General features: G+C 62.3%; 63 protein-coding genes and 1 riboswitch. Of the genes, 12 read left to right on the forward strand and 51 right to left on the reverse strand.

Annotated elements, in window-relative coordinates:
- A partial coding sequence (locus BM154_RS22855) for an autotransporter outer membrane beta-barrel domain-containing protein (RefSeq protein WP_139225511.1) occupies nt 1-1942 on the forward strand: 1942 nt, incomplete at its 5' end.
- A 131-nt stretch (nt 1943-2073) separates the two neighbouring features.
- Here the strand turns inward: BM154_RS22855 and BM154_RS22860 are convergent.
- Genes BM154_RS22860 through BM154_RS22875 form a run of 4 tightly spaced genes read right to left on the reverse strand, consistent with a single transcriptional unit; the run spans nt 2074 to nt 5515 of the window.
- Nucleotides 2074-3228, reverse strand: a complete 1155-nt coding sequence (locus BM154_RS22860; RefSeq protein ID WP_074890015.1) for an osmoprotectant ABC transporter ATP-binding protein OsmV — start codon at nt 3226-3228, stop codon at nt 2074-2076.
- Nucleotides 3229-3238: 10 nt separating this feature from the next.
- On the reverse strand, nt 3239-3898 hold the full coding sequence (locus BM154_RS22865; RefSeq protein WP_073267914.1) for an ABC transporter permease: 660 nt from the start codon (nt 3896-3898) through the stop codon (nt 3239-3241).
- 1 nt (nt 3899) lies between these two features.
- Nucleotides 3900-4790, reverse strand: a complete 891-nt coding sequence (locus BM154_RS22870; protein ID WP_074890018.1) for a glycine betaine ABC transporter substrate-binding protein — start codon at nt 4788-4790, stop codon at nt 3900-3902.
- 11 nt (nt 4791-4801) lie between these two features.
- Nucleotides 4802-5515 (reverse strand): ABC transporter permease, encoded by a 714-nt coding sequence (locus BM154_RS22875; RefSeq protein ID WP_074890020.1) that lies wholly within the window; start codon nt 5513-5515, stop codon nt 4802-4804.
- A gap of 307 nt (nt 5516-5822) precedes the next feature.
- On the opposite strand from BM154_RS22875, the gene BM154_RS22880 reads away from it, so the two are divergent.
- On the forward strand, nt 5823-7097 hold the full coding sequence (locus BM154_RS22880) for a cation:proton antiporter (RefSeq protein ID WP_074890023.1): 1275 nt from the start codon (nt 5823-5825) through the stop codon (nt 7095-7097).
- Nucleotides 7098-7137: 40 nt separating this feature from the next.
- Here BM154_RS22880 and BM154_RS22885 read toward each other — a convergent pair whose 3' ends face one another.
- The 11 genes from BM154_RS22885 to nrdR all read right to left on the reverse strand — a co-directional run bounded on the left by BM154_RS22885 (nt 7138) and on the right by nrdR (nt 15462).
- Entirely contained in the window at nt 7138-7779 is a 642-nt protein-coding gene (locus BM154_RS22885; protein WP_074890026.1) for a retropepsin-like aspartic protease family protein, read from the reverse strand.
- 15 nt (nt 7780-7794) lie between these two features.
- Complete coding sequence (locus tag BM154_RS22890) at nt 7795-8517, reverse strand: substrate-binding periplasmic protein (RefSeq protein ID WP_074890156.1); 723 nt, start codon at nt 8515-8517, stop codon at nt 7795-7797.
- A gap of 15 nt (nt 8518-8532) precedes the next feature.
- The gene (locus tag BM154_RS22895) at nt 8533-9066 is read right to left on the reverse strand and encodes a phosphatidylglycerophosphatase A family protein (RefSeq protein ID WP_074890158.1); all 534 of its coding nucleotides are present in this window, start codon (nt 9064-9066) and stop codon (nt 8533-8535) included.
- Complete coding sequence (gene thiL / locus BM154_RS22900; RefSeq protein ID WP_074890029.1) at nt 9059-10027, reverse strand: thiamine-phosphate kinase; 969 nt, start codon at nt 10025-10027, stop codon at nt 9059-9061. Before thiL ends, BM154_RS22895 begins: the two co-directional genes overlap by 8 nt.
- A 5-nt stretch (nt 10028-10032) precedes the next feature.
- Nucleotides 10033-10515, reverse strand: a complete 483-nt coding sequence (nusB, locus tag BM154_RS22905; protein ID WP_074890032.1) for a transcription antitermination factor NusB — start codon at nt 10513-10515, stop codon at nt 10033-10035.
- Nucleotides 10512-10988, reverse strand: a complete 477-nt coding sequence (gene ribH, locus BM154_RS22910; protein ID WP_074890035.1) for a 6,7-dimethyl-8-ribityllumazine synthase — start codon at nt 10986-10988, stop codon at nt 10512-10514. Before ribH ends, nusB begins: the two co-directional genes overlap by 4 nt.
- A gap of 100 nt (nt 10989-11088) precedes the next feature.
- The gene (gene ribBA, locus BM154_RS22915; protein ID WP_074890038.1) at nt 11089-12180 is read right to left on the reverse strand and encodes a bifunctional 3,4-dihydroxy-2-butanone-4-phosphate synthase/GTP cyclohydrolase II; all 1092 of its coding nucleotides are present in this window, start codon (nt 12178-12180) and stop codon (nt 11089-11091) included.
- A 13-nt stretch (nt 12181-12193) separates the two neighbouring features.
- Nucleotides 12194-12856, reverse strand: coding sequence for a riboflavin synthase (locus tag BM154_RS22920; protein ID WP_074890041.1), 663 nt, complete (start codon nt 12854-12856; stop codon nt 12194-12196).
- A gap of 12 nt (nt 12857-12868) precedes the next feature.
- Complete coding sequence (locus BM154_RS22925) at nt 12869-13330, reverse strand: 6,7-dimethyl-8-ribityllumazine synthase (protein ID WP_074890049.1); 462 nt, start codon at nt 13328-13330, stop codon at nt 12869-12871.
- Between the two features lie 91 nt (nt 13331-13421).
- Nucleotides 13422-13578, reverse strand: a riboswitch (FMN riboswitch).
- 299 nt (nt 13579-13877) lie between these two features.
- Complete coding sequence (gene ribD, locus BM154_RS22930; RefSeq protein WP_074890061.1) at nt 13878-14996, reverse strand: bifunctional diaminohydroxyphosphoribosylaminopyrimidine deaminase/5-amino-6-(5-phosphoribosylamino)uracil reductase RibD; 1119 nt, start codon at nt 14994-14996, stop codon at nt 13878-13880.
- Nucleotide 14997: 1 nt separating this feature from the next.
- Complete coding sequence (gene nrdR, locus BM154_RS22935) at nt 14998-15462, reverse strand: transcriptional regulator NrdR (RefSeq protein ID WP_074890064.1); 465 nt, start codon at nt 15460-15462, stop codon at nt 14998-15000.
- A 147-nt stretch (nt 15463-15609) separates the two neighbouring features.
- Here nrdR and BM154_RS22940 point away from each other — a divergent pair, with 147 nt between their 5' ends.
- From BM154_RS22940 to trxA, 3 genes are read left to right on the forward strand one after another with little or no spacing between them, the layout of a single operon-like run.
- Nucleotides 15610-16050 (forward strand): YbaY family lipoprotein, encoded by a 441-nt coding sequence (locus BM154_RS22940; protein WP_074890067.1) that lies wholly within the window; start codon nt 15610-15612, stop codon nt 16048-16050.
- The gene (locus BM154_RS22945) at nt 16047-16700 is read left to right on the forward strand and encodes a class I SAM-dependent methyltransferase (RefSeq protein ID WP_074890071.1); all 654 of its coding nucleotides are present in this window, start codon (nt 16047-16049) and stop codon (nt 16698-16700) included. The genes BM154_RS22940 and BM154_RS22945 overlap by 4 nt, the downstream gene beginning before the upstream one ends.
- 60 nt (nt 16701-16760) lie before the next feature.
- Nucleotides 16761-17633 (forward strand): thioredoxin, encoded by an 873-nt coding sequence (gene trxA, locus BM154_RS22950; RefSeq protein WP_074890074.1) that lies wholly within the window; start codon nt 16761-16763, stop codon nt 17631-17633.
- 199 nt (nt 17634-17832) lie between these two features.
- Here the strand turns inward: trxA and BM154_RS22955 are convergent, their stop codons facing one another.
- A complete protein-coding gene (locus BM154_RS22955) occupies nt 17833-18186 on the reverse strand; it encodes a hypothetical protein (RefSeq protein ID WP_074890077.1) in 354 nt (117 codons plus the stop codon).
- A 130-nt stretch (nt 18187-18316) separates the two neighbouring features.
- Here BM154_RS22955 and BM154_RS22960 point away from each other — a divergent pair, with 130 nt between their 5' ends.
- From BM154_RS22960 to BM154_RS22980, 5 genes are all read left to right on the forward strand, one after another.
- A complete protein-coding gene (locus tag BM154_RS22960) occupies nt 18317-18922 on the forward strand; it encodes a DUF2796 domain-containing protein (protein WP_074890085.1) in 606 nt (201 codons plus the stop codon).
- A 129-nt stretch (nt 18923-19051) separates the two neighbouring features.
- The gene (locus BM154_RS22965) at nt 19052-19759 is read left to right on the forward strand and encodes an ABC transporter ATP-binding protein (RefSeq protein ID WP_074890093.1); all 708 of its coding nucleotides are present in this window, start codon (nt 19052-19054) and stop codon (nt 19757-19759) included.
- 1 nt (nt 19760) lies between these two features.
- A complete protein-coding gene (locus BM154_RS22970) occupies nt 19761-21023 on the forward strand; it encodes an ABC transporter permease (RefSeq protein ID WP_074890096.1) in 1263 nt (420 codons plus the stop codon).
- 57 nt (nt 21024-21080) lie between these two features.
- Nucleotides 21081-21602, forward strand: a complete 522-nt coding sequence (locus BM154_RS22975) for a DUF3299 domain-containing protein (protein ID WP_074890099.1) — start codon at nt 21081-21083, stop codon at nt 21600-21602.
- A gap of 136 nt (nt 21603-21738) precedes the next feature.
- Nucleotides 21739-22431, forward strand: a complete 693-nt coding sequence (locus tag BM154_RS22980; RefSeq protein ID WP_074890102.1) for an OmpW/AlkL family protein — start codon at nt 21739-21741, stop codon at nt 22429-22431.
- Between the two features lie 158 nt (nt 22432-22589).
- On the opposite strand, the gene BM154_RS22985 is transcribed toward BM154_RS22980, so the two are convergent.
- Nucleotides 22590-23519, reverse strand: coding sequence for an NAD-dependent epimerase/dehydratase family protein (locus BM154_RS22985; protein ID WP_074890105.1), 930 nt, complete (start codon nt 23517-23519; stop codon nt 22590-22592).
- Nucleotides 23512-24396 (reverse strand): sugar nucleotide-binding protein, encoded by an 885-nt coding sequence (locus BM154_RS22990; RefSeq protein ID WP_074890108.1) that lies wholly within the window; start codon nt 24394-24396, stop codon nt 23512-23514. The genes BM154_RS22985 and BM154_RS22990 overlap by 8 nt, the downstream gene beginning before the upstream one ends.
- Before the next feature lie 259 nt (nt 24397-24655).
- Here BM154_RS22990 and BM154_RS22995 point away from each other — a divergent pair, with 259 nt between their 5' ends.
- Nucleotides 24656-25003 carry a VanZ family protein gene (locus BM154_RS22995; RefSeq protein ID WP_083414633.1) on the forward strand — a complete coding sequence of 116 codons (348 nt, stop codon included), beginning with the start codon at nt 24656-24658 and terminating at the stop codon, nt 25001-25003.
- A gap of 59 nt (nt 25004-25062) precedes the next feature.
- Here the strand turns inward: BM154_RS22995 and BM154_RS23000 are convergent, their stop codons facing one another.
- Nucleotides 25063-25563: a single-stranded DNA-binding protein gene (locus tag BM154_RS23000; RefSeq protein ID WP_074890109.1), complete on the reverse strand. Its 501-nt coding sequence runs from the start codon at nt 25561-25563 to the stop codon at nt 25063-25065.
- A 15-nt stretch (nt 25564-25578) separates the two neighbouring features.
- On the reverse strand, nt 25579-26967 hold the full coding sequence (locus BM154_RS23005; RefSeq protein ID WP_074890110.1) for an MFS transporter: 1389 nt from the start codon (nt 26965-26967) through the stop codon (nt 25579-25581).
- Nucleotides 26968-27154: 187 nt separating this feature from the next.
- Between BM154_RS23005 and uvrA the strand changes: the two genes are divergently transcribed.
- Entirely contained in the window at nt 27155-29989 is a 2835-nt protein-coding gene (gene uvrA, locus BM154_RS23010; protein ID WP_074890130.1) for an excinuclease ABC subunit UvrA, read from the forward strand.
- Between the two features lie 58 nt (nt 29990-30047).
- Here the strand turns inward: uvrA and bfr are convergent, their stop codons facing one another.
- From bfr to BM154_RS23165, 31 genes are all read right to left on the reverse strand, one after another.
- Nucleotides 30048-30512, reverse strand: coding sequence for a bacterioferritin (gene bfr, locus BM154_RS23015; protein WP_074890139.1), 465 nt, complete (start codon nt 30510-30512; stop codon nt 30048-30050).
- A 143-nt stretch (nt 30513-30655) separates the two neighbouring features.
- The gene (gene katG, locus BM154_RS23020; protein WP_074890142.1) at nt 30656-32947 is read right to left on the reverse strand and encodes a catalase/peroxidase HPI; all 2292 of its coding nucleotides are present in this window, start codon (nt 32945-32947) and stop codon (nt 30656-30658) included.
- Nucleotides 32948-33119: 172 nt separating this feature from the next.
- A complete protein-coding gene (gene rplQ, locus BM154_RS23025; RefSeq protein ID WP_042552930.1) occupies nt 33120-33506 on the reverse strand; it encodes a 50S ribosomal protein L17 in 387 nt (128 codons plus the stop codon).
- Nucleotides 33507-33549: 43 nt separating this feature from the next.
- Nucleotides 33550-34551, reverse strand: coding sequence for a DNA-directed RNA polymerase subunit alpha (locus BM154_RS23030; protein ID WP_073267855.1), 1002 nt, complete (start codon nt 34549-34551; stop codon nt 33550-33552).
- Nucleotides 34552-34573: 22 nt separating this feature from the next.
- The gene (gene rpsD / locus BM154_RS23035; RefSeq protein ID WP_013789774.1) at nt 34574-35194 is read right to left on the reverse strand and encodes a 30S ribosomal protein S4; all 621 of its coding nucleotides are present in this window, start codon (nt 35192-35194) and stop codon (nt 34574-34576) included.
- Nucleotides 35195-35211: 17 nt separating this feature from the next.
- Nucleotides 35212-35601, reverse strand: a complete 390-nt coding sequence (gene rpsK, locus BM154_RS23040; RefSeq protein ID WP_013789773.1) for a 30S ribosomal protein S11 — start codon at nt 35599-35601, stop codon at nt 35212-35214.
- A 30-nt stretch (nt 35602-35631) separates the two neighbouring features.
- The gene (gene rpsM / locus BM154_RS23045) at nt 35632-35988 is read right to left on the reverse strand and encodes a 30S ribosomal protein S13 (RefSeq protein WP_074890145.1); all 357 of its coding nucleotides are present in this window, start codon (nt 35986-35988) and stop codon (nt 35632-35634) included.
- A 131-nt stretch (nt 35989-36119) separates the two neighbouring features.
- Nucleotides 36120-36236 carry a 50S ribosomal protein L36 gene (gene rpmJ, locus BM154_RS23050; protein ID WP_002555468.1) on the reverse strand — a complete coding sequence of 39 codons (117 nt, stop codon included), beginning with the start codon at nt 36234-36236 and terminating at the stop codon, nt 36120-36122.
- A 28-nt stretch (nt 36237-36264) separates the two neighbouring features.
- The gene (secY, locus tag BM154_RS23055; RefSeq protein WP_073267849.1) at nt 36265-37593 is read right to left on the reverse strand and encodes a preprotein translocase subunit SecY; all 1329 of its coding nucleotides are present in this window, start codon (nt 37591-37593) and stop codon (nt 36265-36267) included.
- Nucleotides 37594-38028 carry a 50S ribosomal protein L15 gene (rplO, locus tag BM154_RS23060; RefSeq protein ID WP_074890147.1) on the reverse strand — a complete coding sequence of 145 codons (435 nt, stop codon included), beginning with the start codon at nt 38026-38028 and terminating at the stop codon, nt 37594-37596.
- Between the two features lie 3 nt (nt 38029-38031).
- Complete coding sequence (rpmD, locus tag BM154_RS23065) at nt 38032-38211, reverse strand: 50S ribosomal protein L30 (RefSeq protein ID WP_013789769.1); 180 nt, start codon at nt 38209-38211, stop codon at nt 38032-38034.
- A gap of 2 nt (nt 38212-38213) precedes the next feature.
- Nucleotides 38214-38714 (reverse strand): 30S ribosomal protein S5, encoded by a 501-nt coding sequence (gene rpsE / locus BM154_RS23070; RefSeq protein ID WP_013789768.1) that lies wholly within the window; start codon nt 38712-38714, stop codon nt 38214-38216.
- A 3-nt stretch (nt 38715-38717) separates the two neighbouring features.
- The gene (gene rplR / locus BM154_RS23075; RefSeq protein WP_003293038.1) at nt 38718-39068 is read right to left on the reverse strand and encodes a 50S ribosomal protein L18; all 351 of its coding nucleotides are present in this window, start codon (nt 39066-39068) and stop codon (nt 38718-38720) included.
- An 11-nt stretch (nt 39069-39079) separates the two neighbouring features.
- A complete protein-coding gene (gene rplF, locus BM154_RS23080) occupies nt 39080-39613 on the reverse strand; it encodes a 50S ribosomal protein L6 (protein ID WP_013789767.1) in 534 nt (177 codons plus the stop codon).
- A 12-nt stretch (nt 39614-39625) separates the two neighbouring features.
- The gene (gene rpsH / locus BM154_RS23085; protein ID WP_073267846.1) at nt 39626-40018 is read right to left on the reverse strand and encodes a 30S ribosomal protein S8; all 393 of its coding nucleotides are present in this window, start codon (nt 40016-40018) and stop codon (nt 39626-39628) included.
- A 184-nt stretch (nt 40019-40202) separates the two neighbouring features.
- On the reverse strand, nt 40203-40508 hold the full coding sequence (gene rpsN, locus BM154_RS23090; protein ID WP_073267844.1) for a 30S ribosomal protein S14: 306 nt from the start codon (nt 40506-40508) through the stop codon (nt 40203-40205).
- Between the two features lie 13 nt (nt 40509-40521).
- Nucleotides 40522-41061 (reverse strand): 50S ribosomal protein L5, encoded by a 540-nt coding sequence (rplE, locus tag BM154_RS23095; RefSeq protein WP_073267842.1) that lies wholly within the window; start codon nt 41059-41061, stop codon nt 40522-40524.
- Between the two features lie 19 nt (nt 41062-41080).
- Complete coding sequence (gene rplX, locus BM154_RS23100) at nt 41081-41395, reverse strand: 50S ribosomal protein L24 (protein ID WP_042552938.1); 315 nt, start codon at nt 41393-41395, stop codon at nt 41081-41083.
- Between the two features lie 11 nt (nt 41396-41406).
- Complete coding sequence (gene rplN / locus BM154_RS23105) at nt 41407-41775, reverse strand: 50S ribosomal protein L14 (protein ID WP_002555479.1); 369 nt, start codon at nt 41773-41775, stop codon at nt 41407-41409.
- A 23-nt stretch (nt 41776-41798) separates the two neighbouring features.
- Nucleotides 41799-42065, reverse strand: coding sequence for a 30S ribosomal protein S17 (gene rpsQ, locus BM154_RS23110; protein WP_023534981.1), 267 nt, complete (start codon nt 42063-42065; stop codon nt 41799-41801).
- Between the two features lie 2 nt (nt 42066-42067).
- Nucleotides 42068-42259, reverse strand: coding sequence for a 50S ribosomal protein L29 (gene rpmC, locus BM154_RS23115; RefSeq protein ID WP_002555481.1), 192 nt, complete (start codon nt 42257-42259; stop codon nt 42068-42070).
- Nucleotides 42259-42672: a 50S ribosomal protein L16 gene (gene rplP, locus BM154_RS23120; protein ID WP_042552939.1), complete on the reverse strand. Its 414-nt coding sequence runs from the start codon at nt 42670-42672 to the stop codon at nt 42259-42261. Before rplP ends, rpmC begins: the two co-directional genes overlap by 1 nt.
- Before the next feature lie 12 nt (nt 42673-42684).
- Nucleotides 42685-43371 (reverse strand): 30S ribosomal protein S3, encoded by a 687-nt coding sequence (gene rpsC / locus BM154_RS23125; RefSeq protein WP_070882613.1) that lies wholly within the window; start codon nt 43369-43371, stop codon nt 42685-42687.
- A gap of 13 nt (nt 43372-43384) precedes the next feature.
- Nucleotides 43385-43717: a 50S ribosomal protein L22 gene (gene rplV, locus BM154_RS23130; protein ID WP_003103908.1), complete on the reverse strand. Its 333-nt coding sequence runs from the start codon at nt 43715-43717 to the stop codon at nt 43385-43387.
- An 11-nt stretch (nt 43718-43728) separates the two neighbouring features.
- Nucleotides 43729-44004 carry a 30S ribosomal protein S19 gene (gene rpsS, locus BM154_RS23135; RefSeq protein ID WP_013789761.1) on the reverse strand — a complete coding sequence of 92 codons (276 nt, stop codon included), beginning with the start codon at nt 44002-44004 and terminating at the stop codon, nt 43729-43731.
- A 16-nt stretch (nt 44005-44020) separates the two neighbouring features.
- Nucleotides 44021-44845, reverse strand: coding sequence for a 50S ribosomal protein L2 (gene rplB / locus BM154_RS23140; protein ID WP_013789760.1), 825 nt, complete (start codon nt 44843-44845; stop codon nt 44021-44023).
- 14 nt (nt 44846-44859) lie between these two features.
- Entirely contained in the window at nt 44860-45162 is a 303-nt protein-coding gene (gene rplW, locus BM154_RS23145) for a 50S ribosomal protein L23 (RefSeq protein ID WP_013789759.1), read from the reverse strand.
- The gene (gene rplD, locus BM154_RS23150) at nt 45159-45761 is read right to left on the reverse strand and encodes a 50S ribosomal protein L4 (RefSeq protein ID WP_074890150.1); all 603 of its coding nucleotides are present in this window, start codon (nt 45759-45761) and stop codon (nt 45159-45161) included. The genes rplW and rplD overlap by 4 nt, the downstream gene beginning before the upstream one ends.
- Before the next feature lie 12 nt (nt 45762-45773).
- The gene (rplC, locus tag BM154_RS23155; protein WP_074890153.1) at nt 45774-46409 is read right to left on the reverse strand and encodes a 50S ribosomal protein L3; all 636 of its coding nucleotides are present in this window, start codon (nt 46407-46409) and stop codon (nt 45774-45776) included.
- An 82-nt stretch (nt 46410-46491) separates the two neighbouring features.
- A complete protein-coding gene (gene rpsJ / locus BM154_RS23160) occupies nt 46492-46803 on the reverse strand; it encodes a 30S ribosomal protein S10 (protein WP_010486970.1) in 312 nt (103 codons plus the stop codon).
- Between the two features lie 181 nt (nt 46804-46984).
- Nucleotides 46985-47107 (reverse strand): EF-Tu C-terminal domain-related protein (locus tag BM154_RS23165; RefSeq protein WP_482811884.1); only part of this gene is annotated, 123 nt, incomplete at its 5' end.

The following is a 47107-nucleotide window of genomic DNA, read 5'->3' on the forward strand; positions in this document are numbered from 1 at the left end:
CCTGCAGATCGGCAATGGCGGCAACACCGGCAGCGTAGCAGGCAATATCCTCAACAATGGGATCCTCAGCTTCAACCGTACGGATGACATCACTCACCAGAATGCTATTGCGGGCAGCGGGCAGGTCGTCCAGGCTGGTCTCGGCCACCTGAAACTCGGCAACGGCAACAGCTACTCGGGAGGCACCAGAATCCTCAGTGGCAGCCTCATCGGCAGCGCCGACAGTTTTGGGAGCGGGACGATTGTCAATGAGGCGACACTGATCATTGACCAGCAGTCGGATGGTGCCTTGAACAACGCTCTCTCCGGGCAGGGAATGCTGCGCAAGACAGGTAACGGCAAACTAGTCATCGAAGGAAACAGCCACGTCGGCAGTGGCACCCTGATTGAAGCAGGCAGCTTGATCATCGGAGGTTCGGCAGGCAGCTCGGCCAACCTTGTCAGCGAAGTGACCAGCGCTGCGAATACCCGACTCGGCGGACATGGACGAATTATCGGTGACGTACGGATGCTCGCCGGCTCCACACTGGCAGCGGGCAACTCCATCGGTACTCTTACAGTGAATGGCAATCTGAAGCTAGACGCCGGATCGACCTTCGAGGTCGAGGTGGATCCCTCCGGCACCTCGGACCGGCTGATCAGTACGCGCACAGTCGATCTGGGAGGCGCCACCCTACGGGTACTCGGCAGTCCAGGCGAATGGTCGCCGGCGACCACCTACAGCATTATCAGCGCAGATCGTATCGATGGCACATTCGGCACGGTAAGCAGCAACCTCGCTTTCCTGACCACCGACTTGGACTACAGCGTTGCCAATGAGGTACGCCTGACCTTACTGCGCAACGATATTCGCTTCGACAGTGTGGCTCAGACCTACAACCAACGTGCAACGGCAAACGCAATCGAGTCTGCAGGGGTGGGGCAGCGTGTCTACCGGGCAGTCAGCGTGCTAGACCCGGCGAGTTCCCGCTCCGCCTTCGACAGTCTTTCCGGCGAGCTGCATGCCAACTTGTTGGGAGCTCTTTTCGACGATAGCCGCCACCTGCGTGAAGGTCTCAATGCGCGCATGTTGTCTGCCCAACATCTGTTACCCGGGGCTGGTCAGTTGAATGCTGGCGACGGTGTGACGTTCTGGCTGCAAGGTTATGGCAGCGGCACACACAGCGCAGGTGACGGCAATGCCAGCAGCCTGACCAACGACAGCAGCGGCAAACTCCTGGGTGTCGACTTACCGGTTAGCGAGACCGTGCGCATCGGCACGGCCGTCGGCCTGGCCAATGCAAGGGTCAAGGATGGTCGCGGCGCCTCAGCGGAACTGGACACCACCTCACTGGCTATCTATGCCACCGCACAATGGAATGCCATCAGCTTGCGCACAGGTGCGGGAAGGTCCTGGCTTGACATCGATACCCGTCGCAAAGTGACTACCACCACACTCGGCGAACAACCACGCGGCAGCTATGTTGCCACCAGTACGCAGGTTTTCGCCGAACTCGGTTACCGCTTGCCACTAGGTGACTATCTGGTGGAGCCGTTTCTCGGGCTAGCACACGTGCAGATCGAGCGGGAAGAATTTCGCGAACGGGGTGGAGACAGCGTCGTGCAGGCACAGAGCGTTCGTAAGGCTATCAACTACTCGACGATGGGTGTCAACGCCACCGTGCCACTCGCCACGATAGCAGGCACCTCGCTCAAGCTGAAAGGCAGCATGGGCTGGCAGCACGCTTTCGACGGGGATACGCCAGAAAGCGAGCATACCTTTGCCGGAAGCCATTTGTTTCGCGTCAGAGGTGCGCCATTGGAGCGCGATAATGTAGTCGTCAAGTTAGGTGTCGAAGCACGAGTGAACAGCCGTGTCAGCCTGGATCTGAGTTACGGCGGTCAATTTGGTGAGGAGTTTCGTGATCATGGCGTGCGTCTAGGGCTGACCGCGAGGTTCTGAAGACCTGGTATGGCTCGACCCAGTACACGGGCGAGGCGGCAACGGCAAATGCCACAGGGATTGACCGGCAATCTGACAGCAGTCACACGCGCCTCGCGGGCACGTGCGAACAGCCAGTCAAGCCAACTCGTCTATCCAGCCACCTGCTCCGCCGGCGAGACGATGCGGTTCTTGCCCCGCGAGCGACCGGAACTCAGGTAGTCGGCGATGGATTCCTGGGTGACCTCGCCAAGGAAGTCGTTGTCGGCACTGAGTACCGGCAGCCACGAGCGGTTGAACTCGTACATGCGCGACAGCAGGATGCGCAGGTGTTCGTCATGGGCCGCGGTGGCGTTGAAGGGCTGCACGAACGGCTGCACCGAGCCGCCCTGGCCACGCATATCGCGGCGGCGCACATAGCCCAGGGCCTTCCTGCCGGCGTCGGTAACCACCAGGTGTCGGCGGTCATGCTCTTCCATCAGCTCGACGGCATCGGCAATCGGCGTATCGGCCATGATCGATGGCGCATCGTCGGCGGCGTCTTCGGCGCGGATCAGCAACAGGCGCTTGAGGGTACTGTCCTGGCCGACGAAGCCGCTGACGAAGTCGTCGGCCGGGTGCGCCAGCAGGGTGTCCGGGTGGTCGAACTGCAGCAGCCGGCCGTCCTTGAAGATGGCGATCTTGTCGCCCAGCTTGATGGCCTCGTCGATATCGTGGCTGACCATGATCACGGTCTTGTTGAGCGCCCGCTGCATCTGGAAGAACTCGTTCTGGATGGCGTCGCGGTTGACCGGGTCGACTGCGCCGAACGGCTCGTCCATCAGCAGCACCGGCGCGTCGGCAGCCAGGGCGCGGATCACCCCGATACGCTGCTGCTGGCCACCGGACAGTTCGCGCGGGTAGCGCGACAGGTACTGCTTGGGCTCCAGCTGCACCATGCTCATCAGCTCCACGGCGCGCTCGTGACAGCGCTTCTTGTCCCAGCCGAGCAGCTTGGGCACTACGGTGATGTTTTCCTCGATGGTCATGTTGGGGAACAGGCCGATCTGCTGGATCACGTAGCCGATGTTGCGGCGCAGGGTCACCTCGTCAATGCCGGTGGTGTCCTCGCCGTTGATCAGCACGCGCCCGGAGGTCGGCTTGATCAGCCGGTTGATCATCTTCAGCGTGGTGCTCTTGCCGCAACCGGATGGGCCGAGGAACACGCAGATCTGGCCTTCGTCGACGGTCAGGCTGACTTCATTCACCGCGATGACGTCTTTGCCTTTCTGCTGAAATTTCTTGGTCAGTTTGTCGAGTTGAATCATGTTCGAGTCCTCAGTGGGCGGCTTTCAGGCCACGGGGAGTGAGCGTTTTCTGCAGCCACTGCAAAAACAGGTCGGCGACGATGGCGAGCAGGCTCACCAGCACGGCGCCGACGAATAGGGTGGCCATGTCGCTACGGCTGATGGCGGTGAGAATCAGCACGCCGAGACCGCCGGCGCCGATGGTCGCGGCGATGGTCATCACGCCAATGTTCATCACCACGGCGGTGCGCACCCCGGCTAGGATCACCGGCACGGCGATCGGCAGGTCGACCATGCGCAGGCGCTGCCAGAAACTCATGCCGATGCCCTTGCCGGCTTCGCGGATGCCCGGCTCGACGCTGGTCAGCGCCAGGTAGGTGTTACGCAGGATCGGCAGCAGCGAGTAGAGGAACACCGCGGTAACCGCCGGCAATGGGCCGAGGCCCTGGCCGAACTGCGAGTAGAACGGCAGCAACAGGCCGAACAGGGCGATGGCCGGCAGGGTCAGCACCACGGTGGCCAGGCCCTGCAGCGGCCCGGCGAGCCAGGGGAAGCGGGTCATCAGAATGCCCAGCGGCACGCCGATAAGGATCGCCAGGCCCACGGCGATGCCGACCAGGGCGATATGCTCGACGGTCAGGCTGAACACCTGGGCCCAGTCGATATGCTGGAAAGCGGTCATGAAATCCATGTCAGTTGCCCTCCCCGATCAGTTTTTCCTGACGCAGGAAATCTGCAGCGACTACCGCAGGTGTTTCGCGATCCACATCGACGCGGGCATTGAGGCGACGCATGGTGGCGTCGTCCAGGCGCTCGGCGAGCGGCTTGAGCAGCGCCTCGAGTTCCGGGTGCTGCTTGAGGTAGTCGGCGTTGACCACCGGCGCTGCGGTGTAGTCCGGAAAGTACTTGTGATCGTCTTCGAGCAGGCGCAGGCCGAAGGAATCCAGGCGGCCGTCGGTGGTGTACACCAGGCCGACAAACACCTGGCCGTTGCGCAACGCGGTGTAGACCAGGCCCGGATCCATCTGGCGGATCTCGTTGCGGGTGAAAGTCAGGCCGTATTCCTTGACCAGCCCGTTCAGACCATCGGAGCGGTTGGCGAACTCGATATCCAGGGCCAGCAGGCGATTGCCCTTACCAGGCTTTTTCAGGGCCTCGGCCAGGTCGCTGATGGTGTGGATGTCGGGATTTTCCTCAGCAACCTTTTCCGGCAGCGCCAGCGCATAGGTGTTGTTGAAGCGCGACGGCGCCAGCCAGATCGCGCCACTCTTGGCGTCCAGCTCCTTGACGCGCCGGTAGGCAGCCTCCTTGTCGAGGCGCTCGGTGACCTTGTTGTAAGCCACCAGCGAGGTGCCGGTGTACTCCCAGGTAATATCCAGCTGGCCGCTCTTCATGGCATTCCAGGCGATGGTGCTGCCCAGGTTGCCGACGATGCGCGCCTGGTAGCCGTGGGGGCGCAGGTACTGGGCAGTGAGTTCGGAGAGGATCACCTGCTCGGTGAACACCTTGGCACCGATACGGATTTCCGCAGCCTGGCTGGTCGCTGCCAGCAGCAGGCCAAGGCAAATAGCGAAAAACTTCATCATGGATTCCTTCAACGGGCCACCCCACGCTCGAACCAGAAACGGCTGACGGCCGCTACCAGGCCGTCGAGCAGCAGCGCCAGCAAGGCGGTGGCCGCCGCACCGAGAATCAGCAGCGGCTGGTTCTCCAGAGCGATGGCCGGGAAGATCAGGCTGCCGAGGCTGTTGGCGCCGATCAGGAACACCAGCGGCGCGGTACCGACGTTCAGCGCCAGCGCCACGCGGATGCCGCCGACGATGATCGGCACCGCGTTGGGCAGCTCGACCTGCCAGAGCGCCTGGCGTGGCGTCATGCCGATGCCGGTGGCGGCTTCCTTCAACGAACCCGGCACGTTGCGCAGGCCTTCGTAGGTGTTGCGCACGATGGGCAGCAGCGAGGCGAGAAACAGCGCCAGGATCGCCGGCCCGTTACCGATACCGATGATCGACAGGGCGATGGCCAGCACCGCCAGGGGCGGCACGGTATTGCCGACGTTGAATACCTGCATGAAGCGTTCGGCGCTGTGCTGGCGCCCCGGCCGGCTGAGCAGGATGCCGGCCGGAATGCCGACCGCCAGAGCCGCCAGCATCGACACGAACACCAGGTACAGGTGGGCCTGCAGGTAGTAGATGAGGTCTTCGCGGTGCTGCGCGAGCACCGCCGGGGTGATCCAGTGGACCAGCAAGGCCAGTACCGCGACCAGCGCAACAGCGCCCAGCAGCACCTTGCCCAAGCTTTTCAGCATATTTCGACTCCAGTTGACGACCGCTGTTGGCGTGTCGAGCTGGCCGGATGCGTTGCGCATCGGCCTTTCAATGCCGGCGGCTGGAGCATCATCCAGCAATGCCCCTCATGCCAGGACGCATGCGTCCTGCAGCCTTCCGACCCATGGTTACTCGACCCTGTAACGCCGCTTCGGTTCCGCCTTTCTGCCATCGTTCTGCCATGCGAAGAACGCCCCATGCGGCCACACATCCGGTTACAAGCCAGGTATCATCGGGCCTTCAGGGTGTTCGCCGGGATGGCGAACATCAGCCTTCAAAGGAGACCCCGTGCTCGACCTCGTTGCCGCCTTCATCGTTCTCACCACCCTGCTTACCTACGTCAACTACCGCTTCATCCGCCTGCCGCCGACCATTGGCGTGATGGCCACCGCCTTGATCTTCTCGCTGATCGCCCAGGGCCTGAGCCTGCTCGGCTACCCGCTGATCGAAATCGAAGCGCAGCAGATCATCCGCCGCATCGACTTCTCCGACATCCTGATGACCTGGTTCCTGCCAGCCCTGTTGTTCGCCGGTGCGCTGCACGTGGATCTGAGTGATCTGCGCAGTTACAAGTGGCCGATCGGCCTGCTGGCCACCGTCGGCGTGCTGATCGCCACCAGCGTAATCGGCACCCTGGCCTACTACATCTTTGCCCTGTTCGGCTGGCACGTGGACTTCATCTACTGCCTGCTGTTCGGCGCGCTGATCTCGCCCACCGACCCGATCGCGGTGATGGGCATCCTCAAGTCAGCCGGCGCGCCCAAGCCATTGGCGACCACCATCGTCGGCGAGTCACTGTTCAACGACGGCACCGCGGTAGTGGTGTTCACCATCCTGCTCGGCATTCTGCAACTGGGCAGCACGCCGACCCTGGGCACGGTGAGCTGGCTGTTCGTTCACGAGGCGGTGGGCGGTGTGCTGGTCGGCGCGGCCCTAGGCTATGGCGTGCTGTTGATGCTACGCAGCATCGACCAGTACCAGGTCGAGGTGATGCTGACCCTGGCCCTGGTATTCGGCGGCGCGGCACTGGCGGCGCGGCTGCACGTCTCGGGGCCGATCGCCATGGTGGTGGCCGGCCTGATCATCGGCAACCTGGGCCGCAAGCACGCCATGTCGGACGAATCGCGCCGCTACGTGGACGGCTTCTGGGAGCTGATCGACGAGATCCTCAATGCCCTGCTGTTCGCCCTGATCGGCCTGGAGCTGCTGCTGCTGCCGTTCTCCTGGCTGCACATCGTCGCCGCCTTCGTGCTTGGCGGTGCGGTGCTGGTCGCGCGTCTGCTGACCGTGGCTCCGGCAGTGTTCATCATGCGCCGGCGCGCCGACGGGCGTCGTCAGGTATCCCACGGGGCGATCCGCATCCTCACCTGGGGCGGACTGCGTGGCGGCGTGTCGGTGGCGCTGGCACTGTCATTGCCCCTGGGCGAGGAGCGCGATCTGCTGCTGAGCCTGACCTACATCGTGGTGCTCACTTCGATCCTGCTGCAGGGTCTGTCCATCGGCCCGCTGGTCGGCCGGCTGTACCGCGACCAGCCGCAACCCGCCACAGACGATCATCACTGAAAAGCACCGGCTGGCTGGCGACAGGCTTGTCGCCAGCCGCTCAGAGGTGGGACTGCAGCACCAACAGGTTGTTTTCCACGCGCCAGCCGACACGGTTGAGAAAGCTCATGCCCAGCAGGGCCTCGGTAGGCGACGCGCCTTCGAGCACCACCGCCTCGACGCCGAGCACCTGCAAGGGGCCGACACTGACCTTGTCGAGGGTCACGCGCCAACCCTTGGCCGTGCCACTGGCGGTGCTGACCTGAATCGGCTGGCCGCTGGTGCGGTAGTCGATACCCAGACGACGGGCGTGGCTCTCATTGAGGGCTATCGAGGTGGCCCCGGTATCGACCAGAAACTGCTGGGCTCGGCCATTGATCGCGCCCTCGGCCCAATAATGGCCGCCGTTGCTGCGGGCAATGCTCAAGGTCTGCTTCTGCGGGGCGGCGAAGCCCTCGGTGTTGTATTCGCGGCTCAGGCCGTAGCTGCGCTCGACACCCTCCACACGCAACACCGCGCTGCGGCTGTCGACGCTGACCACCTGCACGCCACCGGGCCCGGTCTGGCCGACGCGTACCAGCTTGCGCTGGCCATCGACCGAGAGCACCGCGGCCCCCGGAAACAGACCGACCACCTGCACCTGCGGCGCAGCCAGAAGCAGCGGCGCCCACAGGCCGGCCATGATCATCATCACTCGACGCATCCGTGCCTCTCCCGGTTATTCGAAGGGGTAATGCTCGCCCCAGCGCTCGAAGACCTGGCGCAGCTCGCCCTGCTCGACGAGTTGGGCCATACGCTGGTCGTACAGTTTGGCCAGCGCGCGACCGCGCGGCGTGTCGGAAAAACCGATATACAAGGGCAAGCGCAGCAGGTCGGTGACCCGGTATTTACCAGGCTCCTCGGCGCCAGCGAGCACCTGCTCGACCTCAGGGCGGGCATCGATGTAGTAATCGGCATGGCCCTGGTCGAGCATCGACAGGATGCCGCTGCGCCGCTGCAACTCGTTGTAGTGGCTGAGCCCGGGGATGTAGCGCTGGTACTCGTAGCCACGCATCCACACCAGGCGCGAGCGGCGTAGTTCGGCCTGATCCGGCTCGGGCTTGCTGGTCAGGCTCAGAGCGCTGATCAGATCCGAATCGTAATGCCAGGTGGGGTACACCACGCCACCGCTGACTTCGTTCTGGTAGGAGGCCACCCAGGCGTCGGCTTCGCCGCGTTTGACCAGGCCGATCGACCGTGTGTAGGGCACGATCTGCATCTGCAGTTCGACACCGGCGGGCTCGAATACTTTGCGCAGAACATCCCACGACAGGCCGGTACCATCCGGGTTGATGCGGTCGACCCACACGTCACTGGCCATGCGGATGGTGGCCGGCACCTCACTGCCTGCCTGGGCGCAGACGCCGATCGACAACAGGAGAGCCAGCCACACCGCACGCATCATGGTGCCTCCTGATCAGGCGAAGCCGAGGCCGGCCGCCAGGCCGTTGGCCCAGCCCCAGACGAGCAACTGCATGGCCAGCCAGGCGAAGACCCCGGCCAGCACGTCGTCGAGCATGATGCCGAAACCACCGTGCACGTGGCGATCGATCCAGCGAATCGGCCACGGCTTGAGAATGTCGAAGAAGCGAAACATCAGAAAGCCCACCAGCACCCAGCCCCAGCCTTCGGGCACCAGCCACAGGGTGATCCACATGCCGACCATCTCGTCCCAGACGATACCTTCATGGTCGTGCACGCGCAGGTCGTCGGCCACCTTGCCGCACAGCCACACGCCGAACACCATGGTCACGCCGAGCAGCAGCCAGTAGCCCCAGTCGGGCAGCATCTGCCACAGCGGGATGAACGGCACCGCGGCCAGCGAACCCCAGGTGCCCGGGGCCTTGGCGATGGTGCCGGTGCCGAAGCCGAAGGCCAGGAAATGCCAGGGGTTGCGCCACACGGAGGGTGGCACGAACTCGGCGGGGACTTGCTTGGGATGATCAGTCACGGTGCGTTCCGAAATGTTGGTAGCCACTGTGGCGTGGCTCGATGGCGCGGCCTCTGGCGTCCAGCAGGTGCACGCCCTGTCCGGCCTCGACCCGACCGATCACCTGTACAGGCTGGCCCATGGCACGTAGCGCGTCCAGTTTCTCGGCAGGCAGGGTAAAGGCAAGCACGTAGTCGTCGCCACCCCCAAGGGCCAATTGAAGCGCGGCATCGTCGTTATCCGTGCAGGCCAGCAAGGCGGCCGACAGGGGCAGGCGCTGCTGCTCGACGAATAGCGCCACGCCGGACGCCCGGGCGATGTGCCCGCAATCGGCAAGCAGGCCGTCGGAGATGTCCAGGGCCGCCGTGGCGACACCACGCAGGGCCTGGCCAAGCTGCAGTTGGGGGGCCGGCGACCAGTAATGAGCCAGCAACGCGGCGCTGCCCGGCTGCTCGGCCCGCTCTCCGAGCACGAACGGCAGCGCGCCGGCGCCATTGCCCAACGCACCGCCGACACACAGCAGGTCGCCCGGCCGCGCGCCGGCGCGGGTCAGCGCCTGGCCAGCCGGCACGCGGCCGAACACGGTAAGGGTCAGGCTCAGTGGCCCGCGGGTGGTGTCGCCCCCCACCAGGCCCACGCCGCATTGGCGCGCCATGCGTTCCAGCCCAGCGGTGAAATCGGCCAGCCAGTCGGGGGAAACCTCGGGAAGGGTCAGCGCCAGGGTGAACGCCAAGGGTGTCGCGCCCATGGCCGCCAGGTCACTGACCGCAACGGCCAGAGCGCGCTGGCCGAGCAGCTCACCCGGCGCGCCGGCCGGGAAATGCACACCGGCGACCAGGGTGTCGGTGGACACCGCCAGTTGCTCGCCAGCCGACACCTGCAGCAGGGCGCAGTCGTCGCCGATTCCCAGCACCACACCATCGACCGCCTGCGCACAGGCGGCTGCGGCGAAGTAGTGACGAATCAGCTCGAACTCGCCCAAGACACTCAGCGCTTGCTGTTAAAGTCGCGGACTTCGTCGGCGCGCAGGGTCGGCGCCAGCTTGTCGAGCACGCCATTGACGAACTTGTGACCATCGGTAGCGCCGAAAACCTTGGCGAGTTCGATGCCTTCGTTGATCACCACGCGATACGGCACGTCGATGCGGTTACGCAGCTCGTAGGTGGACAGACGCAGGATGGACAGTTCGACCGGGTCGATTTCCTCCAGCGGACGATCGAGCAGCGGCGCGAACAGGGCGTCGATCTCCGTCTTCTGGCGCGGCACGCCATGCAGGATCTCGTGGAAGTAAGCGCCATCGACTGCGCTGAAGTCGTTGTCGACGCGAAACTGCGCTTCGATCTCGTTCAGCGCCTGGCCGGCGATATGCCAGGAGTACAGGGCCTGCATGGCCAGGGTACGCGCCTCACGGCGAGCCAGCACCTTGGGGCTCGGGCCTTTCTTCACCGGCTTCTTGTCGTTCTGGCTCACTTGGCCTCCAACTGCGCCAGCAGGCTGACCATTTCCAGAGCGGACAAGGCGGCTTCGGCGCCCTTGTTGCCGGCCTTGGTGCCGGAACGCTCGATGGCCTGCTCGATGGAATCGACGGTCAGTACGCCAAAAGCGACCGGTACGCCAAACTCCATGGACACCTGGGACAGCCCCTTGGTGCACTCGCCGGCCACATATTCGAAGTGCGGGGTGCCGCCACGGATCACCGCGCCCAGGGCGATGATGGCGTTGTACTCGCCCTGCTGGGCGACTTTCTGGGCGACCAGCGGAATCTCGAAGGCGCCCGGCGCGCGGATGATGGTGATGTCATCTTCGCTGATGCCGTGGCGAACCAGGGCATCGACCGCGCCACTGACCAGGCTTTCGACCACGAAGCTGTTGAAGCGGCCGACCACCAGGGCGAAGCGACCCTTGGGAGCGATGAAAGTACCTTCGATGGTCTTGAGTGTCATAGCGAGTTCTCGAGCTGTCTTTAAAGAGCCAGGGCCTGCCGTGGCAGGCCCTGAAAAATATAGGCGATGGGCGTCTAACGGCCCATCGCGGTCACCCCCATTATTTGGGGGGCAGGTATTCTACAACTTCCAGGTCGAAACCGGATATCGCGTTGAACTTCATCGGCGCGCTCATCAGGCGCATCTTGCGCACCCCGAGGTCGCGCAGGATCTGCGAACCGGCGCCGACGGTGCTGTAGGTGCTCGGGGTTTTGCTGGTGGTCGCACCGTCCGCTTCGCGGATATGTGCCAGCACCTCGTCGCCACCCAGCGAGTGGCCGAGCAAGAGCACCACGCCGCTGCCAGCCTCGGCGACCTCGGTCATCGCCGCACGCAGGCTCCAGCGCCCCGGCTGGCGGACCATCAACAGGTCACGCATCGGGTCCATGTTGTGCACACGCACCAGGGTCGGCTCCTCGGCGCAGATGGTGCCCAGGGTCACCGCCATGTGCACGTCGCCTTCCACCGAATCGCGGTAGGTCACCAGGTTGAACTGGCCGACTTCGCTGTCCAGCGGCTGCTCGGCGATGCGCTGCACGGTGCGCTCGTGGAGCATGCGGTAGTGGATCAGGTCGGCGATGGTGCCGATCTTGATGCCGTGTTGGGCAGCGAAGGTTTCCAGCTCCGGGCGACGGGCCATGGTGCCGTCGTCGTTCATGATCTCGCAGATCACCCCGCTCGGCTCATACCCGCCCATGCGCGCCAGGTCGCAGGCCGCTTCGGTGTGGCCGGCGCGGGCCAGCACGCCACCGGGCTGGGCCATCAGCGGAAAGATGTGGCCGGGGCTGACGATGTCTTCGGCCACTGCGTGCTTGGCAGCCGCGGCCTGCACGGTGCGTGCGCGGTCGGCGGCGGAGATGCCGGTGGTGACGCCTTCGGCGGCTTCGATGGACACGGTGAATTTGGTGCCGAAGCCGGAACCGTTGCGCGGCGCCATCAGCGGCAGCTTGAGGGTCTCGCAGCGCTCACGAGTCATCGGCATGCAGATCAGGCCGCGAGCGAAGCGGGCCATGAAATTGATGTGCTCGGCGGTGACGCATTCGGAGGCGATGATCAGGTCGCCCTCGTTCTCGCGGTCTTCGTCATCCATGAGGATGACCATCTTGCCGGCGCGGATGTCTTCGACCAGCTCTTCGATACTGTTGAGTGCCATGGTGGCGGTGTCCTTAATGCTTCAGGTAGCCGTGTTCGGCGAGAAATCCTTCGGTCAGCCCCGCGCTGGTCGGCTCGGCGGCCTTGTCACCGAGCAACAGGCGCTCCAGGTAACGGGCCAGCAGGTCGACCTCGAGGTTGACCCGACGGCCGACGCGGTAGTCGGCCATGATGGTTTCGGCCAGGGTGTGCGGCACGATGGTCAGCTCGAACTCGGCGCCGTCGACGGCATTCACCGTCAGGCTGGTGCCGTCGACGGTGATCGAACCCTTGTGGGCGATGTATTTGGCCAGCTCGCGCGGCGCGCGCACCTTGAACTGGATGGCGCGGGCGTTCTCCTCGCGGGAGACGATCTCGCCAACGCCGTCGACATGCCCGCTGACCAGGTGCCCCCCCAGACGCGTGGTCGGCGTCAGGGCCTTTTCCAGGTTGACCCGGCTGCCACTCTTCAGATCGATGAAGGCGGTGCGTGCCAGGGTTTCCCGGCTGACGTCGGCCCAGAAGCCGTCACCCGGCAGCTCGACGGCGGTCAGGCATACGCCGTTGACCGCGATGCTGTCGCCGAGCACGACATCACTGAGGTCGAGCTTGGCGGTCTTCACGTAGACGCGCACATCGCCGCCCTTGGGGGTGATGGCGGCAATGCTGCCGATGGATGCGATGATTCCGGTGAACATAAAGCCTCCTCGTCAGACCGGCAGTTCTTTGAGCTTGCGCAGTGTGTCGGCACAGGTACGCGCGGCTTCGGCGCCCTTGACCAGAAAATGCTCGCGGAAGAACGTCTGGTGCTCTTCACCGGCATGGAAATGATGGGGCGTGAGCACCGCCGAGAACACCGGTACATCGGTTTCCAGCTGCACCTGCATCAGGCCTTCGATCACCGCCTGGGCGACGAACTCGTGGCGGTAGATGCCGCCGTCGACCACCAGCCCGGCGGCGACGATGCCGGCGTAGCGGCCACTCTTGGCCAGGCGCTTGGCGTGCAGGGGTATTTCGAAGGCACCGCCGACTTCGAAGCAATCGATTTCGCTGGCGGCATAACCCTGGCGCTGCATTTCCTCGATAAAGGCATGGCGCGACTGGTCGACGATTTCGCGGTGCCAGCAGGCCTGCACGAAGGCAACCCGGCGCACGCTGTTGGAGGTGAACATGTTCGACTCCTGTTTGGTTAAAAACAGGGCAGCTTGGATCGATAGGGATGGTACGGACATGCAGCAGCCCGAGGGCTGCCTGGCCAGGCAATCCCGCTCTCTCTTCATCCGGACTATACCGTCGGCTCCGGAATCACACCGGATCTGCTAGACCCCGGGCGGCTGGTGCCGTACCGGGCGCTCGCGGGCTAGCTGCTTAGCGCAGCATTACCGCCGGTGGGGAATCGCACCCCGCCCTGAGAACGTGTGGCTGCTTGTCGCAGCCGACAGCGTTTTACCACAGTTGCTGCGCGGCTGCACGGCGGCCATGCCTGAGCGGCTGTTCACGATCTTCGCCTCAGGGTTTGGTTATTTGACTGCATCGTGGCGGGGGCGGCAATTTGCAGCGCTGGCTAAAGCCCACCCTACAGATCGTGCCAGCCTCGTAGGGCGGGCTCCAGCCCACAAATATGAGCAGGTTTGAAATCACCACACGACCGGCCGCTTCTGCCTTGAAGCCGCCCATACGCATGCCAGAAAGCCCCCGAACAGACTCCAGGCGGCGCATTCAACTCGCGCGATCGGGCACGGCGATGATGCGCCAGTCGTCACCCACGGCGCGCATGTCGACGATCTTCAGGGCTGGCGCTTCGGCCATGCGCGCCAGCGGCAGGTCGAGCAGCGGCCGCGCGCTGGAGCCAAGGAACTTGGGCGCGACGAACAGTTGGTACTCGTCGACCAGCCCCAGCCGGGCAAAGGCGCCCGCCAGTTTCGGCCCGGCCTCGACCAGCACTTCGTTGGCGCCGCGCGCGGCCAACTCGAGCAACAGCTTGCGCAGGTCGACATGACCGTTGCTGCCGGGCATGGCCAGCAGCTCGTGGCCTTCATCCAGATAACGGCAGCGCGAGGTGGCCGCAGCGCAAGTGGCGACCAGCGCCGGGCCGGCCTGGAAGAACGGTGCGCTGAGCGGCACTCGCAGGCGCCCATCGATCAGCACGCGCAGCGGCGGCCTCGCCTGGGCCAGGGCAGTCAGCTCGGCGCCCAGGCCCAGTTCGTCCGGGCGCACGGTCAGGCGCGCAGCATCGGCCAACAGGGTATCGGCGCCGCTGAGCACCACGCTGGAGCGCGCCCGCAGGCGCTGCACCGCTGCACGCGCCGCCGGCCCGGTAATCCACTGGCTCTCGCCACTGGCCATGGCGGTGCGCCCATCCAGGCTCATTGCCAGCTTGACACGCACCAACGGCAAGCCGCTTTCCATACGCTTGATAAAGCCGGCATTCAGCGCCCGTGCCTCGGCCTCCAGCACGCCGCCCTGCACCGCGATGCCGGCATTCATCAGGCGCAGCAGGCCGCGGCCGGCCACTTCGGGATTGGGATCCTGCATCGCGGCCACCACGCGAGTGATACCAGCGGCGATCAGTGCATCGGCGCACGGCGGCGTGCGCCCATGATGGCTGCACGGTTCCAGCGTCACGTAGGCGGTGGCGCCGCGGGCCTTGTCGCCGGCCTGGCGCAGCGCGTGCACTTCGGCATGGGGTTCGCCGGCCTTGGCGTGCCAGCCTTCGCCGACGATCTTGCCGTCGCGCACGATCACGCAGCCGACTCGCGGGTTGGGATGGGTGGAATACAGCCCCTTGCGCGCCAGCTCGAGGGCGCGCGCCATGAATGCGTGATCGCTGCTGCTCATCTCAATCCTGGTTCGGCTCGCGGGAAAGACGGTCGATTTCCTCGCGGAATTCGTTGAGGTCCTGGAAGCGCCGGTACACCGAGGCGAAGCGGATATAGGCCACCTCGTCGAGCTTCTGCAATTCGGTCATCACCAGCTCACCGAGCACCAGCGACTTGACCTCGCGCTCGCCAGTGGCGCGCAGCCGGTGCTTGATATGGGCGATGGCCGCCTCCAGCCGCTCGATGCCCACCGGGCGCTTTTCCAACGCGCGCTGCATGCCGGCACGCAGCTTGTCCTCGTCGAAGGGCTGGCGGCTGCCGTCCTGCTTGATCAGCCGTGGCATCACCAGCTCGGCGGTTTCGAAGGTGGTGAAGCGCTCGCCGCAGGCCAGGCATTCGCGGCGACGGCGCACCTGATCACCCTCGGCGACCAGACGCGAATCGATGACTTTGGTGTCGTTGGCGGAGCAGAACGGGCAATGCATGGCTGGAAACTGTCGCGGGCGAGAAAGTCCGCATGGTAGCGCATCCGCACCGCCCGGCGCCAAGCACGCGGGCGTGGGCGCTTTCCTTTGCATTCACCGCCCGCTATGGCGAGAATCCGGGCATTGCCCGCCTGCCAGGATCATCCGATGCCATTGCGTCCGCTCGCCCCGCTTTGCCTAGCCGCCCTGCTCGCCGCCTGCGCCGGGGAAACGCCGCCGCCCGCAGCGCCGCCTGCGCCACCTGCCGTGAAGAGCGAGCAACCGGCGCCGACCCCGGCTCATCTGCGCGAACTCACCGGCACCCTGCTCGATGTACCCGCCGGTGCCGATGTGGAGCTGGCACTGCTGACCATCAGCGAACGTGGCCTGCCGCACAAGCTGCTGGGCAATATCCAGCTGCGTGGTACCGGCGCACCGCTGCCGTTTCGCCTGCAATTCAATCCCGAAAACTTCCACCAGGGCATTCGCGTCGAGCTGCGCGGCCGTGTGCACCAATCCGGCAAGCTGGTACTGCACATGCCCAGTCAGCTGATTCGTGAGCCGCAAAGCCAGGCGCTCGGCGAAGTCCGCGTGACGCCGGCGCTGTGACGCCACCGCCCCACCTGCAGGCCGCCCTGGGCGAACTGCTCGGCGATGCACGCCTGAGCATCACCAGCCTGCCGGGCACCGACCTGCGCCTGTGGCTGATCGACCCGGCCAACATGGATCGCTGCTTCAGCCCCGAGGAGACCCGGCGCATCCTCGAGGAGCCGCCGTACTGGTGCTTCTGCTGGGCCAGCGGCCTGGTGCTGGTGGACTGGCTGGCGCGTCACCCCGAGTGGGTACGTGGCAAGCGGGTGCTCGACCTGGGCAGTGGCTCCGGCGTGGCCGCCATCGCCGCCGCGCGAACCGGTGCCACCCAGGTGGTAGCTTGCGACCTGGATCCCCTGGCCCTGGCTGCCTGCCGCGCCAACGCGGCGCTCAATGGCGTGGAGCTGACCTATTCCAGCGACCTGGATGCCGAGCGCCGCGACTTCGACCTGGCGATCGTCGCCGATGTGCTCTACGACCGCAGCAACCTGCCGCTGCTCGACCGGGTGCTGGAGCATGCCAGCGAAGTGCTGGTGGCCGATTCGCGGGTGCGCGACTTCAGCCATCCACGCTACCGGCGTATCGCCGGGCTGCAGGGCTGCACCTGGCCCGATCTGGCCGAGCCGGAAACCTTCCGGCACGTCAGCCTCTATCACGCGGCCTTGTAGCCACGCGGCGGCGCCCACATTTATAGTCACACCCACTTTTCGCGCGGACAGAGACCGACCATGAGCGACACCCCCTACATCTTCGATATCAATGGCGCCGCCCAGTTTGAACAACTGGTGATCGAGAACTCGTTCACCACGCCGGTGCTCGTCGACTTCTGGGCCGAATGGTGTGCGCCCTGCAAGGCGTTGATGCCGGTACTGGCGCAGATCACCGAGGGCTACGCGGGCGAGCTGCTGCTGGCCAAGGTCAACTGCGATATCGAGCAGGAAATCGTCGCCCGTTTCGGCATCCGCAGCCTGCCCACCGTGGTGCTGTTCAAGAACGGCCAGCCGGTCGACGGTTTCCAGGGCGCCCAGCCGGAGTCGGCGATTCGCGCCCTGCTGCAGCCCCATGTCGCCGAGCCGCCAGCGCCCCAGGCCGACCTGCTGGAAGTGGCCCAGGCGGCATTCGCCGACGGCCGCGTCGGCGAAGCCGAAGCCGCGCTCAAGGAATTGCTGGCGGAAAACAACGAGAACGCGGCCGCGCTGATTCTCTATGCCCGCTGCGTGGCCGAGCGTGGCGAACTGAACGAGGCCGAGCAGGTGCTTGGCGCGGTGAAGGGCGATGAACACAAGCAGGCACTCGCTGGCGCCCGCGCACAGATCACCTTCCTGCGCCAGGCCGCCGACCTGCCGGACGCCGCCACCCTGAAAAGCCGCCTGGCGCAGAACGCCGAAGACGACGAAGCGGCTTATCAGCTGGCCATCCAGCAACTCGCCCGCCAGCAATACGAGCCGGCCCTGGACGGCCTGCTGAAGCTATTCGTGCGCAATCGCAATTACGCCGACGGCCTGCCCCACAAGACCTTGCTACAGGTATTCGACCTGCTCGGCAACGACAACCCACTGGTCACCACCTACCGCCGCCGGGTGTACCAGGCGCTGTACTAAGAAACCTGTCCACGATCTTCATGCCGGGCTTCATCTATTTTGCAACGCGGCGAAAGCGGCCGTTCCCTATCCCGTGGGAATGGCCCATGCCCGTGATTTTTCGCGGGCATGGACTAGGCGTCGCCGCCCGCTCCCACAATGTGCTGCTTTCGTCTTGTAGCTGGCCGTACGCATGCCAAGGTCACCCGGGTAGCCCGACCTACACCTCTCCCACCCAACAATAAACCGGCGCATCGGCGCCGGTTTCCATACGCACCTGGTCGCAGTGGCGCAGGCGCACCAGCAGGCGCTTACCTGCTACTTCGCCGCCAGCCAGCGCCGCCAGTTGCGCCATCAACTGCGGCCCCTCGATGCGTCCGGCCCGGCGCAACAGCTCCAGCACCGTCTGCCACTGCCCGTCCTGATCCGCCTGAACCGGAGCCGACGTCGCGACCGCTGGACTTTGCCCAGGAACAGCCGGTACCGCCGTCGCCAACTGCGCCCAATCCTGCGGATCCAGCTCCACCGTCAGATCCACCGGCCAGTCGCCGATCCGTCCGCGTATACGCACCATGCCTACCTCCACTCGATCGATACGCCATGCTCCCACGGGCAGCCAGGCAAACCAAGCCGGCTCTACCAAGCCTCTAAAATTTGTTATAACGTATCAATAAATTCCACCCATCACCCGAACGGAGCCCTCCATGCGCCATCTGCTGCTCGCCCTGCCTTTCGCCCTGCTGCCCCTGGCCGCCGCCCAAGCCCACGACGACCACGAACACGGCAGCCTCGGCAAACACGAACATGGCGTTGCCACGCTGAACGTGGCGCTGGAAGGCAGCACCCTGGAAATCGAACTGGAGAGCCCGGCGATGAACATCGTCGGCTTCGAGCATGCCGCCACCAGCGAAGCCGACAAGAAGACCGCCGCCGCCGCCCGCGCCCTGCTGGAAAAGCCCCTGGCGCTATTCAGCCTGCCAGCCGCTGCCGATTGCAGCCTGAGCGAACATGAAGTGCGCAGCCCGCTGTTCGGCAACGCCAAAGCCGACCATGATCATGACCATGACCATGACCATGACCATGATCACGATCACGAGCATGCTGCTGACGATAAGCACCAGCATGAACACAGCGATATCGATGCCGACTACAGCTTCACCTGCAAACAGCCTGGCGAGCTGAAAACCCTCGATCTGTCGGCGTTCTACAAGCAATTCCCGGCCACCCAGAAGATCAACGTGCAACTGATCGGCCCGAGCGGCCAGCAGGGTGTCGAGTCGACCCCGGCCAACCCGCGCCTGAGCTTCTGATCGCTTCAGCCAATGCCCCTACAGGGAGGCATTGGCCTTTTGCACATCTCCGGCAACACCCTCTGGCTCAGCATTTGGTGGCCATGACTGGCACACTTGCTGTTTTACCCTCCAGCGCCAGCAGTCCCCATGACCACAGCACTGATCGAACTCACCGACCTCGGCTTCGCCTGGCCCGGCCAGGACGAGCTTCTGGATATCCCCCATTTTCATCTGCAACATGGCGAGACCCTGTTTCTCAAGGGTCCCAGCGGCAGCGGCAAGACCACCCTGCTCGGCTTGCTCGGCGGCGTGCAGAAACCTGGGCGCGGCAACATTCGCCTGCTCGGCGAAGACCTGGCCACGCTCTCGTCGGCGCGCCGCGATCGCTTTCGCGTCGACCACACCGGCTACATCTTCCAGCAGTTCAACCTGCTGCCGTTTCTCAGCGTGCGCGACAACGTCGAGTTGCCCTGCCGCTTTTCCCGCCTGCGCGCCGAACGCGCCGCGCAGCGTTATGGCAGCGTCGCCGAGGCCGCCGCCAAGCTTCTGCAACACCTGGGCCTGCGCACGGAGCTGCTCGAGCGCCGCGCCGACTCGCTGTCCATCGGCCAGCAGCAGCGGGTGGCTGCCGCCCGCGCGCTGATCGGCCAGCCGGAATTGGTGATCGCCGACGAACCGACCTCGGCGCTGGACGCCGATGCCCGCCAGGCGTTTCTCGAGCTGCTGTTCGGCGAATGCCGCGACGTCGGCGCCAGCCTGTTGTTCGTCAGCCACGACCAGAGCCTGGCCACGCTGTTCGACCGCAGCCTGTCGCTCGCCGAACTCAACCGCGCCAGCAAAGCAGAGGAGGTCTGAGGTGTTCCTGTTACGACTCGCCCTGTCCAGCCTGGCCAACCGCCGCTTCACCGCCCTGCTCACGGTGTTCGCCATCGCCCTGTCGGTGTGCCTGCTGCTCGCCGTGGAGCGGGTGCGCACCGAAGCCCGCGCCAGCTTCGCCAACACCATCAGCGGTACCGACCTGATCGTCGGTGCCCGCTCCGGCAGCGTCAACCTGCTGCTCTACTCGGTGTTCCGCATCGGCAACGCCACCAACAACATCCGCTGGGACAGCTTCGAGAAACTCGCCGCCCACCGCCAGGTCGACTGGGCGATCCCCATTTCCCTGGGCGACTCGCACCGCGGCTACCGGGTGATGGGCACCAACGAGGGCTACTTCGACCATTACCATTACGGTCGCGGGCAATCCCTGCAGTTGGCCCAGGGCAAGAAATTCGACGACCTGTTCGACGTGGTGCTCGGCGCCGAGGTGGCCGAGGCGCTGAACTACAAGCTCGGAGACAAGCTGGTGCTGTCCCACGGGGTGGCGACGGTCAGCCTGCAGCAGCACGACGACAAGCCCTTCGTGGTCAGCGGCATCCTGGCCCGCACCGGCACCCCAGTGGACCGCACCCTGCACATTTCCCTGGAAGGCATGGAAGCGCTGCACGTCGACTGGCAGAACGGCGTACCTGCTCGCGGCGCCGGCAAGGTCAGCGCCGAGCAGGCGCGGCACATGGACCTGCAACCCAAGGCGATCACCGCGGCGATGCTCGGCCTGAAAAGCAAGATCGCCACCTTTGCCGTGCAGCGTGAGGTCAACGAATACCGCGGCGAGCCGTTGCTGGCGATTCTTCCCGGTGTCGCCCTGCAGGAGCTGTGGAGCCTGATGGGCACCGCCGAGAAGGCGCTGTTCGTGGTCTCGCTGTTCGTGGTGCTGACCGGGCTGATCGGCATGCTCACGGCGATACTCACCAGCCTCAACGAGCGGCGCCGGGAGATGGCCATCCTTCGCTCGGTCGGTGCGCGGCCCTGGCATGTCGCCAGCCTGCTGATCCTCGAGGCCTTTTCGCTGGCGGTCGCCGGCGTGGTCGCGGGCACCGCACTGCTGTATGCCGGCATCGCCGGTGCCCAGGGCTACGTGCAGGCCAACTACGGCCTGTATCTACCCCTCAGCGCACCAACGCCCTATGAGTGGACGCTGCTCGGCGCTATTCTGGCAGCCGCCCTGCTGATGGGCTGCGTGCCGGCCTGGCGCGCGTATCGGCAGTCACTGGCCGATGGGCTCTCCATTCGCTTGTGACGGCACGAGGCCGGGCTTGATCAGCCCGGCTTCGTTTTCCACTTCAAAGGTAGTGCCATGCGTCGCGTCCTGCTTACCGCTCTGCTCCTCACCCTGGCCTCACCGCTGTGGGCCGCCGAACTGCGCACCCTGAACTGGCAGGAGCTGATCCCCAAGGACGCCCCGCCACAGGTACCGCAGATGACGCCGATGCACGACATGTCGCAACTCGGCGATGCGCTTTCCGAAGGCGGCGCGGCCTCGCTGCAGCAGTTCCCCTCGGCACCGGTGGTCCAGGAGATGGACGGCCAGCAGGTGAAGATTCCCGGCTACATCGTGCCGCTGGACGTCACCGAGGAGGGCCGCGTGACCGAATTCCTGCTGGTGCCCTACTTCGGCGCCTGCATCCACGTGCCACCACCGCCGTCCAACCAGATCATCCACGTCAACACCGAGCTGGGCGTGCTGCTCGATGCCCTGTACCAGCCCTTCTGGGTCGAGGGCCCGCTCAAGGTCGAGCACAGCAGCAGCGAGCTGGCCGAAGTCGGTTACCAACTGGCGGCGGACAAGATCTACCCCTACGAACTGCCGGCCAATTAGGGCTGTCGCCCCTGCATCGCGACAAACCGTCGCACCCTTGCTTGGCCAGCTATTGAGCTGAGTCAAGGGATGCTTCGCCCAGCGCCCTACCCTGACGCCATCCGAGATGATTCGAATGACCCGTTAGGAGCTCACCATGTACAAGTCGCTGTTCTCTGCCTCGCTGATCGCCCTGGCGTTGGCTGCCCCTGTTGCCCAGGCGCACCAGGCCGGAGACATTCTCGTGCGCGCCGGCGCCATCACCGTCAACCCCGATGCGGACAGCTCCTCGGTCAAGGTCGACCGCGGCGGCCTGGCGGGCGCGGACCTGGGTGGCAAGGCGACCATGAGCAGCGACACTCAGCTGGGCCTGAACTTCGCCTACATGCTCACCGACCACCTGGGCGTCGAGCTGCTCGCCGCCACGCCGTTCGAGCATGACGTGAAGATCAAGGGCACCGCGCTGGACGCCGCCAACGGCAAGCTCGGCACCCTCAAGCACCTGCCACCCACCCTGAGCCTGGTGTACTACCCGCTGGACGCCAAGTCGGCCTTCCAGCCCTATGTCGGCGGCGGCATCAACTACACCTGGATCTACGATGAACACGTGGGGAGCGGCGCCTCGGCAGCCGGCTTCGACAACTTCCGCGCCAAGAACTCCTGGGGCCTGGCCTGGCAGATCGGTGCCGACTACATGCTCACCGACAACCTGATGATCAACGCCCAGGCCCGCTACATCGACATCGACACCACCGCCTACGTGGACAACACCGCCCTGGGCGCTCGCGCCAAGGTCGACGTGGACGTGGATCCATTCGTGTATATGGTTGGCCTGGGTTACAAGTTCTAACGACGACGCGAGTGAGGCCCGCTTCTCGTGGGAGCGGGCCATGCCCGCGATTCGCGCACATGGACTAGGCGTCACCTCCCGCTCCCATAGATAAGCCGCCAACACCACAAAGCAAAAAGCCGGCAATGCCGGCTTTTTGCTGTCCTGCGCTTAACGCCTCAGCTCTTGAGCAGCGCCGCCAGGCCATCGCGTAGCGACGTCTGCGCCGGCAGCCGGTACTCGGCAGCCAGACGGCTGTTGTCGGCACGGGAATGGCGGATATCCCCCGCACGCGCCTGGAGATGAGTCACGGCCGGCAACCCGCCGAGCAGATCGCCGATCTGCGCCAGCAACTGCTTGAGGCTCACCGACTGGTTCCAGCCGACGTTCACCGCGCCGTCAACGGCTTGCTCGGCGTCGAGCGCCTGCAGCAGCAACTCCACCAGATCGGCGATATAGAAGAAATCCCGAGTCTGCTCGCCGTCGCCGAACACGCTGATCGGCAGGCCCTGCTGGGCACGCTGGGTGAAGATGCTGATCACCCCCGAATAGGGGGACGACGGATCCTGGCGCGGCCCGAACACATTGAAGAAGCGAAAGATCGCCGGCTCCAGGCCATGCTGACGCCCATAGAATTGCAGGTAGTGCTCGCTGGCCAGCTTGTCCGCGGCGTAAGGCGTCAATGGCGCCTTGGCGGTTTCTTCATCGATGGCCACGCCCTCGCCATTGTTGCCGTACACCGCGGCACTGGAGGCGAATACCACGCGACGCACGCCGTGCTCACGCATCGCTTCGCAGATATTCAGGGTGCCGATGAAATTGCTCTGGTGGGTGCTGACCGGGTCATCCACCGAGGCTTGCACCGAGGCCACGGCGGCCAGGTGCACCACCGCATTGCATCCCGCCACAGCACGGCTGACCAGCGCAGCGTCGGCCACGTCACCGCTGATGAAGGTCAGCCGTGCATCGCCTTGCGGCAGATTGCTCAGCTTGCCCATGGACAGGTTGTCCAGCACACGCACGCTGTGCCCCCGCGCCAACAGGGCGTCGACCAGGTTGGAGCCGATGAAACCGGCACCGCCGGTGACGAGGATGGGTTGATCAGACATGACGATAATAGTGCTCCAGCAGGCTCGGCAGACCGGCACGCCAGGCGCGCGGCTTGACGCCAAAGGTATGAAGGATCTTCTTGCACGCCAGCACGCCGTGCTGCGGCTCTTCCGCGGCGTCGCCCCTGGCGGCATGGGCCTGCCCGCAGATTTCCTCCAGCAGATTCTCGCGCAGGTGCCGGGCTTCGCTGAGAATCGCCTGGCCCAGCGCCAGCGCCGTGGTCGCTTCGTGGCCGCCGTAATGGTAGGTGCCCCACAGCGGCGCGGCGCAATCGAGCTGTTTGAGTACGGCAAGAATCACCCGCGCCGCATCATCCACCGGCGTCGGATTGCCACGCCGGTCGTCGGCCAGGAACAACGCCTTGTCGCGTTCGGCCCGCACCAGAAACCGCGCCAGCAGGCCATCCGGGCTATCGTCGAGTATCCAGCCGAAACGCAGCAGTACGTGACGTGGGCACAGGGCGCGCACGCGCTGCTCCATGCGCACCAATACCTGGCCACGCGGGCTGAGCGGCTGGGTGTCGTCCTTTTCGCTGTAGGCGGTCGCCCGTGCACCGTCGAACACCCGATAGCTGGACGGCTGCAGCAGGCGGATGTCGTGATGCTGGCAGAGTTCGGCCAGACGCTCGACAGCACGTTCCTGGGCGGCGAAACGCTCCGCGCTGACCCGGGAGGCCTGAAACCAGTCGAAATAATAAGCGAGGTTGATCACCGCGTCGGGGCGGGTATCGTCGACCAACTGAGTCAGGCTGGCGGCATCCCAACCCTGGGCAGGCGGGCGCGGGGCGAGAAAACCGATATCCTCTTCGGCGCCCAGGCGAACCAACGCCCGACCCAGCGTACTGCCACCACCCAGCAACAACAGGCGCATGCGCATAACGAAACTAGAAGCTCCACAATCAAATTTGAGTCAGCCCGGGCGTGAATGCCTGGGCGACTGACTCTTGGCAGAGCCCGAACGTTCAGCCCCAATGGCCTGCATTTTGCTGTTTTTGCCGCGCGCCGTCCAACCACGCTCACGCTCGCCGTGGCCGGCCCCCCGCGAACTCACCTGGCGATGCGAGTGCAGGCCGGCAACCCAGCGGCGTCACGCCGGTCTGAATGCCGAGCCCTTAGACATACCAAGGAAGCGCCACGTGAGAAAACTGCTGTTCCTGGCCTGCTGCGCGATACTCGCCTACGGGCTGTTCCGCCCCGAGCCGCCGCCCGACCTGTTCGATCAATCAGACAAGTTCCTGCACCTGATCGCCTTTGCCGGCCTTTCGCTGGTCACCCGTTTCGCCTTTCCCAGCGCCCCCGGCTGGTTGCTCTGGCCGCTCCTGTACGTCCAGGCGCCCCTGCTGGAATGGCTGCAGCATGTGCTCCAGCCAACCCGCGAGTTCAGTCCGCTGGACGTGCTGGCCAACCTGTGCGGCATCAACATCGCCCTGCTGCTGTGGATCTGCCAGGACCTGCTCCGCAAACGCTACTTCAGCCCGGCCTGAGCCCCAACCGGTAGAAACGAAAAGGCCCCGCAGTGCGGGGCCTTTGTCAGCGCTGACGATCAGAACGGAATGTCGTCATCGAAGCTGTCGTAGTCCTGGGCCGGCTGCGGCTTCTGCTGCTGCGGGGCGGACTGGCGCGGTGCCTGTTGCTGAGGCTCGCGCTGCGGAGCCGGGCGTGATTGACGCGGCGCGGAATCACCGCCACCAGCGCCGTCAGGACGGCCGCCGAGCAGCTGCATGGTGCCGCCCATGTCGACGATGATCTCGGTGGTGTAGCGCTTCACGCCGTCCTTTTCCCACTCACGGGTTTGCAGCTTGCCCTCGATATACACCTGGGAACCCTTGCGCAGGTACTCACCGGCGATCTCGGCGACCTTGCCGAACAGCGACACACGGTGCCACTCGGTTTTCTCGACACGCTGACCGGTCTGCTTGTCCGTCCACTGTTCGCTGGTGGCCAGGCTCAGGTTGGTCACGGCATTGCCGCTGGGCAGATAGCGCGTTTCCGGATCCTGTCCGCAGGTACCGACCAGAATGACTTTGTTAACCCCACGGGCCATAACGCTCTCCTACTTTCAGCACGTCACTGGCGCCGCTTCGATCAAGCGCTGCAGCGACGTGCGATCCAATTGTTGGGTATCCACTTTCACATAGATGGCGGCCTCTTCGACCACCACGACGGCATCAGCCACGCCTGGCGTAGCCTGAATTCGCTCGGCCAGCCCCACTTCCTGCAACGCCGCACCGGAGAGCGGCAACCGCAGGCTGGTCACATACGGCGGTTCGCGCATAGTAACAGCAAAGGCCAGCCAGAGAACCGTCAACAGTGCGCAGCCGCCGAACACGCCTGCCAGCCCGTAGTGCTGGTACAGCCAGCCGCCAAGGATGCCGCCCAGGGCTGAGCCGAGGAACTGGCTGGTCGAATAGACGCCCATCGCCGTGCCCTTGCCGCCGGCGGGCGCCACCTTGCTGATCAGCGAGGGTAGCGAGGCCTCCAGCAGGTTGAACGCGGTGAAGAACACCACGATGCCCAGCACCAGGTTGCGCAGGCCATGGCCGAACGCCCAGAAGAACAGCTCGCAGCCGAGCAGCACCATCACCGAGCCAATCAGCACGCGGCGCATCTGGCGTTTTTTCTCGCCATAGATGATGAACGGCACCATCAGGAAGAAGCCGCCCAGCAGCGCGGTGAGATACACCCACCAATGCTGCTCCTTGGGCAGGCCGCCCTGCTCCACCAGGGCCAGCGGCAAGGCGATGAAGCTGGCCATGAGAATGGCGTGCAGGGCGAAGATGGCGAAGTCCAGGCGCAACAGATCCGGGTGGGTCAGGGTTGGCCACAATGCCTGCCTGGCCACACCCGACTCGCGGTGTTGCAGCGGGCCGGCACTGGAGGGCACCAGGCCGGCGACAATCACGATACCCAGCAGCGCCATGACGCCGGTGGCCAGGAACAGCCCGGACAGGCCAAAAGCGCGGGTCAGCAAGGGGCCGACCACCATGGCCACGGCGAACGACAAGCCGATGCTCATGCCGATCATGGCCATGGCCTTGGTACGATGCTGCTCGCGGGTCAAGTCGGAGAGCAGCGCCATCACCGCCGCGGAAATCGCCCCGGCACCTTGCAGCACGCGCCCGGCGATCACCCCCCAGATGGAATCGGCATTGGCCGCCAGCAAACTGCCGGCCGCGAAGATCACCAGGCCGAAGTAGATCACCGGCCGCCGACCGATACGGTCGGAGATCACCCCGAAGGGAATCTGCAGAAAGGCCTGGGTCAGACCGTAGGCACCGATCGCCAGACCGATCAGGGCCGGGGTTGAACCGGCGAGCTCCTGCCCATAGGTAGCCAATACCGGCAGCACCATGAACATGCCCAGCATGCGGAATGCGAACACCAATGCCAGCCCACCGGCTGCACGAGTTTCCGCGCCACTCATGCGTTCGCTGTGCGAATCGCCCATCGTCGATAACCTGTTGAAACAAGCCGGCGATTCTACCAGTCGAAACCCTACTGGCACAGCAGCGGCGCTTTGCCGCACAACTGTTGCCGCCCGTATACTCGGCGGTTTATCCGCCCGCCAGGCGAGGCTGTAGCAAGGGCCTCCTGCACAGACAGCGACGATAACCCAGTCAGCTTAGAGGTTCCTTTTGGACAAGATCCTGATTCGTGGGGCCCGTACCCACAACCTGAAGAATATCGACCTGACCCTGCCACGCGACAAGCTGATCGTGATCACCGGCCTGTCCGGCTCCGGCAAGTCGTCCCTGGCCTTCGACACCCTGTACGCCGAAGGTCAGCGTCGCTATGTGGAATCGCTGTCGGCCTATGCCCGGCAGTTCCTGTCGATGATGGAAAAACCCGATGTCGACACTATCGAAGGCCTGTCGCCGGCCATTTCCATCGAGCAGAAGTCCACCTCGCACAACCCGCGCTCGACGGTCGGCACCATCACCGAGATCTACGACTACCTGCGCCTGCTCTACGCCCGTGCCGGTACCCCGCGCTGCCCGGATCACGACCTGCCGCTGGAGGCGCAGACGGTCAGCCAGATGGTCGACCAGGTGCTGGCCATGCCCGAAGGCAGCAAGCTGATGCTGCTCGCGCCGATCGTTCGCGAGCGCAAGGGTGAACACCTTGCCGTATTCGACGAGCTGCGCGCCCAGGGCTTCGTGCGCGTGCGGGTCAACGGCAAGCTCTACGAGCTCGACGAGCTGCCCAAGCTGGACAAGCAGAAGAAGCACAGCATCGATGCCGTGGTGGACCGCTTCAAGGCCCGTGGCGACCTGCAGCAGCGCCTGGCCGAATCCTTCGAGACGGCGCTCAAGCTGGCCGACGGCCTGGCCCTGATCGCACCCATGGAGGGCGAAGAAGGCGAAGAGATCATTTTCTCCGCGCGTTTCGCCTGCCCGGTCTGCGGTCATTCGATCAGCGAGCTGGAGCCCAAGCTGTTTTCCTTCAACAACCCGGCGGGTGCCTGCCCGACCTGCGACGGCCTGGGCGTGAAGCAGTTCTTCGATGCCAAGCGCCTGGTCAACGGTGAGCTGACCCTGGCCGAGGGCGCCATTCGCGGTTGGGACCGGCGCAACGTCTATTATTTCCAGATGCTCGGCTCACTGGCCGGGCATTACCGCTTCAGCCTGGACAAACCCTTCGCTGAACTCGACAGCGAGCACCAGAAAGTCATTCTCGACGGCAGCGGTTCGCAGAATGTCGACTTCAAGTACCTCAACGACCGCGGCGATATCGTCAAGCGCTCGCACCCGTTCGAAGGCATAGTGCCCAACCTCGAGCGGCGCTACCGCGAGACCGAATCGACCAGCGTGCGCGAGGAGCTGGCCAAGTATCTCAGCACCCAGCCCTGCCCCGATTGCCGCGGCACCCGGCTGCGCCGCGAGGCGCGTCACGTCTGGGTCGGCGAGAAGACCCTGCCGGCAGTGACCGGCATGCCGATCGGCGCAGCCAGCGATTATTTCGGCGACCTGACCCTAGACGGCCGGCGTGGCGAGATCGCCAGCAAGATTCTCAAGGAGATCTGCGAACGCCTGCAGTTCCTGGTCAACGTCGGTCTCGATTACCTGACCCTGGATCGCAGCGCCGACACCCTGTCCGGCGGTGAAGCCCAGCGTATCCGCCTGGCCAGCCAGATCGGCGCCGGCCTGGTGGGCGTCATGTACATTCTCGACGAGCCTTCCATCGGCCTGCACCAGCGTGACAACGAGCGCCTGCTCGGCACCCTGCGCCACCTGCGCGACATCGGCAACACGGTGATCGTGGTCGAGCACGACGAGGACGCCATTCGCATGGCCGACTATGTGGTCGATATCGGCCCGGGCGCTGGCGTGCACGGCGGGCAGATCGTCGCCGAAGGCACCGCCGAAGAAGTCATGGCGCACCCGGATTCGGTGACCGGCAAGTACCTGTCCGGGCGCACCAAGATCGTCGTGCCGGCCAAGCGTACGCCGCGCAACAAGAAGCTGTCGCTGAAGATCAAGGGCGCCCGCGGCAACAACCTGCAGAACGTCAACCTGGAGATCCCCATCGGCCTGCTGACCTGCGTCACCGGGGTCTCGGGTTCGGGCAAGTCGACGCTGATCAACAACACGCTGTTCCCGCTCAGCGCCACCGCCCTGAACGGCGCCACCACCCTGGAAGCGGCGGCCCACGACAGCATCGACGGCCTGCAGCATCTGGACAAGGTGGTGGATATCGACCAGAGTCCGATCGGCCGCACGCCGCGCTCCAATCCGGCGACCTACACCGGGCTGTTCACGCCGATTCGCGAGCTGTTCGCCGGGGTGCCCGAGTCGCGCTCGCGCGGTTATGGCCCGGGCCGCTTCTCCTTCAACGTCAAGGGCGGGCGCTGCGAGGCGTGCCAGGGTGACGGCCTGATCAAGGTGGAGATGCACTTCCTGCCGGACATCTACGTGCCCTGCGACGTGTGCAAGAGCAAGCGCTACAACCGCGAAACCCTGGAGATCAAGTACAAGGGCAAGAGCATCCACGAAGTGCTGGAGATGACCATCGAGGACGCCCGGGCGTTCTTCGATGCCGTGCCGGCGCTGGCGCGCAAGCTGCAGACGCTGATGGACGTCGGTCTTTCCTACATCAAGCTCGGCCAGTCGGCGACCACCCTGTCCGGCGGTGAAGCGCAGCGGGTCAAGCTGTCGCGCGAGCTGAGCAAGCGCGATACCGGCAAGACCCTGTACATCCTCGACGAGCCGACCACCGGCTTGCACTTCGCGGATATCCAGCAATTGCTCGACGTGCTGCACCGCCTGCGCGACCACGGCAACACCGTGGTGGTGATCGAGCACAACCTTGACGTGATCAAGACCGCCGACTGGCTGGTGGACCTCGGCCCGGAAGGCGGCTCCAAAGGCGGGCAGATCATCGCCGTGGGCACCCCGGAAGAAGTCGCCGAGATGCCGCAGTCCCACACCGGGCACTTTCTCAAGCCGTTGCTCGAGCGTGATCGCGCCTGATCATTGGCCCGATACGAAAAAGCCCCGCAGATGCGGGGCTTTCTTTTTGCTGCCGTTCTTACATCTGGCTTTGCAGGTACTTCTCCAGGCCCAGCTTGGCGATCAACTGCAGCTGGATTTCCAGCCAATAGGCATGGTCTTCCTCGGTGTCCTTGAGCTGCAGGAGCAGGATGTCACGGGTCTGGTAATCCTGGTGGCGTTCGCACAGCTCGATGCCTTTGCTCAGCGCGGCACGCACCTGGTACTCGAGGGCCAGATCCAGCTTCAGCGCATCCGGCACGGTCTGTCCGAAGGTGAAGGCATCCGGCACCATGTCCGGTACGCCTTCAAGAAAGAGAATGCGCTTGAGCAGCGCATCGGCGTGCTGGGTCTCCTCCTCCATCTCGTGATTGATCCGCTCGTAGAGCTTGCTGAAGCCCCAGTCCTCGTACTGACGCGAGTGGATGAAGTACTGATCGCGCGCGGCCAGCTCCCCCTTGAGCAGGGTCTTGAGGTAGTCGATGACTTCGATATGGCCCTTCATGCGCGGAATCCTTGGTGCAGCGAATGGAATGGGTGAATGCTCGACCCATCACCGGCCCGGGTCAAGTAAAAAGCACAACGCCCCCATAAGGAGGCGTCGGCTACAGCAGCTCAGCGGTCCGGGCGCAAGTGCCCGGCCATGAGTCAGGCGAGATCGAAGCGGTCGAGGTTCATGACCTTGGTCCAGGCGGCCACGAAGTCCTCGATAAAGCGCGCATCGGCGCTGGCGTAGACCTCGGCCTGGGCGCGCAGGATGGCATTGGAGCCAAATACCAGGTCGACCCGGGTGCCGGTCCACTTCAGCTGGCCGGTCTTGCGATCACGCCCCTCGAACAGGTTGCTGTCACCAGCCGCGGACTTCCAGGCCGTGCCCATGTCGAGCAGGTTGACAAAGAAGTCGTTGGTCAGCGCACCAGGACGCTCGGTAAGCACACCGTGGCTGGTACCACCCACATTGATGTTGATCGCCCGCAGGCCACCGACCAGTACCGTCAGCTCCGGAGCGGTCAGGGTCAGCAACTGCGCCTTGTCGATCAGCAGCGCCTCGGCCGGCACGCTGTAGCGGCCCTTGAGGTAGTTGCGGAAGCCATCGGCGATCGGCTCGAGCACGGCGAAGGACTCCACATCGGTCTGCGCCTGGGAGGCATCTGCACGCCCTGCCGAGAACGGCACCTTCACGGCATGACCGGCGTTGCTGGCGGCCTGCTCGATACCGGCATTACCCGCCAGTACGATCAGGTCGGCCAGACTGACCTGCTTGCCACCGGTGGCGGTACGGTTGAACTCAGCGCGAATGCCTTCGAGCGTTGCCAGCACCCTGGCCAGTTGCTCGGGCTGGTTGGCCGCCCAGTCCTTTTGCGGCGCCAGGCGAATACGCGCGCCGTTGGCACCACCACGCTTGTCGGAGCCGCGGAAGGTCGAAGCCGAAGCCCAGGCGGTGCCGACCAGCTCGGCCACCGACAAGCCGGAGGCCAGCACCTGGGCGTTGAGGGCCGCCACATCCGCGTCTTCGATCAGCGGGTGATGCACCGCCGGCAGCGGGTCTTGCCAGAGCAGCTCTTCCTTCGGCACTTCCGGGCCCAGGTAGCGCGACTTCGGCCCAAGGTCACGGTGGGTCAGCTTGAACCAGGCACGGGCGAAGGCTTCGGCGAAGGCCTGCGGGTTATCCAGGAAGCGCCGGGAAATCTTCTCGTAGGCCGGATCGACGCGCAGCGACAGGTCGGTGGTCAACATGGTCGGCAGGCGTTTCTTCGACGGATCATGGGCATCGGGGATGATCGCTTCGGCGTCCTTGGCCACCCACTGATGGGCACCTGCCGGGCTCTTGGTCAGTTCCCATTCGAACTTGAACAGGTTCTCGAAGAAGTTGTTGCTCCACTGCGCAGGCGTGGTCGTCCAGGTCACTTCCAGGCCACTGGTGATGGCATCGCCGGCCTTGCCGCTGCCGAACGAACTGCTCCAGCCCAGGCCCTGCTCTTCCAGGCCAGCGGCTTCGGGTTCGGCGCCAACGTGATCGGCCGGGCCGGCACCATGGGTCTTGCCAAAGGTGTGGCCGCCGGCGATCAGCGCCACGGTTTCCTCGTCGTTCATGGCCATGCGCGCGAAGGTCTCGCGGATGTCGTGGGCGGCCGCCAGCGGATCGGGGTTGCCTTCCGGACCTTCCGGGTTGACGTAGATCAGGCCCATCTGCACGGCGGCGAGCGGGTTCTCCAGGTTGCGACCCTGGCTGTCGGTGCGGTCCTGCTCCTGACCGTGCAGGTCGGCATCGGCCACCAGCACGCCCTGGTCGTCTTCGCGGCCGGCAGCGCCCTTGCCGTAGCGCTCATCACCACCCAGCCAGGTCTTCTCGGTGCCCCAGTAAACGTCCTGATCCGGCTCCCAGGTATCCTCACGCCCACCGGCAAAACCAAAGGTACGGAAGCCCATGGTCTCCAGGGCAACGTTGCCGGTCAGCACCATCAGGTCGGCCCAGGAGATCTTCTGTCCATACTTCTGTTTGATCGGCCACAGCAGGCGCCGGGACTTGTCGATGTTGACGTTGTCCGGCCAGCTGTTGAGGGGCGCGAAGCGTTGCTGGCCACGGCCAGCACCGCCACGGCCGTCGCCGGTGCGGTAGGTGCCGGCCGCGTGCCAGGCCATACGGATGAACTGCGGGCCGTAGTGGCCGAAGTCGGCGGGCCACCAGTCCTGTGAATCGGTCATCAGCGCGCGCAGGTCTTTCTTCAGGGCTTCGTAGTCCAGCGAGCTGAAGGCTTCGGCGTAATTGAAGTCCTCACCCAGCGGGTTGGACTTGGAGGAATGCTGGTGCAGCAGGTCTACGCGTAGCTGGTTCGGCCACCAGTCGCGGTTGCCGGTACCGCCGCCAGCCGCATGCTTCGGCGTTTCCCCAGAGGCTTTCCCCGAGAAGGGGCATTTGCCCTCGGTCTTGTCACTCATGTCACTCTCCTTACCTGGCCTGATCGTTCCCGGCTGAGCGGGATTGGCGTTGAGTATTGACGAGCACAAGCGAAGCGACAAATGAATAACAACTTACAGTGTGATAGTTTTTTACTAAAACTCAGGCATAAAAAAACCGGGCCTGAGCCCGGTTTTTTCTTGCAACGATGCCTTACTCGGCAGCTTCTACTGCGCCGCCGACCGGACGGTCGACCAGCTCAACATAAGCCATCGGGGCATTGTCGCCAGCGCGGAAACCGCACTTGAGGATACGCAGGTAACCGCCCTGACGGGTGGCGTAGCGCTTGCCCAGATCGTTGAACAGCTTGCCAACGATAGCTTTCGAACGGGTACGGTCGAAAGCCAGACGACGGTTAGCAACGCTGTCTTCTTTAGCCAGGGTGATCAGCGGCTCGGCAACGCGACGCAGCTCCTTGGCTTTCGGCAGAGTAGTTTTGATCAGCTCATGCTCGAACAGCGATACCGCCATGTTCTGAAACATGGCCTTGCGGTGAGCGCTGGTGCGGCTGAGGTGACGGCCACTTTTACGATGACGCATGGTTCAATTCCTTACCAAACTACACGTTCGGTGATGATGACGATCAGGCAGTCGCCTTGTCGTCTTTCTTCAGACTTGCCGGCGGCCAGTTGTCGAGGCGCATACCGAGGGACAGACCACGGGAAGCCAGAACGTCCTTGATTTCAGTCAGGGATTTCTTGCCCAGGTTCGGCGTTTTGAGCAGCTCTACTTCGGTGCGCTGGATCAGGTCACCGATGTAGTAGATGTTCTCTGCCTTGAGGCAGTTGGCCGAACGAACGGTCAGTTCCAGGTCATCAACCGGACGGAGCAGGATCGGATCGATCTCGTCTTCCTGTTCGATTACCACAGGCTCGCTGTCACCTTTGAGGTCGACGAATGCAGCCAGCTGCTGTTGCAGGATGGTTGCAGCACGACGGATGGCCTCTTCAGGATCCAGGGTACCGTTGGTTTCGAGGTCGATAACCAGCTTGTCCAGGTTGGTACGCTGCTCGACGCGAGCGTTTTCCACCACGTAAGACACGCGACGCACCGGGCTGAAGGAAGAGTCGAGCTGCAAGCGACCGATGCTGCGGCTCTCGTCTTCATCACTCTGGCGCGAATCGGCCGGCTCATAGCCGCGACCACGAGCTACCACGAGCTTCATGTTCAGCGCGCCATTGGAGGCCAGGTTGGCGATTACGTGGTCGCCGTTGACGATTTCAACATCATGATCCAGCTGAATGTCGGCAGCGGTTACGACGCCAGAGCCCTTCTTCGCCAGAGTCAGTGTAACTTCGTCTCGACCGTGCAGTTTGATGGCCAGACCTTTGAGGTTGAGCAGGATTTCAATGACATCTTCCTGAACACCTTCAATGGCGCTGTACTCATGGAGTACACCGTCAATCTCGGCCTCGACTACTGCACAGCCAGGCATGGAGGACAACAGGATGCGACGCAGCGCGTTGCCCAGGGTATGGCCAAAACCACGCTCGAGAGGCTCGAGGGTGATCTTGGCGCGGGTCTGACTGACCACCTGCACATCGATATGGCGGGGGGTCAGGAACTCATTTACCGAAATCTGCATGGATGCACCTATTTTCTAGCCCTTACTTGGAGTAGAGCTCGACAATCAGGCTCTCGTTGATGTCAGCGGAGAGATCACCACGAACCGGAACGCTTTTGAACACGCCGGATTTCTTCTCGGTGTCTACATCTACCCACTCAACACGGCCACGCTGAGCACACAGCTCAAGAGCCTGAACGATGCGCAGCTGATTCTTCGACTTCTCGCGAACTGCAACCACGTCACCAGCTTTGACCTGGTAGGACGGTACGTTGACAGTCTTGCCGTTCACGCTGATCGCTTTGTGCGAAACCAGCTGACGGGATTCAGCGCGGGTAGCACCGAAGCCCATGCGGTAAACGACGTTGTCCAGGCGGCACTCGAGCAGTTGCAGGAGGTTCTCGCCGGTAGCGCCTTTCTGGCTGGCTGCCTGCTTGTAGTAACCGCTGAACTGACGCTCGAGGACACCGTAGATACGACGAACTTTTTGCTTCTCACGCAGCTGGGTGCCGTAGTCGGACTGACGGCCACGGCGCTGACCGTGGATACCTGGGGCTGCTTCGATGTTGCACTTCGATTCCAGAGCGCGAACGCCGCTTTTCAGGAAAAGATCAGTGCCTTCACGACGAGACAGTTTGCATTTGGGACCAATGTAACGAGCCATTTCTCACTGTCTCCTGATTACACGCGACGCTTCTTCGAAGGACGGCACCCGTTATGCGGGATGGGCGTCACATCGGTGATGCTGGCGATCTTGTAACCGCAACCGTTAAGCGCACGGACTGCGGACTCACGACCCGGACCTGGGCCCTTGACGTTGACGTCGAGGTTCTTCAGGCCATATTCCAGCGCAGCTTGACCAGCACGCTCGGCAGCCACCTGGGCAGCGAACGGGGTGGACTTGCGGGAACCGCGGAAACCCGAGCCGCCGGAGGTTGCCCAGGACAGGGCGTTACCTTGACGATCGGTGATGGTCACGATGGTGTTGTTGAAAGAAGCGTGGATGTGGGCGATGCCATCAACCACCGTCTTCTTGACTTTCTTACGAGTACGAGCAGCAGGTTTTGCCATGACTAAATTCCTGTCGATTCGCGAACGCGATTACTTGCGGATCGGCTTACGCGGGCCCTTACGGGTGCGTGCGTTGGTCTTGGTGCGCTGACCGCGAACCGGCAGACCTTTACGATGACGCAGGCCGCGGTAGCAACCCAGATCCATCAAGCGCTTGATTTTCATGTTCACTTCGCGGCGCAGATCACCCTCGGTATTAACCTTGGCAACCTCACCACGCAGCTGCTCGATCTGCTCGTCAGAGAGATCCTTGATCTTTGCTGCCGGATTGACACCGGTAGCGGCACAGATTTTCTGCGCAGTAGTGCGACCAACACCAAAGATGTAGGTCAGCGAGATAACAGCGTGCTTGTTATCCGGAATGTTAACGCCTGCAATACGGGCCATTCAGTGGAACTCCAATTGACAGCTACCTACGCCCCGGGAGCCAAGAAATAGGGCGCGAGATATTATCGCTGTAGAAACAAATAATCAACCCGGCAGCGCACTAGCTGCCGGGCTTATAGCTTCGATCACACTCAGCCTTGGCGCTGCTTGTGACGCGGTTCAGCGCTGCAAATTACCCGTACCACACCTTCACGGCGAATAATTTTGCAGTTACGGCACAGCTTTTTCACCGATGCACGAACTTTCATCACCAACTCCTCGAACCTTATGGACACTTCAGCGGAGCATGCCGCTGCCGTAGCCCTTCAGGTTGGCTTTCTTCATCAGGGATTCGTACTGGTGCGAAACGAGGTGCGATTGTACTTGCGACATAAAGTCCATCACAACCACTACCACGATCAGCAACGAGGTCCCGCCAAGGTAGAACGGTACGTTGGCCGCCACCACCAGGAACTGGGGCAACAAGCATACGGCCGTCATGTACAGAGCACCGAACATGGTCAAGCGGGTCAGAACGCCATCGATATAGCGTGCGGACTGCTCACCGGGACGGATACCCGGAATAAAGGCACCGGACTTCTTCAGGTTTTCCGCTACGTCTTTCGGGTTGAACATCAGCGCCGTGTAGAAGAAGCAGAAGAAAACGATCCCTGCACTAAACAGCAAAATGTTCAACGGCTGACCAGGAGCGATAGCCTGTGAAATATCCTGCAGCCAGCCCATACCTTCGGACTGACCAAACCAGGCACCCAGCGAGGCCGGGAACAACAGAAGGCTGCTGGCGAAAATGGCCGGGATCACGCCCGCCATGTTCACCTTCAACGGCAGGTGGCTGGTCTGCGCAGCGAAGACCTTGCGGCCCTGCTGACGCTTGGCGTAGTGCACCGCGATACGACGCTGGCCACGCTCAATGAACACCACAAAACCGATAATCGCTACTGCCAGCAAACCGATGGCAATAAGGGCGAAGATGTTGATATCGCCCTGGCGTGCAGACTCGAAAGACTGCCCGATTGCCGACGGCAGACCGGCTACGATGCCCGCAAAAATCAGCATCGAAATACCGTTGCCAACACCGCGCTCGGTGATCTGTTCGCCCAGCCACATCATGAACATCGCACCCGCCACAAAGGTGGTGACTGCAACGAAGTGGAAGCCGAAATCGACCGAAAACGCTACGCCCTGGCTTGCCAGGCCAACGGACATGCCGATCGCCTGAACAAACGCCAGAACCAAGGTGCCGTAGCGGGTGTATTGACTGATCTTGCGACGACCAGCCTCACCTTCCTTCTTCAACTGCTCCAGCTGCGGGCTCACGGCGGTCATCAGCTGCATGATGATCGATGCCGAGATGTACGGCATGATCCCCAGTGCGAAGATGCTCATCCGCTCCAGCGCGCCGCCGGAAAACATGTTGAACAAGCTAAGAATGGTCCCCTCATTCTGTCGAAACAGATCGGCCAGACGGTCAGGGTTTATACCGGGAACTGGGATATGCGCGCCGATTCGATAGACGATGATCGCCATGAACAGAAAACGCAGACGAGCCCAGAGTTCGGACAACCCGCCACCAGCCAGAGCAGAGAGAGCACCTTGCTTAGCCATTTATTCCTCGAACTTACCGCCAGCTGCTTCGATAGCCGCGCGCGCACCTTTGGTGGCGGCGATACCTTTGAGGGTGACCGCACGAGTAATCTCACCGGACAGCATGACTTTCACACGCTGTACGTTTTGATTGACCAGGTTGGCATCCTTCAGCGCTTGCAGAGTAACTACGTCGCCTTCGATCTTGTTCAGCTCGGAAGTACGCACTTCTGCGCGATCCATAGCTTTCAAGGACACGAAACCGAACTTGGGCAGACGACGGTGCAGAGGCTGCTGGCCGCCTTCGAAACCCGGAGCAATGGTGCCACCGGAGCGGGAGGTCTGACCCTTGTGGCCGCGGCCACCGGTCTTGCCCAAACCACTACCGATACCACGGCCCGGACGATGCTTCTCGCGACGGGAACCCGGCGCTGGACTCAGATCATTCAGGTACATGGATCAACCCTCCACACGGAGAAGGTAATAAGCCTTGTTGATCATGCCGCGGTTTTCCGGAGTATCCAGAACTTCGACGGTATGATTGATGCGACGCAGGCCGAGGCCCTTGACGCAGGCTTTATGATTGGCCAGACGGCCATTGGTGCTCTTGATCAGAGTCACTTTGACGGTGTTAGCCATGGTTAGAGAATCTCCTCGACACTCTTGCCACGCTTGGCTGCAACCGAATCCGGAGACTGCATAGCCTTCAGACCTTTGAAAGTGGCATGAACCACGTTCACAGGGTTGGTCGAGCCGTAGCACTTGGCCAGAACGTTCTGAACACCAGCTACTTCCAGGACGGCACGCATGGCGCCACCAGCGATGATGCCGGTACCTTCGGAAGCGGGCTGCATGTAAACCTTCGAAGCGCCGTGGGCGGACTTCATGGCGTACTGCAGGGTGGTGCCGTTCAGATCAACTTGGATCATGTTGCGACGTGCGGCTTCCATAGCCTTCTGGATAGCAGCCGGCACTTCACGAGATTTGCCACGGCCGAAACCTACACGGCCCTTGCCATCACCTACCACGGTCAGCGCGGTGAAGGTGAAGATACGGCCGCCTTTTACGGTCTTGGCAACGCGGTTCACTTGAACCAGCTTCTCGATATAGCCTTCGTCGCGCTTTTGGTCGTTATTTGCCATAACTTAGAACTCCAGCCCGCCTTCACGAGCAGCATCAGCCAGCGCCTTGACGCGGCCGTGGTACTTGAAGCCAGAACGGTCGAATGCAACCTGAGTCACACCAGCGGCTTTCGCACGCTCGGCAACCAGCTCACCAACTTTCTTGGCCGCGTCGACGTTGCCGGTGGCGCCGTCACGCAGTGCTTTGTCCAAGGTAGAGGCGCTGGCCAGAACCTTGCTGCCGTCGGCCGAGATGACCTGGGCATAGATGTGCTGCGAAGAGCGATACACGCACAGACGCACGGCTTCGAGCTCGTGCATTTTCAGGCGTGCTTTGCGAGCGCGACGCAGACGAGTAACTTTTTTGTCGGTCATTTCCTAGCCCCTTACTTCTTCTTGGCTTCTTTACGGCGGACGACTTCGTCAGCGTAACGAACACCTTTGCCCTTGTAAGGCTCAGGACGGCGGAAGTCACGAATCTCCGCAGCAACCTGACCAACCAGCTGCTTGTCGACACCCTTGATGAGGATCTCGGTCTGGTTCGGGGTTTCGGCCACAACGCCTTCCGGCAGTTGATAGTCGATAGGGTGAGAGAAGCCCAACGCCAGGTTCAGCACCTGACCCTTGGCCTGCGCCTTGTAACCAACACCGATCAGCTGGAGCTTGCGCTCGAAGCCCTGGCTCACGCCGATGACCATGTTGTTAACCAGGGCACGGGTAGTACCGGCCATCGCACGAGTTTGCTGGTCGCCGTTGCGAGCAGCGAAACGCAGCTCACCGGATTCCTGCAGCACTTCAACGGACGAGTGAACATTCAGTTCCAGAGTGCCCTTGGCACCCTTCACCGAAAGCTGCTGACCGGCGAGTTTGATCTCTACACCAGCAGGCAGCTTGACGGGGTTCTTAGCAACGCGAGACATGCTTATCCCCCCTTAGAACACAGTGCAAAGCACTTCGCCGCCGACACCGGCAGCGCGCGCAGCGCGGTCCGTCATCACACCTTTGTTGGTGGAGACGATGGAAACACCGAGACCGCCACGAACTTTCGGCAGATCATCGACGGATTTGTACTGACGAAGGCCAGGACGGCTGACGCGCTTGACTTCCTCGATGACCGGACGGCCTTCGAAGTACTTCAGCTCGATGGACAGCTGTGGCTTTGCTTCACCATTGATTTCATAACCGGCAATGTAACCTTCGTCTTTGAGAACTTTGGCTACAGCCACCTTCAGCGTGGAAGACGGCATGCTTACGACGGACTTTTCAGCCATCTGGGCATTACGGATACGAGTTAGCATGTCCGCTAACGGGTCCTGCATACTCATGGGCTAGACGCTCCTGATACAAAAAGAATTAGCCTTTCGACTAAGAATCACCAGCGCTCACGGAAATCCGGGCTCAGGCGAGCCGGGCATTCTAGAGACTGATCAAAAATGAATCAAGCCCCAAAAGGGGCTTGATTCATATTGCTTGTCCGCCGGAGCAGGCTCCGGCGTTTAGCGCATCGGCTTACCAGCTGGCTTTAACCAGACCTGGTACGTCACCGCGCATGGCTGCTTCACGCAGCTTGATACGCGACAGACCGAACTTGCGGAAGACACCGTGCGGGCGGCCGGTGATACGGCAGCGGTTGCGCAGGCGCGAGGCGCTGGCATCACGGGGTTGCTTCTGCAGAGCGACGCTGGCTTCCCAGCGTGCTTCTGGAGTTGCGTTCTGGTCTACGATGATGGCTTTCAGCTCAGCACGCTTTTTGGCGTACTTGGCAACCGTTTGCTGACGCTTCAGCTCGCGGTTTTTCATGCTCGTCTTGGCCATATTCCTACTCCAATCAGTTACGGAACGGGAATTTGAAAGCACGCAGCAGTGCGCGACCTTCATCATCCGTACGGGCAGTAGTGGTCAGAGTGATGTCCAGACCACGCAGCGCATCGATCTTGTCGTAATCGATTTCCGGGAAGATGATCTGCTCTTTCACGCCCATGCTGTAGTTGCCACGACCATCGAAGGACTTGGCATTCAGGCCGCGGAAGTCACGCACGCGCGGCAGGGAGATGGACAGCAGACGATCCAGGAACTCGTACATACGCTCGCGACGCAGAGTGACCTTGACGCCGATCGGCCAGCCTTCACGAACCTTGAAACCAGCGATCGACTTGCGGGCATAAGTCACGACGACTTTCTGACCGGTGATCTTCTCGAGGTCGGCAACTGCGTGTTCGATGATCTTCTTGTCACCGATCGCTTCGCCCAGGCCCATGTTCAGGGTGATCTTGGTGATGCGCGGAACTTCCATCACGTTACCCAGCTTCAGCTCTTCCTTCAGCTTGGGCGCGATTTCCTTCCGGTAAATCTCTTTCAGTCGTGCCATGGTGTTTTACCTATGATTCTCAAGCGCCAACCGGCTTCTGGGTGGACTTGAAGACACGAATTTTCTTGCCGTCTTCAACTTTGAAACCAACGCGGTCAGCCTTGTTGGTTTCGCCATTGAAGATGGCAACGTTGGAAGCGTGCAGTGGCGCTTCTTTCTCGACGATACCGCCTTGAACGCCCGACATCGGGTTCGGCTTGGTATGACGCTTCACCAGGTTGATGCCACCGACGACCAGACGGTCGTCAGCGAGAACCTTGAGCACCTTACCGCGCTTACCTTTGTCTTTGCCGGCGATCACGATGATCTCGTCGTCACGACGAATCTTTTGCATGTCGGATCTCCTTAAAGCACTTCAGGGGCGAGCGAGACGATCTTCATGAACTTCTCGGTACGCAGCTCACGGGTCACTGGCCCGAAGATACGGGTACCGATCGGCTCTTGCTTGTTGTTCAGCAGAACAGCAGCGTTGCCGTCGAAGCGAATGATCGAACCATCGGCACGGCGAACGCCGTGACGGGTACGAACGACCACTGCGGTCATGACCTGACCTTTCTTCACTTTACCGCGCGGAATTGCTTCCTTGACGGTGACCTTGATGATGTCGCCGATGCCAGCGTAGCGGCGATGCGAGCCACCCAGCACCTTGATGCACATGACGCGGCGTGCACCACTGTTGTCGGCCACATCGAGCATGGATTGAGTCTGAATCATATAATTTCTCCGACCCTTAGCCCTTAGACTTCCACTGCGCGTTCGAGAACTTCAACCAGTGCCCAAGACTTGGTCTTGGCCAGCGGACGGGTTTCGGTAATCGAAACTTTGTCGCCGATCTTGCACTGGTTGGTTTCGTCGTGCGCGTGCAGCTTGGTCGAACGCTTGACATATTTACCGTAGATCGGGTGCTTGACGCGACGCTCGATCAATACGGTGATGGTCTTGTCCATCTTGTCGCTGACAACACGGCCGGTCAGCGTACGGACTGTTTTTTCGGCTTCAGCCATGATCACTTACCTGCCTGCTGGTTGAGCACAGTTTTCACACGAGCGATGTCGCGCTTAACTTGCGAGAGCAGGTGAGACTGCCCCAACTGGCCAGTTGCTTTCTGCATACGCAGATTGAACTGGTCGCGCAGCAGGCCGAGCAGTTGCTCGTTCAGCTGCTGTGCTGATTTTTCACGAAGTTCATTCGCTTTCATCACATCACCGTCCGCTTAACAAAAGTGGTGGCGAGCGGCAGCTTTGCAGCAGCCAGGGCGAAAGCCTCACGCGCCAACTCTTCGGAAACGCCTTCGATCTCGTACAGGACTTTGCCTGGCTGGATCTGGGCTACCCAATATTCAACGCTACCCTTCCCTTTACCCATCCGCACTTCGAGAGGCTTCTTGGTAACCGGCTTGTCCGGGAATACGCGAATCCAGATTTTCCCGCCACGCTTGACGTGACGAGTCAGAGCACGACGAGCGGACTCAATCTGACGGGCGGTGAGACGACCGCGGGCAACAGACTTCAGCGCGAACTCGCCGAAGCTGACTTTGCTACCGCGCTGAGCCAGACCACGGTTGTGGCCGGTCATCTGCTTGCGGAACTTCGTACGCTTTGGTTGCAACATGTGGCGTACCCCTTACTTAGCAGCTTTTTTACGAGGCGCAGGTGCTTGCGGTTTCAGTTCTTCTTTGAGGCCACCGATGACCTCGCCTTTGAAGATCCAAACCTTGACACCGATCACACCGTAAGTGGTGTGCGCTTCGTACGTGGCATAGTCGATATCGGCACGCAGGGTGTGCAACGGCACACGACCTTCGCGATACCATTCGGTACGTGCGATTTCCGCACCACCGAGACGACCGCTCACCTGGATTTTGATGCCCTTGGCACCAATGCGCATGGCGTTCTGTACAGCGCGCTTCATGGCGCGACGGAACATCACACGACGCTCCAGCTGCTGAGCTACGCTTTGCGCAACCAGCATACCGTCGAGCTCCGGCTTGCGGATCTCTTCGATATTGATGTGCACAGGCACACCCATTTGCTTGGTCAGGTCCTGACGCAGCTTCTCAACATCTTCACCTTTCTTGCCGATCACGATGCCGGGACGAGCGGTGTGGATGGTGATGCGTGCGGTTTGGGCCGGGCGAGCGATGTCGACACGGCTTACGGACGCGCTTTTTAGTTTGTCGAGGAGATACTCACGCACCTTCAGATCAGCGAACAGGTAGTCCGCATAAGTCCGGCCGTCTGCGTACCAGACGGAGGTGTGTTCCTTGACGATTCCCAGGCGAATGCCAGTGGGATGTACTTTCTGACCCATCTGATCGACTCCGTTACTTGTCCGCAACCTTGACAGTGATATGGCAAGACCGCTTGACGATGCGATCAGCGCGGCCTTTGGCACGCGGCATGATTCGCTTCAGCGAACGCCCCTCGTTGACGAAAACGGTGCTGACCTTCAGGTCATCAACGTCTGCGCCTTCGTTGTGCTCGGCGTTGGCTACAGCCGACTCCAGCACTTTCTTCATGATTTCCGCGGCTTTCTTACTGCTGAAAGCCAGCAGGTTGAGCGCTTCGCCCACCTTCTTCCCGCGGATCTGGTCGGCGACCAAGCGGGCTTTCTGGGCGGAGATGCGAGCGCCCGACAACTTAGCGGCTACTTCCATTTCCTTACCCCTTAACGCTTGGCTTTCTTGTCAGCCACGTGCCCACGATAAGTGCGGGTACCGGCGAACTCGCCCAGTTTGTGGCCGACCATGTCTTCGTTCACGAGAACGGGGACGTGTTGACGACCGTTATGCACGGCGATGGTCAGACCGACCATCTGCGGCAGAATCATCGAACGGCGCGACCAGGTTTTCACCGGCTTGCGATCGTTCTTTTCTGCTGCCACTTCGACCTTCTTCAGTAGGTGAAGATCGATGAAAGGACCTTTTTTCAGAGAACGTGGCACTGTCGTATCCCTCTAGTTACTTGCGACGACGGACGATCATGTTGTCGGTGCGTTTGTTACCACGAGTCTTCGCGCCCTTAGTCGGGAAGCCCCATGGAGACACCGGATGACGACCACCAGAGGTACGACCTTCACCACCACCGTGTGGGTGGTCGACCGGGTTCATGGCAACACCACGAACGGTCGGGCGAACGCCACGCCAGCGTTTGGCACCAGCTTTACCCAGCGAACGCAGACTGTGCTCGGAGTTCGAGACTTCGCCCAGGGTCGCGCGGCATTCGGCCAGCACTTTACGCATTTCACCGCTGCGCAGACGCAGGGTGACGTAGACGCCTTCACGTGCGATCAGCTGAGCCGAAGCACCAGCGGAACGAGCGATTTGAGCACCTTTACCCGGCTTCAGCTCGATACCGTGAACGGTCGAACCCACCGGAATGTTACGCAGCGGCAGGCTGTTGCCGGCCTTGATCGGCGCCATCGAACCTGCAACCAGCTGATCGCCGGCGCTCACACCTTTCGGCGCGATGATGTAGCGACGCTCACCGTCTGCGTATTTCAGCAGGGCAATGTGCGCGGTACGGTTCGGGTCATATTCAACGCGCTCGACAGTGGCAGGGATGCCATCTTTGTCGTTGCGACGAAAATCGACCAGACGGTAATGCTGCTTGTGACCACCACCGATATGACGGGTGGTGATACGGCCGTTGTTGTTACGACCGCCAGACTTCGACTTCTTCTCGAGCAGTGGAGCATGAGGAGCGCCTTTGTGCAGCTCCTGATTGACCACCTTGACCACAAAACGGCGGCCCGCGGAAGTCGGTTTGCATTTAACGATTGCCATGATGCACCCCTTCCTTACTCAGCACTGCTGGTGGCGAAATCGAGATCCTGGCCTGGCTGAAGGGAGATGATCGCCTTCTTCCAGTCGTTACGCTTGCCCAGACCGCGAGCGGTGCGCTTGCTCTTACCCAGAACGTTCTGAGTCGTCACATGCTGAACCTTCACGCTGAACAGGCTTTCGACGGCCTTCTTGATTTCCAGCTTGGTTGCGTCAGTCGCAACTTTGAAAACGAACTGGCTTTTCTTGTCTGCCAGAGTCGTGGCCTTCTCGGAGATGTGCGGGCCAAGCAGCACTTTGAATACGCGTTCCTGGTTCATCCCAGCAGCTCCTCGAATTTCTTCACGGCAGAAACGGTAACCAGTACCTTTTCATACGCGATCAGACTGACCGGATCGGAACCCTGAACGTCACGAACGTCGACGTGCGGCAGGTTGCGAGCAGCCAGGTACAGATTTTGGTCAACAGCATCAGACACGATCAGGACATCAGTCAGCCCCATGTCATTCAGCTTGCCCAGCAGTTCTTTGGTTTTCGGAGCTTCGACAGCGAAGTCTTCGACCACTACCAGACGGTCGCTACGGACCAGCTCAGCAAGAATCGAGCGGATTGCCGCGCGGTACATCTTCTTGTTCAGCTTCTGATCATGATTCTGAGGACGAGCTGCGAAGGTCACACCACCGCCACGCCAGATCGGACCACGAGAGGTACCAGCACGAGCACGGCCAGTACCCTTCTGACGCCACGGGCGCTTACCGCCACCGGATACGTCGGAACGAGTCTTCTGTTGCTTGCTGCCTTGACGGCCGCCGGCCATGTAGGCCACAACTGCTTGGTGAACCAGGGTCTCGTTGTAATCACCACCGAAGGTCGCATCGGACACTTCGATCGCTTGAGCGCCATTTACATTTAATTGCATGTCAGCTTCCCCTTAACCGCGAGCCTTGGCAGCCGGACGTACAACCAGGTTGCCGCCAGTAGCGCCAGGAACGGCACCCTTGACCAGCAGCAGGTTGCGTTCAGCATCCACGCGCACTACTTCCAGGGACTGCACAGTCACGCGTTCAGCACCCATGTGACCGGACATTTTCTTGCCCTTGAAGACACGACCCGGAGTCTGGCACTGGCCAATCGAACCCGGAACGCGGTGGGACACGGAGTTACCGTGGGTGTTGTCTTGGCCGCGGAAGTTCCAACGCTTGATGGTACCGGCAAAGCCTTTACCTTTGGACTGACCGGTCACGTCGACCAGTTGACCAGCTTGGAAGATTTCAGCGTTGATCAGATCGCCAGCCTGGTAGTCGCCTTCTTCAAGGCGGAATTCCATGACGGTACGACCTGCCGCGACATTCGCCTTGGCGAAGTGACCGGCCTGAGCCTTGCTGACACGAGAAACGCGACGCTCACCGACAGTGACCTGCACTGCGCGATAGCCATCGGAGTCCTCAGTTTTGAACTGGGTGACGCGATTCGGCTCGATCTCGATGACCGTAACCGGAATGGAGACACCTTCTTCGGTGAAAATGCGGGTCATGCCGCACTTACGACCGACTACACCAATAGTCATGTTGTAACCTCATGAGTGTACGGGGCTTTCACCCGCTATGGCCGCCCATTTCAGAGCGTTACACGACTAAAACCGCCAGGTTTTAGCCGAGGCTGATCTGCACTTCCACGCCAGCCGCAAGATCGAGCTTCATAAGTGCATCAACGGTTTTATCCGTTGGCTGGACGATGTCCAGTACGCGCTTATGAGTGCGGATTTCGAACTGATCGCGCGCGTCTTTGTTGACGTGTGGCGAAGTCAGAACGGTGAACCGCTCTTTGCGAGTTGGCAGAGGAATCGGACCACGCACCTGAGCACCAGTACGTTTCGCGGTTTCCACGATTTCCTGGGTTGATTGATCGATCAGGCGATGGTCAAAAGCCTTCAACCGTATACGGATTTGTTGGTTTTGCATTTTGACCTCAGATTCCAAGCTGCGAGTCCCCTCTAACAGACGCAGTACGCCCGTTAAAAGGAGGCGTGATTCTATAGATGCCCCCATGGGGTGTCAATCCGGTTAGAAAATAACCAACCCGACTAACGCCCATAAAAAAGCCCCCGCATGGCGGGGGCTTTTTCCTACATCAAATCATCGATTACTCGACGATTTTGGCAACCACGCCAGCACCAACGGTACGACCACCTTCGCGAATTGCGAAGCGCAGGCCGTCTTCCATGGCGATCGGCTTGATCAGGGTGACAACCATTTTGATGTTGTC

The sequence above is a fragment of the Phytopseudomonas argentinensis genome (assembly GCF_900113905.1).
GTDB classification, from domain to species: Bacteria; Pseudomonadota; Gammaproteobacteria; order Pseudomonadales; family Pseudomonadaceae; genus Aquipseudomonas; species Aquipseudomonas argentinensis.

Bases quoted from the DNA above. Each gene is read 5' to 3' on its own strand.
- rplE (WP_073267842.1), bottom strand. From the start codon at position 41,061: ATGGCACGACTGAAAGAGATTTACCGGAAGGAAATCGCGCCCAAGCTG.
- BM154_RS22890 (WP_074890156.1), bottom strand. From the start codon at position 8,517: ATGCGTGCGGTGTGGCTGGCTCTCCTGTTGTCGATCGGCGTCTGCGCC.
- BM154_RS22860 (WP_074890015.1), bottom strand. From the start codon at position 3,228: ATGATTCAACTCGACAAACTGACCAAGAAATTTCAGCAGAAAGGCAAA.
- bfr (WP_074890139.1), bottom strand. From the start codon at position 30,512: ATGAAGGGCCATATCGAAGTCATCGACTACCTCAAGACCCTGCTCAAG.
- rplP (WP_042552939.1), bottom strand. From the start codon at position 42,672: ATGTTGCAACCAAAGCGTACGAAGTTCCGCAAGCAGATGACCGGCCAC.
- rpsE (WP_013789768.1), bottom strand. From the start codon at position 38,714: ATGGCAAATAACGACCAAAAGCGCGACGAAGGCTATATCGAGAAGCTG.
- ribD (WP_074890061.1), bottom strand. From the start codon at position 14,996: ATGAGCAGCAGCGATCACGCATTCATGGCGCGCGCCCTCGAGCTGGCG.
- BM154_RS22875 (WP_074890020.1), bottom strand. From the start codon at position 5,515: ATGCTGAAAAGCTTGGGCAAGGTGCTGCTGGGCGCTGTTGCGCTGGTC.
- BM154_RS22865 (WP_073267914.1), bottom strand. From the start codon at position 3,898: ATGGATTTCATGACCGCTTTCCAGCATATCGACTGGGCCCAGGTGTTC.
- rpmD (WP_013789769.1), bottom strand. From the start codon at position 38,211: ATGGCTAACACCGTCAAAGTGACTCTGATCAAGAGCACCAATGGCCGT.
- BM154_RS22925 (WP_074890049.1), bottom strand. From the start codon at position 13,330: ATGTTCACCTCCAACAGCGTGCGCCGGGTTGCCTTCGTGCAGGCCTGC.
- rplC (WP_074890153.1), bottom strand. From the start codon at position 46,409: ATGACTATTGGTGTAGTCGGTCGTAAGTGCGGCATGACCCGCATTTTC.
- rpsK (WP_013789773.1), bottom strand. From the start codon at position 35,601: ATGGCAAAACCTGCTGCTCGTACTCGTAAGAAAGTCAAGAAGACGGTG.
- rplQ (WP_042552930.1), bottom strand. From the start codon at position 33,506: ATGCGTCATCGTAAAAGTGGCCGTCACCTCAGCCGCACCAGCGCTCAC.
- BM154_RS22960 (WP_074890085.1), top strand. From the start codon at position 18,317: ATGCGCCATCTGCTGCTCGCCCTGCCTTTCGCCCTGCTGCCCCTGGCC.
- rpmC (WP_002555481.1), bottom strand. From the start codon at position 42,259: ATGAAAGCGAATGAACTTCGTGAAAAATCAGCACAGCAGCTGAACGAG.
- BM154_RS22975 (WP_074890099.1), top strand. From the start codon at position 21,081: ATGCGTCGCGTCCTGCTTACCGCTCTGCTCCTCACCCTGGCCTCACCG.
- rpsC (WP_070882613.1), bottom strand. From the start codon at position 43,371: ATGGGTCAGAAAGTACATCCCACTGGCATTCGCCTGGGAATCGTCAAG.
- ribBA (WP_074890038.1), bottom strand. From the start codon at position 12,180: ATGGCACTCAACAGTATCGAAGAGCTGGTCGAAGACATCCGCGCCGGC.
- rpsM (WP_074890145.1), bottom strand. From the start codon at position 35,988: ATGGCCCGTATTGCAGGCGTTAACATTCCGGATAACAAGCACGCTGTT.
- rplF (WP_013789767.1), bottom strand. From the start codon at position 39,613: ATGTCTCGCGTTGCTAAGAACCCCGTCAAGCTGCCTGCTGGTGTAGAG.
- BM154_RS22955 (WP_074890077.1), bottom strand. From the start codon at position 18,186: ATGGTGCGTATACGCGGACGGATCGGCGACTGGCCGGTGGATCTGACG.
- BM154_RS22940 (WP_074890067.1), top strand. From the start codon at position 15,610: ATGCCATTGCGTCCGCTCGCCCCGCTTTGCCTAGCCGCCCTGCTCGCC.
- trxA (WP_074890074.1), top strand. From the start codon at position 16,761: ATGAGCGACACCCCCTACATCTTCGATATCAATGGCGCCGCCCAGTTT.
- rplO (WP_074890147.1), bottom strand. From the start codon at position 38,028: ATGTACCTGAATGATCTGAGTCCAGCGCCGGGTTCCCGTCGCGAGAAG.
- rplR (WP_003293038.1), bottom strand. From the start codon at position 39,068: ATGACCGACAAAAAAGTTACTCGTCTGCGTCGCGCTCGCAAAGCACGC.
- rplD (WP_074890150.1), bottom strand. From the start codon at position 45,761: ATGCAATTAAATGTAAATGGCGCTCAAGCGATCGAAGTGTCCGATGCG.
- rpsQ (WP_023534981.1), bottom strand. From the start codon at position 42,065: ATGGCTGAAGCCGAAAAAACAGTCCGTACGCTGACCGGCCGTGTTGTC.
- rpsJ (WP_010486970.1), bottom strand. From the start codon at position 46,803: ATGCAAAACCAACAAATCCGTATACGGTTGAAGGCTTTTGACCATCGC.
- rplN (WP_002555479.1), bottom strand. From the start codon at position 41,775: ATGATTCAGACTCAATCCATGCTCGATGTGGCCGACAACAGTGGTGCA.
- rplW (WP_013789759.1), bottom strand. From the start codon at position 45,162: ATGAACCAGGAACGCGTATTCAAAGTGCTGCTTGGCCCGCACATCTCC.
- rpsN (WP_073267844.1), bottom strand. From the start codon at position 40,508: ATGGCCAAGACGAGCATGAAAAACCGCGAGCTGAAGCGTCAGCAAACG.
- rpmJ (WP_002555468.1), bottom strand. From the start codon at position 36,236: ATGAAAGTTCGTGCATCGGTGAAAAAGCTGTGCCGTAACTGCAAAATT.
- rpsH (WP_073267846.1), bottom strand. From the start codon at position 40,018: ATGAGTATGCAGGACCCGTTAGCGGACATGCTAACTCGTATCCGTAAT.
- katG (WP_074890142.1), bottom strand. From the start codon at position 32,947: ATGAGTGACAAGACCGAGGGCAAATGCCCCTTCTCGGGGAAAGCCTCT.
- nrdR (WP_074890064.1), bottom strand. From the start codon at position 15,462: ATGCATTGCCCGTTCTGCTCCGCCAACGACACCAAAGTCATCGATTCG.
- BM154_RS22985 (WP_074890105.1), bottom strand. From the start codon at position 23,519: ATGTCTGATCAACCCATCCTCGTCACCGGCGGTGCCGGTTTCATCGGC.
- rplX (WP_042552938.1), bottom strand. From the start codon at position 41,395: ATGCAAAAGATTCGTCGTGACGACGAGATCATCGTGATCGCCGGCAAA.
- BM154_RS22990 (WP_074890108.1), bottom strand. From the start codon at position 24,396: ATGCGCATGCGCCTGTTGTTGCTGGGTGGTGGCAGTACGCTGGGTCGG.
- BM154_RS22920 (WP_074890041.1), bottom strand. From the start codon at position 12,856: ATGTTCACCGGAATCATCGCATCCATCGGCAGCATTGCCGCCATCACC.
- BM154_RS23005 (WP_074890110.1), bottom strand. From the start codon at position 26,967: ATGGGCGATTCGCACAGCGAACGCATGAGTGGCGCGGAAACTCGTGCA.
- BM154_RS22870 (WP_074890018.1), bottom strand. From the start codon at position 4,790: ATGAAGTTTTTCGCTATTTGCCTTGGCCTGCTGCTGGCAGCGACCAGC.
- BM154_RS23000 (WP_074890109.1), bottom strand. From the start codon at position 25,563: ATGGCCCGTGGGGTTAACAAAGTCATTCTGGTCGGTACCTGCGGACAG.
- BM154_RS22980 (WP_074890102.1), top strand. From the start codon at position 21,739: ATGTACAAGTCGCTGTTCTCTGCCTCGCTGATCGCCCTGGCGTTGGCT.
- secY (WP_073267849.1), bottom strand. From the start codon at position 37,593: ATGGCTAAGCAAGGTGCTCTCTCTGCTCTGGCTGGTGGCGGGTTGTCC.
- rplB (WP_013789760.1), bottom strand. From the start codon at position 44,845: ATGGCAATCGTTAAATGCAAACCGACTTCCGCGGGCCGCCGTTTTGTG.
- BM154_RS22965 (WP_074890093.1), top strand. From the start codon at position 19,052: ATGACCACAGCACTGATCGAACTCACCGACCTCGGCTTCGCCTGGCCC.
- rplV (WP_003103908.1), bottom strand. From the start codon at position 43,717: ATGGAAGTAGCCGCTAAGTTGTCGGGCGCTCGCATCTCCGCCCAGAAA.
- BM154_RS22885 (WP_074890026.1), bottom strand. From the start codon at position 7,779: ATGCGTCGAGTGATGATGATCATGGCCGGCCTGTGGGCGCCGCTGCTT.
- rpsD (WP_013789774.1), bottom strand. From the start codon at position 35,194: ATGGCTCGTTACATTGGTCCCAAATGCAAACTGTCTCGTCGTGAAGGC.
- ribH (WP_074890035.1), bottom strand. From the start codon at position 10,988: ATGACACTCAAGACCATCGAAGGTACTTTCATCGCTCCCAAGGGTCGC.
- BM154_RS23030 (WP_073267855.1), bottom strand. From the start codon at position 34,551: ATGCAGATTTCGGTAAATGAGTTCCTGACCCCCCGCCATATCGATGTG.